58 protein-coding genes and 13 pseudogenes (1 of these 71 running past the window's edge) are annotated in these 56,039 nt (G+C 57.9%); 42 read left to right on the top strand and 29 right to left on the bottom strand.

The window, feature by feature from the left end:
• From ACTBDU_RS01945 to ACTBDU_RS01935, 3 genes are all read left to right on the top strand, one after another.
• Positions 1-45, top strand: partial view of a hypothetical protein gene (locus tag ACTBDU_RS01945; RefSeq protein WP_438805369.1) — the final stretch only. 750 nt of this gene lie to the left of the window's left edge; only the last 45 of its 795 coding nucleotides appear in the window; the start codon falls outside the window, past its left edge; it ends in the stop codon at positions 43-45.
• 323 nt (positions 46-368) lie between these two features.
• A complete protein-coding gene (locus ACTBDU_RS01940; protein WP_438805368.1) occupies positions 369-659 on the top strand; it encodes a hypothetical protein in 291 nt (96 codons plus the stop codon).
• Between the two features lie 15 nt (positions 660-674).
• Entirely contained in the window at positions 675-938 is a 264-nt protein-coding gene (locus ACTBDU_RS01935; RefSeq protein ID WP_438805367.1) for a hypothetical protein, read from the top strand.
• 202 nt (positions 939-1,140) lie between these two features.
• Here the strand turns inward: ACTBDU_RS01935 and lpdA are convergent, their stop codons facing one another.
• The 4 genes and pseudogenes from lpdA to pdhR form a co-directional block, all read right to left on the bottom strand.
• A complete protein-coding gene (gene lpdA, locus ACTBDU_RS01930; protein WP_438805366.1) occupies positions 1,141-2,568 on the bottom strand; it encodes a dihydrolipoyl dehydrogenase in 1,428 nt (475 codons plus the stop codon).
• 232 nt (positions 2,569-2,800) lie between these two features.
• Positions 2,801-4,075 (bottom strand): annotated as a pseudogene (gene aceF, locus ACTBDU_RS01925) (dihydrolipoyllysine-residue acetyltransferase); the annotation flags it as partial.
• Positions 4,076-4,103: 28 nt separating this feature from the next.
• Positions 4,104-6,770, bottom strand: a complete 2,667-nt coding sequence (aceE, locus tag ACTBDU_RS01920; protein WP_438805365.1) for a pyruvate dehydrogenase (acetyl-transferring), homodimeric type — start codon at positions 6,768-6,770, stop codon at positions 4,104-4,106.
• Between the two features lie 127 nt (positions 6,771-6,897).
• Complete coding sequence (gene pdhR, locus ACTBDU_RS01915) at positions 6,898-7,662, bottom strand: pyruvate dehydrogenase complex transcriptional repressor PdhR (RefSeq protein WP_438805364.1); 765 nt, start codon at positions 7,660-7,662, stop codon at positions 6,898-6,900.
• A 559-nt stretch (positions 7,663-8,221) separates the two neighbouring features.
• Between pdhR and ACTBDU_RS01910 the strand changes: the two are divergent.
• A pseudogene (locus tag ACTBDU_RS01910) lies at positions 8,222-9,575 on the top strand (amino acid permease).
• A gap of 52 nt (positions 9,576-9,627) precedes the next feature.
• On the opposite strand, the gene ampE reads toward ACTBDU_RS01910, so the two are convergent.
• Positions 9,628-10,485 (bottom strand): beta-lactamase regulator AmpE, encoded by an 858-nt coding sequence (gene ampE / locus ACTBDU_RS01905; protein ID WP_438805363.1) that lies wholly within the window; start codon positions 10,483-10,485, stop codon positions 9,628-9,630.
• A 16-nt stretch (positions 10,486-10,501) separates the two neighbouring features.
• Positions 10,502-11,063, bottom strand: a pseudogene (ampD, locus tag ACTBDU_RS01900) (1,6-anhydro-N-acetylmuramyl-L-alanine amidase AmpD).
• Between the two features lie 80 nt (positions 11,064-11,143).
• Between ampD and nadC the strand changes: the two are divergent.
• From nadC to ACTBDU_RS01865, 7 genes and pseudogenes are all read left to right on the top strand, one after another.
• On the top strand, positions 11,144-12,031 hold the full coding sequence (nadC, locus tag ACTBDU_RS01895) for a carboxylating nicotinate-nucleotide diphosphorylase (protein WP_438805362.1): 888 nt from the start codon (positions 11,144-11,146) through the stop codon (positions 12,029-12,031).
• A 157-nt stretch (positions 12,032-12,188) separates the two neighbouring features.
• Positions 12,189-12,628 (top strand): annotated as a pseudogene (gene ppdD, locus ACTBDU_RS01890) (prepilin peptidase-dependent pilin).
• The gene (locus ACTBDU_RS01885) at positions 12,628-12,897 is read left to right on the top strand and encodes a hypothetical protein (RefSeq protein WP_438805361.1); all 270 of its coding nucleotides are present in this window, start codon (positions 12,628-12,630) and stop codon (positions 12,895-12,897) included. The pseudogene ppdD and the gene ACTBDU_RS01885 overlap by 1 nt, the downstream one beginning before the upstream one ends.
• Before the next feature lie 130 nt (positions 12,898-13,027).
• Complete coding sequence (locus ACTBDU_RS01880; RefSeq protein ID WP_438805360.1) at positions 13,028-13,291, top strand: ATPase, T2SS/T4P/T4SS family; 264 nt, start codon at positions 13,028-13,030, stop codon at positions 13,289-13,291.
• Positions 13,191-13,406, top strand: a complete 216-nt coding sequence (locus tag ACTBDU_RS01875) for an ATPase, T2SS/T4P/T4SS family (RefSeq protein ID WP_438805359.1) — start codon at positions 13,191-13,193, stop codon at positions 13,404-13,406. The genes ACTBDU_RS01880 and ACTBDU_RS01875 overlap by 101 nt, the downstream gene beginning before the upstream one ends.
• A gap of 6 nt (positions 13,407-13,412) precedes the next feature.
• Positions 13,413-13,589 (top strand): hypothetical protein, encoded by a 177-nt coding sequence (locus tag ACTBDU_RS01870; RefSeq protein WP_438805358.1) that lies wholly within the window; start codon positions 13,413-13,415, stop codon positions 13,587-13,589.
• 183 nt (positions 13,590-13,772) lie between these two features.
• A complete protein-coding gene (locus ACTBDU_RS01865) occupies positions 13,773-13,997 on the top strand; it encodes a hypothetical protein (protein ID WP_438805357.1) in 225 nt (74 codons plus the stop codon).
• 186 nt (positions 13,998-14,183) lie between these two features.
• On the opposite strand, the gene ACTBDU_RS01860 is transcribed toward ACTBDU_RS01865, so the two are convergent.
• Entirely contained in the window at positions 14,184-15,227 is a 1,044-nt protein-coding gene (locus tag ACTBDU_RS01860; RefSeq protein WP_438805356.1) for a GMP reductase, read from the bottom strand.
• Between the two features lie 184 nt (positions 15,228-15,411).
• On the opposite strand from ACTBDU_RS01860, the gene coaE reads away from it, so the two are divergent.
• Genes coaE through yacG form a run of 3 tightly spaced genes read left to right on the top strand, consistent with a single transcriptional unit; the run spans position 15,412 to position 17,012 of the window.
• Positions 15,412-16,038, top strand: a complete 627-nt coding sequence (coaE, locus tag ACTBDU_RS01855) for a dephospho-CoA kinase (protein WP_438805355.1) — start codon at positions 15,412-15,414, stop codon at positions 16,036-16,038.
• On the top strand, positions 16,035-16,790 hold the full coding sequence (gene zapD, locus ACTBDU_RS01850; RefSeq protein ID WP_438805354.1) for a cell division protein ZapD: 756 nt from the start codon (positions 16,035-16,037) through the stop codon (positions 16,788-16,790). Before coaE ends, zapD begins: the two co-directional genes overlap by 4 nt.
• Positions 16,791-16,802: 12 nt before the next feature.
• Positions 16,803-17,012: a DNA gyrase inhibitor YacG gene (gene yacG, locus ACTBDU_RS01845; RefSeq protein ID WP_438805353.1), complete on the top strand. Its 210-nt coding sequence runs from the start codon at positions 16,803-16,805 to the stop codon at positions 17,010-17,012.
• 263 nt (positions 17,013-17,275) lie between these two features.
• Here the strand turns inward: yacG and mutT are convergent, their stop codons facing one another.
• The 3 genes and pseudogenes from mutT to secM all read right to left on the bottom strand — a co-directional run bounded on the left by mutT (position 17,276) and on the right by secM (position 21,088).
• Positions 17,276-17,665 carry an 8-oxo-dGTP diphosphatase MutT gene (gene mutT, locus ACTBDU_RS01840; protein ID WP_438805352.1) on the bottom strand — a complete coding sequence of 130 codons (390 nt, stop codon included), beginning with the start codon at positions 17,663-17,665 and terminating at the stop codon, positions 17,276-17,278.
• A gap of 130 nt (positions 17,666-17,795) precedes the next feature.
• Positions 17,796-20,504: pseudogene (gene secA, locus ACTBDU_RS01835) on the bottom strand (preprotein translocase subunit SecA).
• Between the two features lie 77 nt (positions 20,505-20,581).
• The gene (secM, locus tag ACTBDU_RS01830) at positions 20,582-21,088 is read right to left on the bottom strand and encodes a secA translation cis-regulator SecM (RefSeq protein WP_438805393.1); all 507 of its coding nucleotides are present in this window, start codon (positions 21,086-21,088) and stop codon (positions 20,582-20,584) included.
• Between the two features lie 29 nt (positions 21,089-21,117).
• Between secM and ACTBDU_RS01825 the strand changes: the two genes are divergently transcribed.
• Positions 21,118-21,645, top strand: a complete 528-nt coding sequence (locus ACTBDU_RS01825) for a DUF721 domain-containing protein (RefSeq protein WP_438805351.1) — start codon at positions 21,118-21,120, stop codon at positions 21,643-21,645.
• Between the two features lie 70 nt (positions 21,646-21,715).
• Here ACTBDU_RS01825 and lpxC read toward each other — a convergent pair whose 3' ends face one another.
• The 15 genes from lpxC to mraZ form a co-directional block, all read right to left on the bottom strand.
• Entirely contained in the window at positions 21,716-22,633 is a 918-nt protein-coding gene (gene lpxC / locus ACTBDU_RS01820; RefSeq protein WP_438805392.1) for a UDP-3-O-acyl-N-acetylglucosamine deacetylase, read from the bottom strand.
• A 106-nt stretch (positions 22,634-22,739) separates the two neighbouring features.
• Positions 22,740-23,900, bottom strand: a complete 1,161-nt coding sequence (gene ftsZ / locus ACTBDU_RS01815; RefSeq protein ID WP_438805350.1) for a cell division protein FtsZ — start codon at positions 23,898-23,900, stop codon at positions 22,740-22,742.
• Positions 23,901-23,972: 72 nt separating this feature from the next.
• On the bottom strand, positions 23,973-25,229 hold the full coding sequence (gene ftsA / locus ACTBDU_RS01810; protein ID WP_438805349.1) for a cell division protein FtsA: 1,257 nt from the start codon (positions 25,227-25,229) through the stop codon (positions 23,973-23,975).
• Positions 25,226-26,071: a cell division protein FtsQ gene (gene ftsQ / locus ACTBDU_RS01805; RefSeq protein ID WP_438805348.1), complete on the bottom strand. Its 846-nt coding sequence runs from the start codon at positions 26,069-26,071 to the stop codon at positions 25,226-25,228. The genes ftsA and ftsQ overlap by 4 nt, the downstream gene beginning before the upstream one ends.
• Entirely contained in the window at positions 26,064-27,530 is a 1,467-nt protein-coding gene (murC, locus tag ACTBDU_RS01800; protein ID WP_438805347.1) for a UDP-N-acetylmuramate--L-alanine ligase, read from the bottom strand. Before murC ends, ftsQ begins: the two co-directional genes overlap by 8 nt.
• A 71-nt stretch (positions 27,531-27,601) precedes the next feature.
• Positions 27,602-28,669: an undecaprenyldiphospho-muramoylpentapeptide beta-N-acetylglucosaminyltransferase gene (gene murG / locus ACTBDU_RS01795; RefSeq protein ID WP_438805346.1), complete on the bottom strand. Its 1,068-nt coding sequence runs from the start codon at positions 28,667-28,669 to the stop codon at positions 27,602-27,604.
• Positions 28,666-29,868, bottom strand: coding sequence for a cell division protein FtsW (gene ftsW, locus ACTBDU_RS01790; protein WP_438805391.1), 1,203 nt, complete (start codon positions 29,866-29,868; stop codon positions 28,666-28,668). Before ftsW ends, murG begins: the two co-directional genes overlap by 4 nt.
• Positions 29,868-31,184: a UDP-N-acetylmuramoyl-L-alanine--D-glutamate ligase gene (gene murD / locus ACTBDU_RS01785; RefSeq protein WP_438805345.1), complete on the bottom strand. Its 1,317-nt coding sequence runs from the start codon at positions 31,182-31,184 to the stop codon at positions 29,868-29,870. The genes ftsW and murD overlap by 1 nt, the downstream gene beginning before the upstream one ends.
• Complete coding sequence (gene mraY, locus ACTBDU_RS01780) at positions 31,184-32,266, bottom strand: phospho-N-acetylmuramoyl-pentapeptide-transferase (protein WP_438805344.1); 1,083 nt, start codon at positions 32,264-32,266, stop codon at positions 31,184-31,186. Before mraY ends, murD begins: the two co-directional genes overlap by 1 nt.
• Entirely contained in the window at positions 32,260-33,627 is a 1,368-nt protein-coding gene (murF, locus tag ACTBDU_RS01775) for a UDP-N-acetylmuramoyl-tripeptide--D-alanyl-D-alanine ligase (RefSeq protein WP_438805343.1), read from the bottom strand. Before murF ends, mraY begins: the two co-directional genes overlap by 7 nt.
• Positions 33,624-35,111, bottom strand: a complete 1,488-nt coding sequence (gene murE / locus ACTBDU_RS01770) for a UDP-N-acetylmuramoyl-L-alanyl-D-glutamate--2,6-diaminopimelate ligase (protein ID WP_438805342.1) — start codon at positions 35,109-35,111, stop codon at positions 33,624-33,626. Before murE ends, murF begins: the two co-directional genes overlap by 4 nt.
• Positions 35,098-36,870: a peptidoglycan glycosyltransferase FtsI gene (locus ACTBDU_RS01765; RefSeq protein ID WP_438805341.1), complete on the bottom strand. Its 1,773-nt coding sequence runs from the start codon at positions 36,868-36,870 to the stop codon at positions 35,098-35,100. The genes murE and ACTBDU_RS01765 overlap by 14 nt, the downstream gene beginning before the upstream one ends.
• Positions 36,871-36,895: 25 nt before the next feature.
• Positions 36,896-37,216 carry a cell division protein FtsL gene (gene ftsL / locus ACTBDU_RS01760; protein ID WP_438805340.1) on the bottom strand — a complete coding sequence of 107 codons (321 nt, stop codon included), beginning with the start codon at positions 37,214-37,216 and terminating at the stop codon, positions 36,896-36,898.
• Positions 37,213-38,160 carry a 16S rRNA (cytosine(1402)-N(4))-methyltransferase RsmH gene (gene rsmH, locus ACTBDU_RS01755; RefSeq protein ID WP_438805339.1) on the bottom strand — a complete coding sequence of 316 codons (948 nt, stop codon included), beginning with the start codon at positions 38,158-38,160 and terminating at the stop codon, positions 37,213-37,215. Before rsmH ends, ftsL begins: the two co-directional genes overlap by 4 nt.
• A gap of 2 nt (positions 38,161-38,162) precedes the next feature.
• Positions 38,163-38,621, bottom strand: coding sequence for a division/cell wall cluster transcriptional repressor MraZ (gene mraZ, locus ACTBDU_RS01750; RefSeq protein ID WP_438805338.1), 459 nt, complete (start codon positions 38,619-38,621; stop codon positions 38,163-38,165).
• An 844-nt stretch (positions 38,622-39,465) separates the two neighbouring features.
• On the opposite strand from mraZ, the pseudogene ACTBDU_RS01745 reads away from it, so the two are divergent.
• Positions 39,466-39,885, top strand: a pseudogene (locus ACTBDU_RS01745) (L-alanine exporter AlaE); the annotation flags it as partial.
• A 77-nt stretch (positions 39,886-39,962) separates the two neighbouring features.
• On the opposite strand, the pseudogene cra reads toward ACTBDU_RS01745, so the two are convergent.
• The 3 pseudogenes from cra to ilvI form a co-directional block, all read right to left on the bottom strand.
• A pseudogene (cra, locus tag ACTBDU_RS01740) lies at positions 39,963-40,816 on the bottom strand (catabolite repressor/activator); the annotation flags it as partial.
• A 165-nt stretch (positions 40,817-40,981) separates the two neighbouring features.
• Positions 40,982-41,478 (bottom strand): annotated as a pseudogene (gene ilvN / locus ACTBDU_RS01735) (acetolactate synthase small subunit).
• Positions 41,479-41,483: 5 nt separating this feature from the next.
• Positions 41,484-43,198, bottom strand: a pseudogene (ilvI, locus tag ACTBDU_RS01730) (acetolactate synthase 3 large subunit); the annotation flags it as partial.
• A gap of 536 nt (positions 43,199-43,734) precedes the next feature.
• On the opposite strand from ilvI, the pseudogene ACTBDU_RS01725 reads away from it, so the two are divergent.
• Positions 43,735-44,151: pseudogene (locus ACTBDU_RS01725) on the top strand (2-isopropylmalate synthase); the annotation flags it as partial.
• Positions 44,152-44,434: 283 nt separating this feature from the next.
• On the opposite strand, the gene ACTBDU_RS01720 reads toward ACTBDU_RS01725, so the two are convergent.
• Positions 44,435-45,013, bottom strand: a complete 579-nt coding sequence (locus ACTBDU_RS01720; protein ID WP_438805337.1) for a transcriptional regulator — start codon at positions 45,011-45,013, stop codon at positions 44,435-44,437.
• Positions 45,014-45,190: 177 nt separating this feature from the next.
• Between ACTBDU_RS01720 and ACTBDU_RS01715 the strand changes: the two genes are divergently transcribed.
• From ACTBDU_RS01715 to ACTBDU_RS01595, 25 genes and pseudogenes are all read left to right on the top strand, one after another.
• Complete coding sequence (locus ACTBDU_RS01715; protein ID WP_438805336.1) at positions 45,191-45,427, top strand: helix-turn-helix domain-containing protein; 237 nt, start codon at positions 45,191-45,193, stop codon at positions 45,425-45,427.
• A 70-nt stretch (positions 45,428-45,497) separates the two neighbouring features.
• Positions 45,498-45,923, top strand: a complete 426-nt coding sequence (locus ACTBDU_RS01710; protein WP_438805335.1) for a hypothetical protein — start codon at positions 45,498-45,500, stop codon at positions 45,921-45,923.
• Positions 45,924-46,128: 205 nt separating this feature from the next.
• Entirely contained in the window at positions 46,129-46,467 is a 339-nt protein-coding gene (locus tag ACTBDU_RS01705) for a hypothetical protein (RefSeq protein WP_438805334.1), read from the top strand.
• Positions 46,468-46,504: 37 nt separating this feature from the next.
• Positions 46,505-46,957, top strand: coding sequence for a hypothetical protein (locus tag ACTBDU_RS01700; RefSeq protein ID WP_438805333.1), 453 nt, complete (start codon positions 46,505-46,507; stop codon positions 46,955-46,957).
• Positions 46,954-47,181: a Mu transposase C-terminal domain-containing protein gene (locus tag ACTBDU_RS01695; RefSeq protein WP_438805332.1), complete on the top strand. Its 228-nt coding sequence runs from the start codon at positions 46,954-46,956 to the stop codon at positions 47,179-47,181. Before ACTBDU_RS01700 ends, ACTBDU_RS01695 begins: the two co-directional genes overlap by 4 nt.
• On the top strand, positions 47,142-47,480 hold the full coding sequence (locus ACTBDU_RS01690) for a hypothetical protein (protein WP_438805400.1): 339 nt from the start codon (positions 47,142-47,144) through the stop codon (positions 47,478-47,480). Before ACTBDU_RS01695 ends, ACTBDU_RS01690 begins: the two co-directional genes overlap by 40 nt.
• A gap of 11 nt (positions 47,481-47,491) precedes the next feature.
• A complete protein-coding gene (locus tag ACTBDU_RS01685; protein ID WP_438805331.1) occupies positions 47,492-47,818 on the top strand; it encodes a helix-turn-helix domain-containing protein in 327 nt (108 codons plus the stop codon).
• A gap of 6 nt (positions 47,819-47,824) precedes the next feature.
• Positions 47,825-48,010: a hypothetical protein gene (locus tag ACTBDU_RS01680; RefSeq protein ID WP_438805330.1), complete on the top strand. Its 186-nt coding sequence runs from the start codon at positions 47,825-47,827 to the stop codon at positions 48,008-48,010.
• Positions 47,967-48,425 (top strand): hypothetical protein, encoded by a 459-nt coding sequence (locus tag ACTBDU_RS01675; protein ID WP_438805329.1) that lies wholly within the window; start codon positions 47,967-47,969, stop codon positions 48,423-48,425. Before ACTBDU_RS01680 ends, ACTBDU_RS01675 begins: the two co-directional genes overlap by 44 nt.
• Positions 48,426-48,719: 294 nt before the next feature.
• The gene (locus ACTBDU_RS01670; protein WP_438805328.1) at positions 48,720-48,935 is read left to right on the top strand and encodes a hypothetical protein; all 216 of its coding nucleotides are present in this window, start codon (positions 48,720-48,722) and stop codon (positions 48,933-48,935) included.
• Positions 48,925-49,556 (top strand): annotated as a pseudogene (locus ACTBDU_RS01665) (DUF3164 family protein). Before ACTBDU_RS01670 ends, ACTBDU_RS01665 begins: the two are co-directional and overlap by 11 nt.
• Positions 49,557-49,869: 313 nt before the next feature.
• Complete coding sequence (locus tag ACTBDU_RS01660; protein WP_438805327.1) at positions 49,870-50,067, top strand: hypothetical protein; 198 nt, start codon at positions 49,870-49,872, stop codon at positions 50,065-50,067.
• 9 nt (positions 50,068-50,076) lie between these two features.
• Positions 50,077-50,820, top strand: coding sequence for a 3'-5' exonuclease (locus ACTBDU_RS01655; RefSeq protein WP_438805326.1), 744 nt, complete (start codon positions 50,077-50,079; stop codon positions 50,818-50,820).
• A pseudogene (locus ACTBDU_RS01650) lies at positions 50,798-50,908 on the top strand (regulatory protein GemA); the annotation flags it as partial. The gene ACTBDU_RS01655 and the pseudogene ACTBDU_RS01650, both read left to right, overlap by 23 nt.
• A 301-nt stretch (positions 50,909-51,209) precedes the next feature.
• Entirely contained in the window at positions 51,210-51,470 is a 261-nt protein-coding gene (locus tag ACTBDU_RS01645) for a hypothetical protein (RefSeq protein ID WP_438805325.1), read from the top strand.
• Positions 51,471-51,741: 271 nt separating this feature from the next.
• The gene (locus ACTBDU_RS01640; protein WP_438805324.1) at positions 51,742-52,071 is read left to right on the top strand and encodes a hypothetical protein; all 330 of its coding nucleotides are present in this window, start codon (positions 51,742-51,744) and stop codon (positions 52,069-52,071) included.
• A 3-nt stretch (positions 52,072-52,074) separates the two neighbouring features.
• Complete coding sequence (locus ACTBDU_RS01635; RefSeq protein ID WP_438805323.1) at positions 52,075-52,245, top strand: hypothetical protein; 171 nt, start codon at positions 52,075-52,077, stop codon at positions 52,243-52,245.
• 240 nt (positions 52,246-52,485) lie between these two features.
• Positions 52,486-52,665, top strand: a complete 180-nt coding sequence (locus ACTBDU_RS01630) for a hypothetical protein (protein ID WP_438805322.1) — start codon at positions 52,486-52,488, stop codon at positions 52,663-52,665.
• Positions 52,666-52,851: 186 nt separating this feature from the next.
• A complete protein-coding gene (locus ACTBDU_RS01625; RefSeq protein ID WP_438805321.1) occupies positions 52,852-52,968 on the top strand; it encodes a DUF1804 family protein in 117 nt (38 codons plus the stop codon).
• A gap of 217 nt (positions 52,969-53,185) precedes the next feature.
• Entirely contained in the window at positions 53,186-53,317 is a 132-nt protein-coding gene (locus tag ACTBDU_RS01620) for a hypothetical protein (RefSeq protein WP_438805320.1), read from the top strand.
• Complete coding sequence (locus ACTBDU_RS01615; protein ID WP_438805319.1) at positions 53,310-53,591, top strand: hypothetical protein; 282 nt, start codon at positions 53,310-53,312, stop codon at positions 53,589-53,591. Before ACTBDU_RS01620 ends, ACTBDU_RS01615 begins: the two co-directional genes overlap by 8 nt.
• The gene (locus tag ACTBDU_RS01610) at positions 53,588-53,794 is read left to right on the top strand and encodes a hypothetical protein (RefSeq protein ID WP_438805318.1); all 207 of its coding nucleotides are present in this window, start codon (positions 53,588-53,590) and stop codon (positions 53,792-53,794) included. Before ACTBDU_RS01615 ends, ACTBDU_RS01610 begins: the two co-directional genes overlap by 4 nt.
• A gap of 12 nt (positions 53,795-53,806) precedes the next feature.
• Positions 53,807-54,007, top strand: coding sequence for a hypothetical protein (locus ACTBDU_RS01605; RefSeq protein ID WP_438805317.1), 201 nt, complete (start codon positions 53,807-53,809; stop codon positions 54,005-54,007).
• 32 nt (positions 54,008-54,039) lie between these two features.
• Positions 54,040-55,479: pseudogene (gene terL, locus ACTBDU_RS01600) on the top strand (phage terminase large subunit).
• Between the two features lie 33 nt (positions 55,480-55,512).
• Positions 55,513-56,039, top strand: a 527-nt coding sequence (locus ACTBDU_RS01595) for a phage portal protein family protein (protein WP_438805316.1), incomplete at its 3' end; no start/stop codon positions are given.

Below are 56,039 nucleotides of genomic sequence, written 5' to 3'. Positions count from 1 at the left end.
ACGCGCTACGCCGCTGCACAAGGCTCAACGCCCGCTCGATCCTAACCGACACGCCGGCGCGGCTCGGGGGGGCGTTATTTCGACCTGGCAAAGCACGCTCCACCTCATCCCCTTTGCATGCACCGTCTTATCATCACCAACCGCTCATTCTTATCTTTTTCAATCACCTAACTGAGAACCGCCCTGTTTTGGGGTCCGCAAACCGCCTATGCCAGGCCACACCGTTCGAATTGCAAAAAGCGCCCAGTCACGGCAATAACGGTTTGCCAATCGCAGGTGGTTAGCATTAGCTGGTTACCCTTTACGACGGAGGCATCATAATATGGATATCATCTCTTCTCTCCCCGGCAACGATGGTTGCCCGCTTTATGCAGTTACGCGCCTTTGCCGACGGCGAGTATCGCGGCGTATTTCAGCTAGCGCTCCTCTACGAACCGCGAAAACAGGTATCGTGGTTTTATCTGCTGCAAATCGATGATCATCGGATCTATCAATCGCCGCCGCTAGATTACCGTCTGGAACATCAGTTTGCTGAAGTTTGCACGATGAAAGTCTGTCAGTCGCTGGACGATGCGCTGGCGGAAATCCGTGAACAGCTGACGCCGGAACGGTACATCCAATCGCAAATCGAAAGCATGGCCGCCGCGCCGGCGATGTGACAAAAACTCCATACCGTGCTTGACGATCCCGCCTACGGCCGCGCGAACCTTCTGCGCATTACCGATAGCGACGATAGCGCCTGTTTTCCGGCACATTTTCGCCATGATGTGCTGGCGCTTGCCAATCGCTGCGCCACCCACGATGAATTTTGCGGCAGTCGGTTGAAAACGGCGCTTCGGGAAACTGACTATAGAGATTTAAGGGCGCTTTGCCTCACGGGCTACATGACCCGAGAGGATGCGCTGCTAAAATACCTGGCCAGGTCTCATTTATTATAGTTAATTGACTACATCGGCGCCGCGATTTATCGCCCGGAGGTGAGACAACTTTTAACCCGTTTTACGGTGGGGGACACAACCGCCTGTGAACTGTTTAATCTGGCGCAGCCCGATAACGACGATGGGCGACGGGCGGCAAGCGCACATGACGCAATAAAAAAGGCGCCTGCGGGCGCTTTTTTTGCGGATGACCGCAGAAACTTTATTTCTTTTTCTTCGCTTTGGCGTTGGGCAGATCGGTAATGGTACCTTCGTACACTTCCGCCGCCAGACCCACCGATTCATGCAGCGTGGGGTGCGCATGGATGGTCAGCGCGATATCTTCCGCGTCGCAGCCCATTTCGATTGCTAAACCGATTTCGCCCAGCAGCTCGCCGCCGTTGACGCCGACCACGGCGCCGCCGATGACCCGATGGCTTTCTTTATTGAAAATCAGCTTGGTCATGCCGTCCTGGCAGTCGGAAGCAATGGCGCGCCCGGAGGCTGCCCACGGGAAAGTGGCGACTTCATAGCTGATGCCTTTCTCTTTCGCTTCTTTTTCCGTCAGGCCGACCCATGCCACTTCCGGCTCAGTATAGGCAATAGACGGAATGACTTTAGGATCGAAATAGTGTTTCTTGCCGGCGATGACTTCCGCCACCACGTGGCCCTCGTGGGTGCCTTTGTGTGCCAGCATCGGCTGGCCGACGATATCGCCGATAGCGTAAATGTGCGGCACATTGGTGCGCATCTGTTTGTCGACGCGGATAAAACCGCGATCGTCCACCTCTACCCCAGCCTGACCGGCATTCAGCAGCTTGCCGTTTGGCACGCGGCCAATGGCGACCAGCACGGCGTCATAGCGCTGGGCTTCCGACGGCGCTTTTTTCCCTTTTATGCTGACATATACGCCGTCTTCCTGCCCTTCCGCCGCGGTAACTTTGGTTTCCAGCATCAGGTTAAATTGGGAACTGATGCGCTTGGTGAACACTTTCACCACGTCTTTATCGGCAGCCGGGATGACCTGATCAAACATTTCCACCACGTCAATTTCCGAACCCAGCGCGTGGTAAACGGTGGCCGTTTCCAGACCGATGATCCCGCCACCCATCACCAGCAGACGCTCTGGCACCGACGTCAGGGCGAGCGCATCGGTAGAGTCCCATACGCGGGGATCATCATGGGGGATAAACGGCAGCTGGATCGGGCGTGAGCCCGCAGCGATAATGGCATTGTCGAAGGTGACGGTAGTGGTACCGTTTTCGCCTTCCACCTGCAGCGTGTTGGCACCGGTAAATTTACCGTAACCGTTCACCACCTTCACCTTACGCGCTTTGGCCATACCGCTTAGACCGCCGGTCAGCTGATTGACCACCTTTTCCTTCCAGGTGCGCACTTTGTCGATATCGGTTTGCGGCTCGCCAAAGACGATACCGTTTTTGCTCAGCGCCTTGGCCTCTTTGATAACCTTAGCGACGTGCAATAATGCTTTGGAGGGGATACAGCCTACGTTAAGGCAAACCCCGCCAAGGGTGGAATAACGTTCCACCAGGACGGTCTCCAGACCTAAATCCGCACAGCGGAATGCCGCGGAATACCCGCTCGGGCCCGCCCCAAGTACCACGATCTGAGTTTTTATTTCAGTACTCATCATGACCTCTTAGTTGATTGTCCGGCGGGTTAGACGTTTATTTTATCGCGTGTATTTGAATAACGCGCTGTGTCCACCGGGACGTCTCCATCTTGCATAGTTTACAAAAATGTTAATAGACTGCAAAGTATGTTACGACGGCGCTTGTTGAGTTGGTAACGCCGAGGGCAGCCCTTTGCCACCGGCAGCGACGCAGAAAACAGGCAGGCCGGCCCGCGGGCTGGCTTGGAGGTTACATCACCAAGCGGCGAATATCAGACATCACGTTATTGATGAAGCTGATGAATCGCGCACCGTCGGCGCCGTCGATGACCCGGTGGTCATAGGATAGCGACAGCGGCAGCATCAGCCGCGGTGCAAACTCTTTACCATCCCATACCGGTTTCGTCGACGATTTTGATACACCGAGAATCGCCACTTCTGGCGCATTGACGATAGGCGTGAACGCCGTGCCGCCAATGCCGCCCAGGCTGGAGATGGTGAAGCAGCCGCCCTGCATATCCGACGAAGTCAGTTTGCCGGCGCGGGCCTTTTTCGAGATCTTCGCCAGCTCGCGCGACAGCTCAACGATGCCTTTCTTGTTCACATCGCGGAACACCGGCACGACCAGGCCGTTCGGGGTATCAACCGCCACGCCGATATTGATGTATTTCTTCAGCGTCAGTTTCTGGGCGTCCGCCGACAGCGAGCTGTTAAAACGCGGCAGCTCTTCCAGCGCCTTGGCGACCGCTTTCATGATAAACACCAGCGGGGTGATTTTCACATCCGGCTTCTTCTCGGCTTCGGTGTTCTGCTGTTTGCGGAAGGCTTCCACTTCGGTGATATCGGCTTCGTCAAACTGGGTCACATGGGGGATCATAACCCAGTTACGGTGCAGGTTAGTGCCGGAGATTTTCTGAATCCGGCCCAGCCCCACCTCTTCGGTGTCGCCGAACTTGCTGAAGTCCACCTTCGGCCACGGCAGCAGCACCGGCAGCGAACCGCCGCCAGCAGCGGCAGGCGCGGCCTCGGCGCGTTTAACCGCCTCTTTGACGTAAGCCTGAATATCTTCAAGCAGGATACGGCCTTTGCGCCCGGTGCCTTTTACCTTCGCCAGGTTGACGCCGAACTCGCGCGCCAGACGGCGAATCACCGGAGTAGCGTGCGCATAGGCGTCGTTCTCGGCAAATTTATTTTTGCCTTCGGACGATGACGGGGCGGCAGCCGCGCTTTTGTTGGCGTTTGATGCCAGCGCGGGAGCCACAGCCGCGGCGCTTTCCTTGGCGGCGGCCGGCGCGGGGGCGGCGCCTTCCACCTCGAACACCATAATCTGCGAACCGGTGCTGACTTTATCACCGACGTTAATCTTGATCTCTTTGACGATACCCTCGAACGGCGCCGGCACCTCCATCGATGCTTTATCGCCTTCCACGGTAATCAGCGACTGCTCGGCCTCGACCTTATCGCCCACGCTGACCAGGACCTCGGTGACTTCCACTTCATCTGCACCGATATCCGGTACGTTGATTTTAATAGCCATTGATTTACTCTACCTCTTACGCCAGACGCGGGTTGACTTTGTCAGCATCAATGCCGAATTTGCTGATGGCCTGCGCCACCACATCAGCGCCGATATTGCCGCGTTTGGCCAATTCACCCAGCGCCGCCACCACCACATAGCTGGCGTCCACTTCAAAGTAATGACGCAGGTTCTCGCGGCTGTCCGAACGGCCAAAACCGTCGGTGCCCAGAACGCGGAACTCGCTGGCAGGAATAAAGTTGCGGATCTGTTCGGCGAACAGTTTCATATAGTCGGTGGACGCCACCGCTGGCGCATCGTTCAGCACGGTGGCCACATAAGGCACGCGCGGGGTTTTGGTCGGGTGCAGCATGTTCCAGCGCTCGCAATCCTGGCCGTCGCGCGCCAGTTCGGTGAACGAGGTTACGCTGTACACATCGGAGCCGACACCATAGTCTTTCGACAGGATCTGCGCTGCTTCGCGCACGTGGCGCAGAATGGCGCCGGAGCCCATCAGTTGCACTTTGCCTTTGCTGCCATCCAGCGTTTCCAGCTTGTAGATCCCCTTTCGAATACCCTCTTCCGCGCCTTTCGACATGGCGGGCATGGCGTAGTTTTCGTTCAGCGTGGTCAGATAGTAGTAGACGTTTTCCGGCTTATCACCGTACATCCGGGTCAAACCGTCATGCATGATGACCGCGACTTCATAGGCATAGGCCGGATCGTAGGAGATGCAGTTCGGAATGGTCAGCGACTGGATATGGCTGTGGCCGTCTTCGTGCTGCAAGCCTTCACCGTTCAGCGTCGTGCGCCCCGAGGTGCCGCCGATAAGGAAGCCACGCGCCTGCTGGTCGCCCGCCGCCCAGCACAGATCGCCGATACGCTGGAAACCAAACATCGAATAGTAGATGTAGAACGGAATCATCGGCAAATCGTTGGTGCTGTAGGAGGTCGCAGCCGCCAGCCAGGAGGAGGCCGCGCCCAGCTCATTGATCCCTTCTTGCAGGATCTGCCCTTTTTCATCTTCGCGATAATAGGAGACCTGCTCGCGGTCCTGCGGCGTGTACTGCTGACCGTTAGGGCTGTAGATGCCTATCTGGCGGAAAAGACCTTCCATCCCGAAGGTACGGGCTTCGTCGGCAATGATCGGGACCAGACGATCTTTGATCGACTTGTTCTTCAGCATCACGTTCAGCACGCGGGCAAAAGCGATGGTGGTGGAGATCTCTTTCTTCTGTTCTTCCAACAGCGGCGCAAAGTTTTCAAGCGTCGGCAGCTCCAGCGGCTTGGTGAAATCCTTCAGACGGCTCGGCAGATAGCCGTGCAGCGCTTTACGGCGCTCGTGCAAATAGGTGTGCTCTTCGGACCCTTCGTCAAAAGTGATGTAGGGCAGCGCTTCAATCTTTTCGTCGGTAATGGTGTTCAGGTTGAAACGATCGCGAAAGTAATGCACCCCTTCCATGTCCATTTTCTTCACCTGATGGGCAATATTCATGCCTTCCGCGGTCACACCCATGCCGTAGCCTTTGATGGTGTGCGCCAGGATCACCACGGGCTTGCCGGTAATTTTCTTGGCCCTTTGCAGAGCAGCATAAATTTTCTTCGGATCGTGGCCGCCGCGGTTGAGCGCCCAAATCCCATCGTCGCTCATGTCTTTCACCAGCGCGGCGGTTTCCGGGTATTTACCAAAGAAGTGCTCGCGTACATAGGCGCCGTTTTTCGATTTAAAGGTCTGATAGTCGCCGTCGACGGTTTCGTTCATCAGCTGAATCAGCTTGCCGGAGGTGTCTTTGCGCAGCAGCTCATCCCAGCGACTGCCCCAGACCACCTTGATCACTTCCCAGCCGGCGCCGCCGAACACGCCTTCCAGCTCGTTGATGATCTTGCCGTTACCGGTGACGGGACCGTCCAGACGCTGCAGGTTACAGTTAATGATGAATACCAGGTTGTCCAGCTTCTCGCGGGTCGCGATGGTGATGGCGCCCTTCGATTCCGGCTCGTCCATCTCGCCGTCGCCCAAGAAGGCGTACACGGTCTGATTGCTGGTGTCCTTCAGCGCGCGGTGATCCAGATATTTAAGGAATTTTGCCTGATAGATGGCGCTTATCGGGCCGAGGCCCATCGACACCGTCGGGAACTGCCAGAACTCCGGCATCAGCTTCGGATGCGGATAGGATGACAACCCTTTACCGTGCACTTCCTGGCGGAAGTTGTTCATCTGATCTTCGCTCAGACGACCTTCAAGGAAGGCGCGGGCGTACACGCCGGGGGAGATGTGCCCCTGGAAGTAGACCAGGTCGCCGCCGTCTTTGTCGTTGCGCGCGCGGAAGAAATGGTTGAAGCACACTTCATAAATGGTGGCGGACGACTGGAATGACGCCATGTGGCCGCCCAGTTCCAAATCTTTCTTCGACGCGTGCAGCACGGTCATCACGGCATTCCAGCGAATGGCGGAACGGATGCGGCGCTCCAGTTCCAGGTTGCCGGGATACTCAGGCTCCTCTTCGACCGAAATTGTGTTGATGTAGTTGCGTCCGGTGGCACCTTGCGCAATGCTGACCCCACCTTTGCGCGCTTCATCCAGCACCTGATCAATCAGGAATTGCGCGCGTTCAATACCTTCTTCACGGATAACCGATTCGATCGCCTGGAGCCAGTCGCGTGTTTCGATCGGATCCACGTCATTGTACAAACATTCTGACATGGTGGTGTTCCTTATCTATCTTTAATATTGGTTTAGTTGGAGCCTGTCTTCCTATGCTCTGGCCATCAGAACATAGGAAGACAGGCCCATAGCTTCTGCTGCCGCGTGGGCTGCCGTTTCCGGAAGCTTAATCTTTGCGTTGCTGGAGACGTCGAAGCGATCGTTCCCGCCGGCTATGTTCCCGGCCAAGGTCCAGCAAAATTTCCTCAATAAACGCCAGATGGCGATGTGACGCCTTGCGCGCCTTTTCCGGCTCGCGCGCAACTATCGCCGCGAAAATTCCGGCGCGGTGGCTGCTCACCTGCGCCAGCATTTCCCGGCGCGAGTAGAGCAATTCAAAATTTTGACGCACGTTGTTTTCCAGCATCGGCCCCATGCAGCGCACCAGGTGCAATAAAACTGCATTATGCGCGGCTTCGGTGACGGCAATTTGATAATTCATGACGGCATCGGCTTCCGCGTCAAGATCGCCGCTGTCCCGCGCCGCCTGAATCGCCTGATGGCATTCACGGATATGCTCGAAATCCTGCTCGGTACCGCGCAGCGCCGCATAATAGGCGGCAATCCCTTCAAGGGCGTGGCGGGTCTCCAACAGGTCGTATTGCGATTCAGGATGCTCCGCCAACAGTTCAGTCAGCGGATCGCTGAAGCTTTGCCATAAATTACTTTGCACAAACGTCCCTCCACCCTGCCGACGTAGCAGCAGGCCTTTGGCTTCCAATCGCTGGATGGCTTCCCGCAGTGAGGGGCGGGATACGTCAAACTGCTTGGCCAGTTCACGCTCGGGGGGCAGTTTTTCGCCGGGTCGCAGCGTCCCTTCCAGAATCAAATATTCCAACTGTTGTTCTATGACATCCGATAACTTGGGTTGGCGGATCTTACTATAGGCCATTTCTTGTTTTCTCAGCGGATGGCGCGGAGTCAATTGGTAATACCAATTACATTTACACGGTGCTAAAAGTAACAAGGTATTCACCTTCTGTCCATCGTGGCTTTGACCTAAATCATCAAATCGCGCACATTCTCACAAAAGCCTTACATCTGTGCTGCATCAGGCCCGCTCTCCAGCATAATCTGTTTTACGCTATAAAAGGTTATTAACCTCTGTGAAACGTTCCCTGCGCCCGACAAGGAGGCGTCAGGTGTGTTTTGTCGAGAAAACCGCTGCAAAATGCATAGTCATGCATCCCCTTAAGGCCCCCAGTTTTCCTGGAAAGAAGGGTTTCTTTAGTCCGTCTATCGACGTCACCGATTTATTCCTCATTAAGCGTCATAAATCCCGTGCAAACCTGCCGACACATCACTATTCTGTTGCCCGCCGCGACAGCCCGAACGCGAAAATACCGCGCCAGGCCGCGTAAATTAAAACGTACAACAACCGTAACCGTGGACAAACACAGCGCAGGCCGGCATCCAGGTACTTGCCCGCCTTAACGACAGAGGATTCGATAATGGAAGGTCAACAGTACGACGAGACGCTGAAACGCGAACTAACAAACCGCCATATACAGCTCATTGCTTTGGGCGGCGCGATTGGTACCGGCCTGTTTCTGGGGATTGCACAAACCATACAAATGGCCGGCCTTTCGGTTATTCTGGGCTATGCCATCGGCGGTTTTATCGCTTTCCTTATCATGCGCCAGCTGGGCGAGATGGTGGTGGATGAGCCGGTAGCGGGCTCGTTTAGTCACTTCGCCTATAAATACTGGGGTAATTTCGCCGGTTTTGCCTCTGGCTGGAACTATTGGATGCTCTATGTCCTGGTGGCGATGGCGGAATTGTCTGCGGTCGGCATCTATATGCAATATTGGTCGCCCGGGCTGCCGACCTGGGTATCAGCGGCGGTGTTTTTCCTGCTGATTAATGCCATCAATCTGGCCAACGTGAAGCTTTATGGTGAAATAGAATTCTGGTTCGCCATTATCAAGGTGATCGCCATCGTCGCGATGATCGTTTTCGGCGCCTGGCTCCTGCTCAGCGGTCGTGGCGGTCCGGAGGGCAGCGTCACCAACTTATGGGCGCAGGGTGGCTTCTTTCCCGCACGGCGGCAAAGGTTTGCTGATGGCCATGGCGGTTATCATGTTTTCCTTCGGTGGTCTGGAGCTGGTGGGGTATTACCGCCGCCGAGGCCGACGACCCGACGCGCAGTATTCCTAAAGCCACCAATCAGGTCATTTACCGCATCCTGATATTCTATATCGGTGCGCTGGCGATCCTGCTTTCGCTCTACCCCTGGGCCAAAGGGGTAGAGGGCGGCAGCCCGGTTGTCCTGATTTTCTAATCCCTTAACAGCTACTGGGTAGCCCATATACTCAATCTGGTGGTCCTGACCGACCGCCGCGTTGTCGGTCTACAACAGCTGCGTTTGCAGTAATAGCCGCATGCTGTACGGTCTGGCCCGCCAAGGCAATGGCACACAATCGCTGGCGAAAGTCGACCAGCGCGGCGTGCCGGTGGCCGCACACGGCGTTTCGTGTGCTGCGCAACTACCTGATGCCCGGTCAGGCTTTTGGTCTGCTGATGGCGCTGGTGGTGTCAGCGCTGGTAATCAATTGGAGCATGATCAGTCTAGCGCATTGGAAATTTCGCCGCAAAAAAGCGCAACAGGGCGTCATTCCGCGCTTTCCGGCGCTGTGGTGCCCGGTGGGCAACTGTTTTTACCTGCTCTTCATGGCAAGTATTCTGGTGATTATGCTGCTCACCCCGAGCATGGCGATTACGGTATATTTGATTCCGGATTCCCTGGTGGTGCTGGGTGTCGGCTTCGCGCTGAAAACCTCCGGCCCGTGCGCAGCCGCACGCTGATTCCCGGTTCCCGCGCCGGCCGGTGTTACCGGGCCGGCGACGGGTGGGCAGCCTAGAGCAGCGCGCCGTAAATAATCAACAGCGCCACCACCACCACCACAATCACCAAAGTGACCTTTTTCGCCAGCGACACCGCGGCGCGGGGCGTTTGCACCGCATCCGGATGCGGCTCGCGCGCCAGCGAAAACTGCGCCAGCCGCGTGAGAACCTGATACTGGCTGCTATGGATATCCCATAGCGAAGCGAACCAGGCCGGCAGCGCCTTCTCGCCATGCCCCAGCAGGGCATAGGCCGCACCCGCCAGCCGCACCGGCAGCCAATCCAGCCAGTGCAGCAGCAAATCGATGCCGGAGCGCGCGCGTTTCAACGGTGTTGAGCGGCGCGCCAGCCAGGTTTGCCAGGCGCGCAAAAAGGCATAGCCTGCCATTGGCACGGGGCCCCAGAGGCCGCCGATGACCAGCCAAAACAGCGGCGCCAGATAAAACCGGAAGTTGCTCCACAGCAGCGCGTTTTGCAGTTCGCGCAACCGTTCCGCCGGAGCACCTTCCACCGGCATGCCGTGTATTAACGCCAGCTCTTCGCTCATCGCCGCGCTGGCATCGATATCGCCGCGGGCGGCGGCAATCAGATAGTCACGATAATGGCGCCGGATCCCGCCCGCACCGATGCACAATAGTGCCAGGCTGACCCACAGCAGCAGCAACGGGGTTTGGTAAAACCACCCTGAGGCCAGCCGCAGGCAGACCGCGACCAGCAACATCCAGCACAGCGCCAGAATCAGCGTCTGCGCCAGCGACGTCTCGCGCAGACGGCTGAACGGCCGCTCAAGCCAGTGGTCCAGTTGCCAATGTTCGCCGTGTTTGAATAACCGCTCCCAGGCCAGCACCAATAGTAATGTAAACAGCGTCATAACCCGCGTCTCCCTGTTAAATGTCGTCAGCCTGTGGTGATAATAATTGCTGAAAATAGTGCCAGTTGAAGGACGGTCCTGGATCGGTTTTCCGCTCGGGCGCGATGCGATATAGCTATGGCCGGTAATGTGCGCCGGCGTAATGGGATAATGGCGCATCAACAAGCGGGTCACGTCGTCAAGCTGGTGATACTGGGGTCGGTATAGGCTAGCGTATCGGTCCCTTCCAGCTCGATGCCGATGGAAAAATCATTGCAGCCCTCACGCCCCTGATAGCAGGACATTCCCGCGTGCCAGGCGCGTCGATGAAAGGGAACATACTGCACCACCTCCCCATCCCGCCGGATGAGACAATGCGCGGACACGCGCAGTTGCCAAATAGTGGCAAAATAGGGATCGTCCGCAGGATCCAGCGTACCGGTAAACAGCCGATCTATCCAGGGACCGCCAGTTTGGCCCGGCGGCAAACTGATATTGTGCACCACCAGCAACGTAGGAAATACGTTCGCCGGTCGATCGTCGCAATGGGGAGAAGGCACGCGCTTCACATCTGCAATCCAACCGCATGCTGACCTTATTTTACCGAGTATGGTACTTCGCCCGGCTTCAGGGTAGCATGAATCGTCGCTTCCCTTTATCCGCAGATACGGAGATTTTTATGTTTACCCACCGTTACAACGTTGAGCGCCGCCGGGCGGAATTGCTTGCTCGAATTCAACAGGATATCCCGCTGTCGGTCAGCGCCGCATTGAAAGAAGATCTGGGCGGCGGCACCGACGCGCAGACCGATATCACCGCGCTGCTGCTGGTGGACAGTCAGGCCAGCGCCGTGATTATCACTCGCGAAAATGGCGTTTTTTGCGGCCAACGCTGGCTTGAAGAGGTATTCAACCAGTTGGGCGGCGGCGTGGCGATTGAGTGGTTGGTTGCGGATGGCGATGACATTCTAGCCAATCAACCCCTGTGCCGGCTGAGCGGGTCGGCGCGCCTGCTGCTTACCGGTGAACGGACCGCGCTCAATTTCGTCCAGACGCTGTGCGGCGTGGCCAGCGAAGTGAAACGGTATGTCGCTGCGCTGGCGGGTACCGGTACCACGCTGCTTGATACGCGCAAAACCGTGCCGGGCCTTCGGACCGCCCTGAAATACGCGGTGCTGTGCGGCGGCGGCAGCAATCACCGGCTTGGACTGGCGGACGCGTTCCTCATCAAGGAAAATCATATCATCGCCGCCGGCTCCATCGCCAATGCCGTCGTCAACGCCGTGGCGCTACGCGCCGATGTGCCGGTGGAAGTCGAAGTGGAATCTCTGGACGAGCTGCATCAAGCGCTGGATGCCGGCGCCGATATCATTATGCTCGACAACTTCAGCCGTGAAGATATGGGGCAAGCGGTAGCGGTGACCCGCCAACGAGCGGTGCTGGAGGTGTCCGGTGATGTTACGCTCGCTACGCTGCGCGATTGCGCGCTGACCGGCGTCGATTATATCTCCGTCGGCGCACTGACTAAACATCTACGGGCGCTAGATCTCTCCATGCGTTTTCATTAACGATCACTATTGCGCGCGGCCACGCAATTTACTTGTCACAACCTGCAGCCGCGCGGGGTAGAGCCGAATCCGTCTGCCACTTTTTCTTTCCGCCGCTATCCGGGCGTCTGCCGAGCCGCTAGGGTGAAGGGGTTTTCGTTCACCCAAGGGGCCAGATATGCATCGTCAGCGTGGATTTACTCTCATGGAGCTGATGGTGGCGATCGCCATCATCGCTATACTTAGCGTAATTGCGCCGCCCGGCTATCAACGTTATCTGAATCGCGCGGCGCTGACCGATATGCTGCGCAGCTCCAGCCACTACCATCTAGCGGTGGAGCTGTGCGCCATGCAGCAGGGCGACATCGATAGCTGCAATGCCGTCGGCTGGGTATTCCGGCCAGCCGTCGTTCCCGTTATGTCAGCAGCGTCAGCATGCGCCAGGGCGTGATAAGTCTGACCGGCCGCCGAACCCTGGCGGGGCTGACGCTGGTGATGACGCCCGAAACACAGGGCGACGGTCTGCTCTGGCAGCACCGCTGCGACACCGCGGCCGACGGCCATCTTGCCGCGCCGTGCGAGGCGTTATTTCAAAGCACTGAACACGAGGATGCGTAATGTTCAACCGTACGCATGCCGAGGCGCGCTGGCCGGTGACAGGTACTCCGCTGCGCGACGATATGCCGGTAACCGGCACGCTGGATTTGCTGCTGCAGCGCGCGCTCTGTCGCGAGGCGTCGGATATCCACATCGAACCCTCCTGTTCGCCCACGGGCTACCGGCGTTCGGCGATGGCCTGCTGTGTTCACTGCGGCTTTCCACACGGCCCACGCTATATGGAGAAAAAGCGGTACTATGTTTGTTACGCTGCTCGCCACAGCGCCTGACGCCTAAAAAATTAGGTATGCCGGCGCCTCCCTCTCAGGCGGCGCGTGCGCGACGCGCTGCGGCAACTCCACGGGCTGATATTGATTACCAGCCCTACCCGGTAGCGGTAAGACGCTGACGCTCTACGCCATGCTGAATATGCTGCGCTGGCGTCCGCTCAATATTTGCAGCGTGGAGGACCCGGTTGAGGTGCCGTTGACCGGTATTAACCAATGTCAGGTCAATCCCCGGGTGCGGCTGGATTTTCCGCCGCTGCTGCGGGGCGCTGCTGCATCAAGACCCGGACGTGCTGATGGCTGGCGGGATCCGCGATCCGGAAACCGCTGCCGTAGCGCTGAACGCTGCCCGCGCCGGCCATCTGGTCCTTTCAACGCTACACACGCTGTGCGCTGACGACGCCGTCTGCCGGCGTGCGCCTCGGCCTGAGGCGCCCGTGGAGGTCGCGGCAGGCGGCTGGCAGGCAGCAGGACACAACCTCGTCCGCCGAACTCAGGCGCGTTTTGGGTAATTCGCCATGAGCGGCCGCTGGCTCTGGCGTTGGCAGGGTCTGTGCGCCGAAGGACGATTCTGCCGGGGAGAGATGATAGGCCGTAGCCGCCGCGACTGCGGCCTGCGTTTAGTAGCGCAGGGCTACCAGCCCTTTCGCCTGCGCATTCACGGCTGGCTGCCGGCGCGCTATTGGCAACGCTGAACGCTGATTGCCCTTACCGACCGGCTCGCCTCGCTGCTGCATGCCGGCCTTCCGCTGCGGGAAAGCCTAACGCTGCTGGCCGCCGAATACCCCGTGCAGGCGGGCGCTGTCTGCTGGCGCAGATCGGCGCCGCGGCAAGGCGCTGCATCAGGCGCTGGCGCCGATGTCGCTGTTTCCGGTGCATTGCCGCTGGTTGATTCGCAGCGGCAAGCTCACCGGCACGCTGGACGAGGTTTCGTCGCAGCTGGCGCGGGGTTACACGGCGAGCAGGCGCGGCAGAAGGCCGAACAGCTGGCGCAGCTAGCTGAACCTGCTCTGCTGTTGCTGACGGGCACCATGGTATGCGGATTGGTGGTCATGCTTTATTTACCGCTACTGCAGTTAGGAGAGGTCTTTAGCCAGTTTTGATCGCGACTACGGCACACCCGCCGCGCACGGTTGCAGGCCGAAGGACGGAGCGGTCGGGGGCGCCGCCGTCACATCTATTTGCAGGGCCGAGAGACGCTCATCGAAACGGCAGGCTGACAGCAACGCTGAACCACGCAACCGGGGACAGGTTAAGGCGGCGACGTCCCGTTCGCCGCCTGACGCTGTTTACAACTGGGTGAAGATCCTGTTTTCCTGCTCGGCAACGCGAATAAACGTGGTGCGTTTGGTCAACTCCTTCAATCGTGATGCGCCAACGTAGGTGCAGGCGGAGCGCAGACCGCCGAGGATATCGCGGATGGCATATTCCACCGGCCCGCGCAGCGGCAGTTTGACGGTTTTACCCTCCGCAGCGCGGTAATCAGCCACACCGCCGACATGCCGTTTCATGGCCGATTCAGAACTCATGCCGTAGAACAGCATAAAGCGTTCGCCGTTTTCCTCGACGATGGTGCCTTCGCATTCATCGTGGCCGGCCAGCATCCCCCCTAGCATCACTAAATCCGCGCCGCCGCCGAACGCTTTAGCGACGTCGCCCGGCACCGCGCAGCCGCCGTCGCTGACAATCTGACCGCTCAGACCGTGGGCGGCATCGGCACACTCGATCACCGCCGACAGCTGGGGATAGCCGACGCCGGTTTTTACCCGCGTGGTGCATACCGAGCCGGGACCAATACCCACTTTGACGATATCGGCGCCGGAGAGGATAAGCTCCTCCACCATTTCGCCCGTGACCACATTGCCGGCGCAAATCACTTTATCCGGGCAGGCTTCGCGAGCTTTCTGGACGAAGGTCACAAAATGCTCCGAATAGCCGTTGGCGACATCAATGCAGATAAAATTTAGCTGCGGTGACAGCGCCAGGATCTGCTTCAGTTTCTCGAAGTCGGCGGCGGAGGTCCCGGTAGACACCATCACATGACGCAGTAGCGATTCCGGCGCCCGCGCCACAAATTCACGCCACTGATCCACGTTATAATGTTTATGCACCGCGGTGAGCACGGCGAATGCGGCCAGCGCCTCGGCCATATGAAATGTGCCGACGGTATCCATGTTCGCGGCGATAACCGGCACGCCGGACCAGCGAATGCCGGGGTGTTTGAAGGTGAAGTCGCGCTGCAGTTCAACATCGGCGCGGCTTTTCAGCGTAGAGCGCTTAGGCCGGATAAGGACATCTTTGAAACCTAACTTCACGTCTTCTTCAATACGCATAGGGTTTTCCTGGTAAAAGGCGACGAGTCGCTAATCAATATTGAATACAATTTGCCTATTCCAGTAGCGGTATCATACGCGGGATTAAAGTTAGGGCAAGACTGCGAAATCTGCCCATTTTACGCTACAATCGTACCAATTTACCTTATGCCGAGAGATTCTCTTTCAGGGTGAGGCAGTTAACGTGACCCAATATATTGTGGCGCTGACCGGCGGTATCGGCAGCGGTAAAAGCACGGTGGCCAACGCCTTTGCCGCGCTTGGCGTGCCCTTGGTGGATGCCGACGTCATCGCCCGGGAAGTGGTGCAGCCGGAAAGTCCAGCTCTGCGCGCCATCGTACAACGTTTTGGCCCGGCGATGTTAAGCGCGGACGGCTCGCTAGCTCGCGCCGCGCTGCGAGCGCGTATTTTTAGCGACCCGGCAGAAAAAACCTGGCTTAATGGCCTGCTTCATTCGCTTATTCAACGACAAACCGAGCAGCAATTGCGCTCCGCCCGCGCGCCGTACGTGCTATGGGTGGTGCCGCTGCTGATCGAAAATAACCTGCAGCAGCGCGCCAATTGGGTGCTGGTGGTGGATGTGGACCGCGAGCGCCAGATCGCGCGCACCGTCAGCCGGGACGGCGTCAGCCGCGAGCAGGTGGAAAACATTCTGGCGGCGCAGGTGTCGCGTCAGCGGCGTCTGGCCTGCGCGGACGATATTATTGATAATAGCAGGCGCCCCGAGGAGATAACGGATAGCGTTGCTACTTTGCATCAACGCTATCTTGCGCTTGCGGCATCAGCAATCCGACAGGATAAATCACCATGAGTGACGTTTACTCGACAACGGTGCTGTTTGAACACCCGTTAAATGAAAAAATGCGTACCTGGCTGCGGTTGGAGTTTCTACTACAGCAGCTTTACCGACATCCGGCATTAAGCGAGACGACTAACGCACTGACGTTTTTTCATACCTTGGCCGATTTGCTGGACGTTCTGGAGCGCAGCGATATCCGCAGTGAAATGCTGAAAGAGCTCGATCATCAGCAGCAAAAGTTATTGCAATGGGAGGGCCTGCCCGGCGTCGACAGCGAACGCGTCAGCGCCCTACGCACCGAGTTCAAACGCTGCGCTACGACGCTGATGGCGGCCCCGCGCCTGGGGCAATTGCTGCGCGAGGATCGCCTGATCGGCGCTGTACGCCAGCGGCTTTCCATACCCAGCGGGTGCTGTAGCTTCGACCTGCCGGCGCTGCATATCTGGCTCCATCTGCCGCAGCCGCAGCGGGATACGCAGGTAAACGGCTGGCTGCAAACGCTGGATCCGCTTAACGCCGCGCTGATCCGCATACTGGATATCGTGCGCCATTCAGGGCCGTTCAAGAACCAGATCAGTTTAAACGGCTTTTTCCAGGATAACGTCGATGATAGCGATTTGCTGCGGCTGCGCATCCCAGTCGAGCATCAACTCTATCCGCAAGTATCCGGCCATAAAACCCGTTATGCTATCCGTTTTTTATCCCTGGACAGCGATAACGGCGTGGTGCCGAACCGTCTGCCGTTTGAACTGGCCTGTTGTTAGGAGAACGCTATTATGAGCGACGATATCGTTAACGTCACCTGCCCCACCTGCCCCACCTGCGGCAAAGCGGTAGAATGGAGCCCGACAAGCCCGTTCCGGCCGTTTTGTAGCAAACGCTGCCAGTTGATTGATTTGGGCGAATGGGCGGAAGAGGAAAAACGCATTCCAAGCGATGTGCAAATTACCGATAGCGATGAGTGGAGCGATGAAACCCGCCATTGAGAGGACCGCACCGGCGGCGCTGTATCTGCCGCCGCAGGCGACACGCTTCCCCCGGATGCCGCGCCCAGACTCCCACCTTACCTTGGTTATCCCCGTCAGCCGTTAGCGGTACGATGCGCTTGCCGCCGGCTAGCATGAGCGGCCGACAACCCGGCACGCCGAAGAGTGCACCCTCCTTGCCCCTCGCGCGACTGGGTGCGCTATGCGTTGCGCCACTGACTGTGCGGCACCGCGGCGCTATCCCGCTGGCCCCACGCGCTCTTCTAGTCCGCCGTCAGTTGGCGGATGATGGCCGCGTTGGCCGGTGGAAACTCATCCGCACGCAGCGCCTGCTGCGGGCACCAGCGTGCCGGCTGTCCTTCGTTGCCGCAGGGCGTGCCGCGCCACTGCTCCACCAGATAGAAATAAAACGCCAACTGCCGCTCGGCGAAAGCATGCTGGGTGGTCGCCAGCAGTTGGGCACGCTCGACGTCAATGTCGGTCTCTTCGCGCAATTCGCGATACAGCGCCTGCTCGGGGGTCTCTCCCGGCTCCACCTTACCGCCTGGAAACTCCCAAAATTCCCCCATGTGCACGTCCGCCGGGCGGCGGGCGATAAAGATCTCCCGCCGGGCGTTACGAATGATGCCCACCGCAATGGTTCGTATCGTCATAGCTGTCAGCGCTCCTTCACGTTGTCCTGTACAGCCAGGCCGCGCGCCCTAGAAAAAGTGTAAACCGGTTTCACAAAAACGCCCGGGGTACCGGGCGTGATGTGCGACTATTGACCGCGAGATGCCGACATTATTGCAGTTTGCCGTGGCAATGCTTGAACTTCTTGCCCGAACCGCACGGGCAGGGATCGTTGCGCCCGACTTTGCGACCTTCCTGCGCTGCTGCCGCGCTCCCCTGGGTGAGTTCCTCCACCGGCGTCTGATGGCTCAACTGCTGCTGTATGGCGAGACGTTTGGCCTCTTCGCGCCGCTGCTGCTCCATCGCCTCTACCTCTTCCGGCATGCGTACCTGCACTTTGCTAAGCGTACTGATCACTTCATATTTCAGCGACTCCAGCATGGCGGCAAACATGGCAAAAGATTCGCGCTTGTACTCTTGTTTCGGATCTTTTTGCGCATAACCGCGCAGATGGATGCCCTGACGGAGATAGTCCATCGCCGCCAGATGCTCTTTCCACAGAGAATCCAGCGTTTGCAGCATGACGCCTTTCTCAAAATTGCGCATCATATCGCTGCCGACGATCTCTTCCTTACGCTGGTATTGAACCAGCGTCTGTTCTAGCACTCGCTCGCGCAGGGTTTCTTCGTGCAGGGCCGGTTCGTCGTCCAGCCATTGGGCGACGGGCATATCCAGATCGAAGTCATCCTTGAGGCGCTGCTCCAGCCCCGGTACATTCCACATTTCCTCCAGGGACTGCGGCGGAATGTAGCTATCGAGAATGGTTTTCAGCACATCTTCGCGGATGCTCTTGACGGTCTTGCTAATGTCCGCCACGTCGAGCAGTTCGTTCCGCTGGGTGTAGATCGCACGGCGCTGGGCGTTGGCGACATCATCATATTCTAGCAATTGCTTACGAATATCGAAGTTGCGGCTTTCCACCTTGCGCTGGGCGTTGGCAATCGCCTTGGTGACCCAGGGGTGTTCAATAGCTTCGCCGGGCTTCATGCCCAGCTTGCGCATCATGCCGGAGACGCGATCGGAGGCGAAAATACGTATCAGGGCATCTTCCATCGACAGATAAAAACGGGAAGAGCCGGCGTCGCCTTGGCGGCTGGAGCGGCCGCGCAGCTGATTGTCGATACGGCGCGATTCATGGCGCTCGGTGCCGATAATATGCAGGCCGCCAGCGGCCTGCACCGCCTCATGGCGCGGCTGCCAGGCATCCTTGATGGCGGCGATCTGCTGCTCGTCCGGGGACTCCAGGGCCGCGACTTCCGCCTGCCAGCTGCCGCCCAGCACGATGTCGGTACCGCGCCCGGCCATGTTAGTGGCGATGGTGACCGCCCCCGGTTGGCCTGCCTGGGCGACGATGTCGGCCTCCATGGCATGGAATTTGGCGTTCAGCACCTTATGCGCAATGCCAGCTTTTTCCAGCTCGCCGGAAACCAGCTCCGATTTTTCAATGGAAATCGTCCCCACCAGGACCGGCTGACCGCGTTCTGTACAGGTTTTAATATCCTCGATGATGGCGTCGATTTTTTCCTTTTCCGTTATATAGACCAGATCAGCCAAATCCTTACGGATCATGGGACGGTTGGTCGGCAGCACGATGGTATCGAGTTTATAAATGGAGCTGAACTCAAATGCTTCGGTGTCGGCGGTACCGGTCATACCGGCCAGCTTCTCATACAGGCGGAAGTAGTTCTGGAAGGTAATCGACGCCAGCGTCTGGTTTTCATTCTGGATCGCGACATTTTCCTTGGCCTCCACCGCTTGGTGCAGCCCGTCGGACCAGCGGCGTCCCGGCATGGTGCGGCCGGTGTGCTCGTCGACAATGATCACTTCACCGTCTTTGACGATATAGTCCACGTCGCGGGCGAACAGCACGTGGGCGCGCAAAGCGGCGGTCACATGATGCATCAGCATAATGTTGGCCGGCGAGTAGAGCGATTCGCCCTCCTCCATGGTGCCGGCTTTCACCAGCAGCTCTTCAATCAGCACCAGTCCGCGTTCGGTCAGGTTCACCTGGCGGGACTTCTCATCCACCGAGAAGTGCCCCTCGCCCTGAAAACTCTCGGAGTCTTCTTTGTCCTGACGAATCAGATGGGGGATAAGCTTATCGATGCGGCGATACATATCCGAGCTGTCCTCCGTCGGGCCGGAGATAATCAGCGGGGTACGCGCCTCATCGATAAGGATGGAGTCCACCTCGTCCACCAGCGCGTAATGCAGTTTGCGTTGCACCCGCTCTTCCGGGCTAAACGCCATATTGTCACGCAGATAGTCAAAGCCGTACTCATTGTTGGTACCGTAGGTGATATCGGCGGCGTAAGCGGCGCGTTTGGCCGGTGCCGGCAGCCCCGGTAGGTTGATGCCGACGCTCAGCCCCAGAAACTCGAACAGCGGGCGGTTGTTTTCCGCATCGCGCAGCGCCAGGTAATCGTTCACCGTGACCACGTGCACACCTTTTCCGCTCAGGGCGTTCAGGTAGGCCGGCAGCGTAGCGGTCAGGGTTTTCCCTTCACCGGTGCGCATCTCGGCGATGCAGCGGTCGTTAAGAACCATACCGCCCATCAATTGCACATCGAAATGGCGCATCCCGAACACCCGCTTGCTGGCCTCGCGCACCACGGCAAAAGCTTCCGGCAACAGGCTGTCAACGGTCGCCCCCTGAGCGATACGGTCGCGGAATTCAACGGTTTTGGCCGCGACCTGTTCATCGCTCAGCTGTTCCATCGCCGGTTCCATCTAGTTGATAGCGTCCACCGCCTTGCTCATACGGCGCAAGGTACGATCGTTACGGCTGCCAAAAATTTTGGTAAGTAATTTTGCTAGCATAGTCAGTCACATCTCATCACGGCACCGTCCATCGACGGCCAAAAAGTCGTTTGCGGAAAAGTTACGGTCCTTCAGCGTCAGACGGCGGCGCGCGGGCCGGCGCGTATTCCCTGCTGCTGCGTTAGACGGATGCCGCTACGGTTATCGATGAAAGCGATGTGGCCCGTTGACCGCAGCCGGCGGACCAGCACCGGCTGCCGCGCTTCGCGGTTGAGCAACAGACCCAGCGTGGTCAGCAGTACCTGATGCTGCACGCACAGCGGCGCGACGGCCTCGGGCAACGGCACGAGCGCCCAGGCAGTGGAGAGGTGACGGATGACGGTACGTATGGCATGCTGATGCCAGTAGTCAACAGCGTAGGTGGGGCGACGCGGGACATCTTTCAGCCGCGCCAGCTGGCTGAAGCCGGCCTGAAAAACACTTTGCCGGCTGAGACTGGGGCGATTGTCGGCCTGGTGCGGCATTTCCTGACCGCCGCCTGGCAACAAAGACACGCCAAAGCCGGCCGCGACCATCCCCAACAGGAGATGCGGCCAGAAATAACGTCTGCCAATTTGTCGCCAACGATTTAGAATACCCATTATCCGATAATGTCTTCCGCCGGAGTGTTGTTATGCGCGATAGTCGTCCACATCCCATCAACAGCCTACTTGGCGACGCCGCCGACACGGGCCGCGTGTCCCTGTCAAAGATTCAGCAGCGCGCCATCCTGCTGCTGAAGCTCAACCGCGCGGTCAACGCGCTGTTGCCGACACTGCTGCGCCCCTGGTGCCGTGTCGCCAACGTCCGCCAGGGAGTGCTGGTACTGGAAACCGCTAATGCCAGCTGGCTGATGCGGTTACGCTATGAACAACCTCAATTATTGTCTGCGTTAGGAACGCAGATTCTACCATCGTTGTCGTCTATCGACATCAGGATTAACCCTGGCCTGGCGAGAAAACAGGAATTGAATGCGCAAAATAACGACAGCGGCCGGGCAAGTTGCCGGCCGCTGGGGGAAAAGCCACGGCGTTTGAGCGTACAGAGCGCGGCCTCTATTCGCCATGTGGCGGCGCGCAGCGAAGGAAAATTAAAGAACGCGCTGGAACGACTGGCGGAGCTGGCCGGAGAGAGTGCCAACCCCGCCAGTCGCGGGAAATAGACGCCAGACAGTTAACCCTGCCGGCGACAAGCCGGAATGCCGCAATAACACTGCATCACCGCGACCTCGTTCAGGCCATAACGAAGGAAGGGGTTTTGAACGTCAGCGGCAGTTCAGCCTCATCCTCGAAGGTTACCAGTTCCCAGGCTTCCTGACGCGCCAGTACCGCTTGCAGCAGCTTGTTATTCATGGCGTGGCCAGATTTGAAGGCGCTAAACGCGCCGATGATGTTGTGACCGCACATGAACAGGTCGCCGATGGCGTCGAGCGTTTTGTGACGGGCGAACTCATCTTCAAAGCGCAGGCCGTCTTCGTTCAGCACCCGGTAGTCATCGACCACGATAGCGCAGTCGAAACTGCCGCCAAGCGCCAGGCCGCGAGATTGCAGGTATTCAATATCGCGCATGAAGCCAAAGGTACGCGCACGGCTTATCTGGCGAACGAACGACTCCGCGGAGAAGTTCAGGAAATAACGTTGCGAGCTGGCATCAATCGCAGGATGTTTGAAGTCGATGGTGAAATCGAGCGTAAAGCCGTTATACGGCGCCAGTTCGGTCCATTTATCCCCATCCTCGACGCGCACCGCCTGTTTCAGACGCAGGAATTTTTTGGCGCTGTTAAGCGCCTCAATACCGGCATCCAGCAGCAGGTAGACGAAGGGGCTGGCGCTGCCGTCCATGATCGGGATTTCAGGCGCATCCACTTCAACGATGATGTTGTCGATTCCCAACCCCGCCAGCGCCGCGTTCAGGTGCTCTACGGTGGAAATACGCACATCGTGCTCGTTCACCAGACAGGTGCAAAGCATGGTGTCGCGCACCGACTTGGCGTCCGCGGGAAAATCCACCGGCGGGTTTAAATCGGTTCGACGATAGATGACACCGGTGTTTGCCGGTGCAGGGCGTAGTGTCAGTGTGACCTTTTTGCCGGTATGTAACCCCACACCGGTGGCCTGCACGATACGTTTTAATGTACGCTGTTTGATTATCTGTTTCTCTCGCAATGTTTAACCATGCCGCCTACTCCACACAGTATAGGGAAGAGTGGGCGGGCCAGTTTAGCACAAAGAGCGGTGTTTCCCAAAACTGCACGGTTTAATCCGCCTGTTTACGCAAGAATGCCGGAATATCCAGGTAGTCGGGTTCCTTACTCCCCTGGGCGTTTTGCTCATTGACCGCCTTGGCCGCCGTTTTCTGCTCCTGATTGAGCGAAGACATGCCCGCGGCATGATCGCGGTAGCGGTTATCCGTCACCGGCTGGCTGCTCTGCTTATTGGTCACTAGCGTGATTTCCGGTCGTTTGTCCATACCGATGCCGGTCGCGACCACCGTAACGCGCAGTTCGTCGTTCATATCCGGATCCAGCGAGGTACCGATAACCACCGTGGCGTTGTCGGAGGCAAAAGCGCGGATGGTGTTACCCACGGTTTCAAACTCGTCCAGACGCAGGTCGAAGCCCGCGGTAATGTTGACCAGAACCCCGCGGGCGCCGGACAGATCAATATCTTCCAACAGCGGGCTGGAAATGGCCATTTCCGCCGCTTCTTCCGCGCGATCTTCGCCGCAGGCGACGCCGGAGCCCATCATGGCATAGCCCATTTCCGACATCACGGTGCGCACGTCGGCAAAGTCGACGTTCATCAGCCCCGGGCGGGTGATAAGCTCGGCGATACCCTGCACCGCGCCTTTCAATACATCGTTAGCGGCGCCGAACGCGTCCAGCAGCGAAATACCGCGCCCCAGGACTTTCAGCAGCTTGTCGTTAGGGATGGTAATAAGCGAGTCGACATGCTTGGAGAGTTCAGCAATGCCCTGCTCGGCGAACGCCATCCGTTTTTTGCCTTCAAAATTAAAGGGCTTGGTGACCACAGCCACGGTCAGAATACCCAGATCCTTGGCGACTTCCGCGACAACCGGCGCGGCGCCGGTACCGGTACCACCGCCCATACCGGCGGCGATGAACACCATATCGGCCCCTTCAAGCGCGGCCCGCAGCGCTTCGCGGTCCTCTTCGGCGGAGTTGCGGCCCACTTCGGGATTGGCGCCGGCCCCCAGCCCTTTGGTAATGCCGCTGCCGATTTGAATGGTCTGGCCCACCGCCGTCTTACGCAATGCCTGAGCATCGGTATTCACCGCGAAGAAGTCCACGCCTTCGATGCGCTCACGCACCATATGCTCGACGGCGTTGCCGCCACCGCCGCCAACGCCGATGACTTTAATCACCGCGTCGTTGCTTAATTCCATAGGTTCAAACATAACTTCTCTCCGTTTTGTGCCTGTCGCTTCGGAATCGGCCGCCTGCACAGCCGGGTTCCGTCTTGAAAATCGTTAAAATTCTTTTCGCAGCCAGCCGCTGAACCGCTTGAACCATGTGCTGACCGACGTTCTTTTTTCCACGTCTACTTCGCCGCTTAAATGTGACTCTTTACCGTAATGCAGCAGCCCCACGGCGGTAGAATAATAGGGCGCCTGCGCATAGTCCGTCAGGCCGGTGATATTCAGCGGCTGGCCGATGCGCACCTGGGTATGAAATACCCGCTGGGCGCACGCCGCCAAACCGTCGATTTGCGCCGCGCCGCCGGTCAGGACGATGCCGGCGGCCAGATGGTGTTTCACTCCCTGCGCCCGCAGTTGCTCCTGCAGTTGCAAAATCTCGTCGTTGACCAGATTCAGCAGCTCGGTGTAACGCGGCTCGATCACCTCGGCCAGGGTCTGGCGCTGCAGGCTGCGCGGCGGCCGGCCGCCGACGCTTGGTACCTCCACGCTCTCGTCCTTGCTGACCACCGCGCCCAACGCGCAGCCGTGGCGGACTTTGATCGCCTCGGCGTCGGTGGGTGGCGTGCCGAAGGCGTAGGCAATGTCGCTGGTGACTACATTGCCGGCGTAAGGAATCACCTTGGTATGGCGCAGTGCGCCGGCGGTATACACCGCCATGTCCATGGTGCCGCCGCCGATGTCGACCACGCATACGCCCAGTTCGCGTTCGTCTTCGGTTAGAACCGCGTAACTTGACGCCAAACCGGCGAAAATAAGTTGGTCAACTTTCAGCCCGCAACGTTCAACTGCTTTGACAATGTTCTTCGCCATATCATTATGGCAGGTAATCAGGTGGACCTTGGCCTGCATGCGTACGCCGGACAGGCCAACCGGGTTTTTTATTCCTTCCTGATAGTCAATCGCATAATCCTGCGGAATGACGTGCAAAATACGGTGCTCATCGCGTACCCGCACCGATTTGGCGGTATGCACCACATTCTCCACGTCTTCCTGGGTCACTTCTTCTTCGGAAATCGGCACCATGCCGATTTCGTTCTGGCAGCTGATATGTTTGCCGGACAGGGCAAGATACACCGACGAGATCTGGCAGTCCGCCATCAGCTCCGCCTGATCAATAGCGCGCTGGCCGCATTTCACAACCGATTCCAGATCGTTAACGCCACCCTTGTCCATGCCGCGCGACGGGCAACTGCCGACACCGATGATATTTACCATACCATCGGGCAGCACCTCCCCTACCAGCGCGGCCACCTTGGCCGTGCCGATCTCCAGTCCTACTACCAGTTTTCTGGCCGGCGCCTTGATCATTGTTGTTCTGCCTGTGCCCGTGCCTGTGCCTGAGTCTGTTGCTGATTACTGTTTTCCGGTTCGATATAGGCCGCGGCCCAACCGACGGCCAAGCCCAAGTCATAGCGCAGGTCCACATAGCTGATGCGCTTATTATCGTTCCAGGCCTGCTGGAGAAGAACCGGATAAATCCCGATAAAGCGCTGCAGGCGCCTGGCTCTGTCGTCCCGGCCCAGCTCCAGCCGGGTATCGTCCCGTAACGTCAACTGCCACGAATGGCGGGCGCTCATGCTGACCGCCTTGAGCTGAAATTTGGCCGCCGTTAGCACCGCGTTCATGGTGCGATAGCCGCTCAGCACGTCTTGCTCGCTGCCCTCCGGGCCATAAAGCATCGGCATGGGCTGATTGCCGATACGCTCCGCCGGCGCGCTGAATACCTTGCCGCTGCCGTCAAGCAGATGTTGATCGTTCCAGCGCGCCACCGGCACATATTCCACCAGGTGGATTTTCAATTCGTCCGGCCACTGTTTACGCACGCTGACCTGCTTTATCCACGGCATGCGTTCAATTTGCTGCTGAATAACGTTAACATCCTGCATCATAAAGGTGCCGGGCGCCCCCAGCGCCAGAATTGCCTGGCGGATATTGTCATTGGTGGTGTAATGACGTTCTCCGGTCACCGCCAGCCGGGACAGCGGTAAACGATGGGCATCTTTCATCCAGCCCCCGACCACCCAGCCTCCCCAGACGATGGTGCCGAGCACCATCAGCAGGAAGATCAGACCCGCGAGCTGGCCGCCGTTGCTGCGTCCCGCCGCGGCGACCGTCGGCGCATGCCGGTGAAAATCAAGCCGTTTAACCATGACGTACCTCGCCCGGCTGCGGCCTGCTGTCAGCCAGTTTACGGGCGATTTTGCCCACCGTACCGGCGCCCTGCATCAGCACCAAATCGTTGTCTTGCAGCGTCTGCGCCAGCGTCGCGGGCAGCGCCTCCATATCCGGCACCAGAATCGGATTTACCTTGCCGCGGCCGCGAATAGTGCGGCACAAAGAGCGGCTGTCGGCGCCGGGGATCGGCGCTTCGCCGGCGGGATAAACGTCCAGCATCAGCAGGACATCCACGCCGGAGAGGACGTTGGCGAAATCGTCGTACAGGTCCCGCGTACGCGTATAGCGGTGCGGCTGAAACACCATCACCAGCCGCTTATCCGGCCAGCCGGCACGCGCCGCTTTAATCGTGGCGTCCACCTCGGTCGGGTGATGGCCGTAATCGTCCACCAGCATGACTTCGCCCGTTTTGCCGTTGACGTTGGCCAAATCATAATGGCCCAAATCATCGAAGCGGCGGCCAGTGCCCTGAAATTGCAGCATCGCCTGCAAAATGCTCTCATCGCTGATGCCTTCTTCGGTTGCCACCGCAATCGCCGCCACCCCATTCAGCGCGTTGTGGCGACCCGGTGCGTTGAGTTCCACACGTAAATCGGCCTTTTCCTGCCGGGTGAGGGTAAAGCTGCCGCGCGCACCGTCCTGGCGGTAATCGGTGATACGTAAATCGGCATCGTCGCTGAAGCCATAAGTGGTGATTTGCCGCCCGACGCGGGGCAGCAGTTCGCGGATCACCGGATCGTCGATACACATCACCGCACGGCCGTAAAACGGCAAATTGTGCAGAAAGTTGATAAACGTCTGCTTAAGATTTTCAAAGTCGCCCTGATAGGTATCCATATGGTCGGCTTCGATGTTGGTGATAATCGCCACCATCGGCTGCAAATGCAGGAAGGAGGCGTCGCTTTCGTCGGCCTCGGCAATCAGGTAGCGACTGCAGCCCAGACGGGCGTGCACGCCGGCGGCTTTCACCAGTCCGCCGTTCACAAAGGTCGGATCCAGGCCGGCCTCGGCATAAATACTGGCCACCATCGCGGTGGTGGTGGTTTTACCGTGCGTACCGGCAATAGCGATGCCGTGACGAAAACGCATCAGCTCCGCCAGCATTTCCGCGCGCTGAATGACGGGAATACGCGCCTCTTTGGCCGCCACAATTTCTGGGTTATCAGCCGCGATGGCGCTCGACACCACCACCACGCTGGCATCGCTGATATTCTTCGGGCGGTGGTTGAAATAAATTTGCGCACCCAGGTCCGTCAGTTGCTGCGTGACCGCGTTCGGCGCCAGATCGGAGCCGCTGATTTGATAGCCCTCGTTCGCCAGCACTTCCGCGATACCGCCCATGCCGGCACCGCCGATGCCGACAAAATGGATTTGCCTGACGCGGCGCATCTCGGGGACAAAAGTTCGCAGTTTAGCCAGTTGTTGTGTATTCACAGTGTCATCGCTTAAATCAAAAAAACGCTCAAGACGGCACACCCGGCCCGTCTGGTGTTGTCGGCGCACGCTCAGGCGCGCACCGCGGCCGCCACTTCCCGCGCCACGCGCTCCGTTGCATCGGGTATAGCCGCCGCCCGGGCGCGTTGCGCCATAATCAGCAATGTCGGCCGATCCCAGCCGGTCAGTACGTCGCTGACCCGCTCAACGCTAAAGGCCGGCTGCTCAATAATTTTCGCCGCGCCAGCCTGCTCCAGCGGCCGCGCGTTCCAGTACTGCTGACGATCTTTGTGCATAAAAGGCACAAACAGGGCCGGCAGACCGGTGGCGGCGATTTCGCTCACCGTCAGCGCCCCGGCGCGGCAGACCACGACATCTGCCCAGGCGTAGGCGGCGGCCATATCGTCGATAAATTCCACCACCTTGTGCTGCGTCTCGCCGTTCGCCGCGTAGGCCCGATTAACCTCCTCCAGCGCCCCTTTCCCTACCTGATGCCACAGCGTCAAGGTGCCCGCCAACCGGGCGGCGACCGCCGGCATGGTCTGATTGAGAACCCGCGCGCCCTGGCTGCCGCCGATAATCAGTACCCGAATCGGGCCTGTGCGATCGCGAAAGCGCGCGTCGGGCGCCGGTAGTGCCAGCACCGCATCGCGTACCGGATTCCCCACCACATCGGCATGGGGGATGGCGCCGGGAAACGCCTGCAGCACTTTGCGGGCAATTTTCGCCAGGCCGCGGTTGCTCACGCCGGCGATACCGTTCTGCTCGTGCAGGACCACCGGAATGCCGCAGCTCCAGGCCGCCAGGCCGCCGGGTCCGGAGACATAACCGCCCATGCCCAGTACCACATCCGGCCGCCACGCGCGCATAATTCGCCGCGCCTGCAGCAGCGCGCGCCAAATGCGCACCGGCGCCAGCAGTTGCGCTTTCAATCCCTTGCCGCGCAGGCCGCTAATGCGGATAAAATCGATATCAATGCCGTGCTGCGGCACGAGATCGGCCTCCATACGATCGGCGGTGCCGAGCCAGCGAACCTGCCAGCCCTGCGCCATCAGGTGATGCGCGACCGCCAGCCCCGGAAACACATGTCCGCCGGTACCGCCCGCGGTCACCATCAACCGCCTTGTCTTTGCCGTCACCGCGGTCCCCTCGCAAACGCCTGCGCTTTAGCCAGACGCGTCTCAAAATCGATCCTCAGCAGCAGGACTATCGCCGTCGACATGATAAGCAGGCTAGAACCACCGTAACTGATTAACGGCAGGGTCAAGCCTTTGGTCGGCAGCATGCCGGCGGCGGCGCCCACGTTAACCAGTGCCTGGAAGCTGAACCAAATACCGATGGAACAGGCCAAAAAACCGGGAAAGCGCTGGTCGATTTCCAGCGCTTTGCGGCCGATGGACATGGCGCGGAACGCAACCAAAAACACCATCAGTAGCGCCAGAACCACGCCGAAGTAACCCAGCTCCTCGCCCAAAATGGCGAAGATGAAGTCGGTATGGGCTTCCGGCAAATACTCCAGTTTCTGTACCGAGTTGCCCAGTCCCTGTCCCCAGAACTCGCCGCGGCCAAACGCCATGAGCGACTGGGTAAGCTGGTAGCCGCTGCCGAAGGGATCATCCCACGGGTTCCAAAACGACGTCACGCGCCGCATACGGTAGGGCTCAGCGATGATGAGCAACATTACTGCGAAAATGCCCGAACTGATAATCGATAAAAATTGCCATAGTTTGGCGCCGGCCAAAAACAACATCGCCAGGGTGGTGACGAACACCACCACCACGGTCCCGAGATCGGGCTGCGCCAGCAGCAGTATCGCCAGCAGCACCATCACGCCCATCGGTTTGCAAAAACCCCAGAAGTTAGTACGTACTTCCTCTACCTTGCGCACCAGATAACTGGCTAGATAGCAAAACAGCGCCAGCTTGGATAATTCCGCCGGTTGGATGCGCAGCGGCCCGACCGCTATCCAGCGCGCCGCGCCGTTAACCGAGCTACCGACCACCAGCACCACCAGTAGCATCACCAGCGTGATAAGCAGCATCACCGAGCTGTAGCGCTGCCAGACCGCCATCGGGATCCTGAGCGTTGCCAGCGACAGCACAAACGCCAGACCGAGATAAAACGCATCACGTTTGGCAAAATAGAACGGGTCGTCTGACAGGCGCTCCCCGATCGGCATCGACGCCGTGGTCACCATCACGAAACCGATACCGGCCAGCCCCAGCGTCAGCCACAGCAGCGTACGATCGTAGAGCAGATGGGTCGGCGCCTCAGGCTCGCGCGCCCCCATCACCCACGCCTTCAGGCAGGGAATCAATCCTAAACCGGGAAAGCGTATCAACCCACCTCCCGTGCCAGGCGGGTAAATACGTCACCGCGCACTTCAAAATTGCTGAACTGATCCAGGCTGGCGCAGGCCGGCGACAGCAGCACCAGATCCTCTGCCCTCACCCGGGAACCGATGATGCGCATCGCCTGCTCCAGCGTCTCGGTGAGCGTCGCGGCGTCGGGACGCAGGGACGCCAACTGCGCGCCATCCTGGCCGAAACAATACAGCTGCACCCGGTCGCCCTGCAGCCACGGCGAGAGCGGCGTGAAATCGGCGGACTTACCATCGCCGCCCAATAGCAAATGGAGCGTACCCGCCACTTCCAGTTCGTTTAGCGCCGCCTCGGTACTGCCCGCATTGGTCGCTTTGGAGTCATTAATCCAGCGTACGCCGCGGCGTTCATGCACTAATTCAAAACGGTGCGCCAGACCGCGGAACTGACGCAGCGCCGCCAGGCTTGCCGTACGCGGAATGCCCAGCGCATCCGCCAGCGCCAGCGCCGCCAGGGCATTGGTATAATTATGGCGGCCGCCGACGCGCAGTTCCGCGGCTTCCAGCAGCGGCTCGCCGTGGGCCATCAGCCAGGTCTGCCCCGCATGCCAGCGGAGGCAGTAATCGCCGCGTTCCGCGCCGAAGCTGATGCAGCGTGCGTCATGTCCACGCACCGGCAGGCTGAGCGCATCCTCTGCGTTGACCACGCAGACCGCAGCATCGTGGTAAATTTTCAGCTTGGCCGCCCGGTACTGTTGCAGGCCAAGCGGATAGCGGTTTATGTGATCTTCACTGATATTGAGAACCGTCGCCGCCGCCGCTTTTAGGCTATGGGTGGTTTCCAGCTGGAAACTCGACAGCTCCAGAACATACAGCTGGCACGGCGATTCCAAAAGCGTCAGCGCCGGCAGACCGATATTGCCGCCAACGCCCACCTGCCAGCCGGTGGCGGCCATTTCGCCTACCATACGGGTGACGGTGCTTTTGCCGTTGGAGCCGGTTATCGCCACCACCGGCGCCGATGCCTCACGCGCGAAGAGCTCTATATCGCCGATAACGGCAACGCCGGCCGCCGCAGCCGCGGCCAGCGCGGAATGCGACAGGGGAACGCCGGGGCTGGTGACGATGAGCGTAGCGTCGAGCAGCCACTGTTCATGCAACGACCCCAGGTGGCGCGGCACATCGGCCGGCAGTTTCTCCAGACCCGGCGGCGTAAAACGGGTGTCCATCACCCGCGGTGTGACGCCGCGGCGGCGGAAGAAGTCAACGCAGGAAAGCCCGGTAAGCCCCAGGCCGATGATGACCACTTGTTCGCCCCGATAGTCCGTCGTCATTACCGTACCTTCAGCGTTGCCAGTCCTATGAGGACCAGCATCAGGGAAATAATCCAGAAACGCACGATAACGCGCGGCTCCGGCCAGCCCTTCAATTCATAATGGTGATGGATGGGCGCCATACGGAAAATGCGCTGACCGCGCAATTTGAACGAACCCACCTGTAAAATCACCGACAGGGTTTCCACCACGAACACCCCACCCATAATCAGCAGTAAAAATTCCTGGCGCAGCAGCACGGCGGTGGTGCCGAGCGCGCCGCCCAGCGCTAGCGAACCGACGTCACCCATGAACACCTGCGCGGGGTAGGTATTAAACCACAAAAAGCCCAGCCCGGCGCCGACGATGGCCGTACACACCACCACCAGTTCACCCGCGAAACGCACATAAGGAATGTGCAGATAGCCCGCAAAATTCATGTTGCCGGTCGCCCACGCCACCAGCGCCAGACCGACGGCGACAAACACCGTCGGCATAATCGCCAGACCGTCCAGACCGTCGGTCAGGTTGACCGCATTACTGGTTCCGACGATGATAAAGTAGGCCAAAAGCACATACCACAGCTTCAGCTGCGGCATGATGTCCTTGAAAAAGGGCACCACTAGCTGGGTCGCCGGCGTATCTTTGCCCACCGCGAACATGGTGAAGGCAACCGCCAGCGCTATTACCGACTGCCAGAAATATTTCCAGCGGGCGATAAGCCCCTTGGTGTCTTTGCGCACCACCTTGCGATAATCGTCGATAAAGCCCAGGATGCCGTAGCCCACCAGGACAAACAGCACACACCAGACATACGGGTTGGACGGATAGGCCCACATCAATACCGAAATCGTGATCGACGTGAGGATCATCAACCCCCCCATGGTCGGCGTGCCGCGTTTGCTGAAATGCGATTCCGGGCCATCATTGCGCACCACCTGTCCGATCTGCAGTTTTTGCAGCCAGGCGATAAGGCGCGGTCCCATCCACAGCGATAGAAACAGCGCGGTCAGCAGGCTGACGATGGCGCGAAACGTCAAGTAAGAGAAGACGTTAAATCCTGAGTAAAATTGGACCAGATGTTCGGCCAGCCAGACTAACATGGTGCTTTCTCCTGTAACGCGCGCACCACCTGCTCCATCGCGGCACTACGTGAACCCTTCACTAATACGGTTATTATTGCCTGTTCGGACAGCAGCTGCGCCAGTCGGGCGGTCAGCGCGGTGTTGTCCTGAAAATGTTCGCCCCGGCCGCTGGCCTCACCAATAAGGTGGCTCAGGCTGCCGACGCTTAAGACTTTGTCGATACCGGCCAGGGCGACGGCTTCGCCGACCTGTCGATGGCATTCCGCCGCTTCCTCCCCCAGCTCGGCCATATCGCCGACCACCATCACCCGGTAACCCTGCATTTCCGCCAGTACCTGCGCGGCGGCGGTCATGGAGCCGACATTGGCGTTATAGCTATCGTCCAGCAGCAGATGGCCGGCGCCGAGCACAATAGGGAACAGCCGTCCCGGCACGGCCTGCAACTGCGCCAGACCGGCGGCAACCGCCGGCAGCCTGGCCCCTACCGATAGCGCCAGTACGCAGGCGGCCAAGGCATTGGCGACATTATGCTTGCCCGGCAGCGGCAACCGCACCGGGCATTTACCCAGCGGACTGTGCAGGGTGAAACGCACGCCCTGCTGGCCGCTTTCGATGTCGCTGGCAAAAAAATCCATGTCGTCAGCGGCCTGTACGGCGAAACGCCAGACCGCCTTGTGGCCCAATACCTGTTGCCAGTGCGGCCAATCATGGCTGTCGGCATTAAGAATGCCGCGTCCATTGGCCGGCAGGCCGGCGAAAATTTCGCCCTTGGCCTGCGCCACGCCCGACAGCGAGCCGAACCCGACCAGATGGGCCGCGGAAAGATTGTTCACCAGCGCGGTTTCCGGGCGCACCAAATCGGTGGTCCAGGCGATTTCGCCAAGATGATTGGCCCCCAGCTCGATAACCGCAAAATCATGGGCCGGCGTCAAACGCAGCAGCGTCAGCGGTACGCCAATATTGTTGTTGAAATTACCTTCGGTCGCCAGCACCCGCCCGCACTGACGTAGGATGGCGGCGGTCATTTCCTTGACCGACGTTTTGCCGGAGGACCCCGTCAGGGCCACTACCCGCGCCGGGACCTGCTGGCGCACCCAGGCGCCCAATTGGCCCAAAGCGCGCCGGGTATCGGCGACAACCAACTGCGGCACGTCCAGCGGTAGCCGGCGGTTGACCAGCAGCGCGGCGGCGCCGCCGGCGACCGCCTGCTCGGCGAAATCATGGGCGTCGAATTGCTCGCCCTTCAGCGCGACAAATAAACACCGCTGCGCCGCCGCTGGCGCCCGCGAGTCGGTGACGATGGTCTCAATGGTGCCATCAATGCCCACCCGTTCGGCGTTAAGCACCGGCGCGATTGCGCTGAGCATAAAGGGGATCATGCCACCACCCCCAACAACCGCGCCACGGTAGTACGGTCTGAATAGTCCAGCCGCTGCTGGCCGATTATCTGGTAATCCTCATGGCCTTTACCGGCCACCAGCACCAGATCCGTTGGGGCTGCCTGCATAATGGCGCTGGTAACCGCTTTGGCGCGGCTAAAAATCGCCTGGACCCGGCCCGCATCCAGCAGGCCGCTCTTAATGTCGTTGATGATATCCTGCGCTGCTTCGCCGCGCGGATTATCGTCGGTGATGATCACCTGGTCGGCGTACTGCTCGGCGATAGCGCCCATCAGCGGCCGCTTACCCTTATCGCGATCGCCGCCGCAGCCGAACACGCACCATAGTTTGCCGTAGCAATGCAGTCTGGCCGCCGCCAGCGTCTTTTCCAGCGCGGCGGGGGTGTGGGCATAATCCACTAGCACCGTAGGGCGGCCTTTGGTATGAAATACCTCCATGCGACCGCAGACTGGGTGCAGGCGGCTGGCGCACTCAAGCAACGCCGGCAGTGGATAGCCGAGCGCCAGCAGCGTCGTGATCGCCAGCAACAGATTGCTAACGTTGAATTCCCCCACCAGTGGGCTGTTGAGCGTCCCTTCGCCCCAACTGGAGCGAAAAGGAATCTCCGCGCCGCGCGCATGATAACGTACCTCGCCGGCGCACAGCCAGTCGCCCTGGCGTTCCGGCGGCAGCGCCTCGCTGACCGCGACCGCAATCGCCTGCGGCAACATCTTGAGCCAGCGCCGGCCGGTGGCGTCATCGGCGTTAATAATGCGCTGACCGACGTCCAACTCGCTGAACAGTCGCCATTTGGCCGCTTCATACTGCGCCATGTCACTGTGATAATCGAGATGGTCGCGACTTAAATTGGTAAACACCGCAGCGGCAAAATGCACATCGCTGACCCGGTGCTGCACCAGGCCGTGAGAGGAGACTTCCATCGCCGCGAAGCGCGCGCCCTGCCGCTCCAGCAGTGAAAGCAGTTGCTGAACTTCAATCGGTGAGCCGGTGGTATTGTCGGCCGGATGAATATGGCCCAGCACGCCGTTGCCGACGGTGCCCATCACGGCGCTGGTCTCACCCAATAGCTGCGCCCACTGCGCCAGAAGATGGGTGGTGGTGGTTTTGCCGTTGGTGCCGGTGACGCCCACCAAACACAGCGCGCGCGACGGCTGCTGATAAAAGCGCCCCGCCAGCGCTGATAAGCGCGCGTGGAGATAGTGGAGATAGATGACCGGTACGCCATGCAGCTCACGGATTTCACCCTCTTCAGCCGCACCTTCCGCTTGTGCCACGACGGCGGCAACGCCTTGCGCAATCGCCTGGGGAATATAGCGACGCCCGTCCGTCTGATGGCCGTCGCCGGCCACAAACAGATCGCCCGCAGCCGCGGTGCGGCTGTCCAGCGTCATTTCCCTCAGCACGCGTTCCGGGGCATCAGGTACCCAGGGCGCGAGCAGCTCACGCAAATTACGATCGGTCACCGGATGCCTCTTTCCGATTATTGACCACCATGTCGGATTTTTCACCGGACTGCGCCACCGCGTCCGGCTCTATGTTCATTGTACGCAGTACACCGCCCATGATGGCGCCAAATACCGGCGCGGAAACCGCCCCGCCGTAGTATTTGCCGCCCTGCGGATCGTTAATCACCACCACCAGCGCAAAGCGCGGATTGCTGGCCGGCGCGACCCCGGCGGTATAGGCGATATATTTATTGATATAATTGCCGTCCGGCCCGACCTTTTTGGCGGTGCCGGTTTTAATAGCGATGCGGTAGCCCTTAATGGCGGCTTTGGTGCCGCCGCCGCCCGGCAGCGCCACACTTTCCATCATGTGAACCACGGTGCGTACCAGCGATTCGGGAAACACCCGCTCTCCCGCCACGGGCGGATCGACCCGGGTGATGGAAAGCGGGCGCATCACGCCCATACCGCCGATTGTGGCGTAGACCCGCGCTAATTGTAACGGCGTTACCATTAGCCCGTAGCCGTAAGAGAAGGCGGCCCTCTCCATGTCGGACCACCGTTGTTTATGGGGATATAAGCCACTGCTTTCTCCGACCAGCCCCAAATTGGTCGCCTTACCCAATCCAAAGCGCGAGTAAGTTTCTACCAGCGCCGAGGATGGCATCGCTAACGCCAACTTAGACACACCGACGTTGCTCGATTTCTGCAAAATTCCGGTCACGGTCAATTCGGCATAGCGCGCCACGTCCTTGATCTGGTGGCCGCTAATCGTGTAGGGCAGCGTATTCAGTACGCTGTTTTCCCGCACCACCCCTCGCTGCAGCGCGGTCATCACCACCATCGGCTTGACCGTCGAGCCAGGCTCGAAAATATCGGTGATGGCGCGGTTACGCATCACGTCCATCGTGGTACCGGTCAGGTTGTTGGGGTTGTAGGAGGGGCTGTTGGCCATGGCCAGTACTTCGCCAGTATTGACATCCACCAGCACCGCGGTGCCAAACTCGGCCTTATTGAACGCCACCGCATTGTTCAACTCGCGATAAACCAGCGCCTGTAGACGCTCATTAATGCTCAGCGCCAGATTGTGAGCCGCCTGGCTGTCCACCGAGGAAATATCCTCAATAACCCGGCCAAACCGGTCTTTGCGCACCGTACGCTCGCCGGGCTGGCCGGTCAGCCAGCGGTCAAAACTCTTCTCGATGCCCTCAATGCCCTGGCTGTCGATATTGGTCACGCCGATGAGATGCGCGGTCACCTGACCCGCGGGATAATAGCGCCGTGACTCTTGGCGCAGGTAAATACCCGGAAGTTTAAGTTTATGGATGTAATCGCCAATAGCAGGATTAACCTGGCGCGCCAGATAGACAAAACGCCCTTTGGGATTGGCGTTGATGCGCGAGGAGAGCTGATCGAGAGGGATGGAAAGTGCATCGGACAGCGCCTTCCAGCGGCTGTCGGCGCTGATGCCGCTGTGATCGTTGAGTTCTTTCGGATCGGCCCAGATAGCGTTAACCGGCACGCTCACCGCCAGCGGGCGGCCGGCGCGGTCGCTTATCATACCGCGCGCGGTGGGAACCTGCTGTACGCGCAGCGAACGCATATCCCCTTCGCGCACCAGTTTGTCGGGATTGATTACCTGCAAATAGGCCACCCGCAACATCAGCCCTAACAGCGCTAGCAGGATGCAACCGCACAACAAGGCGAAACGCCAGCTGACAAAGCTGGTCTGATTCTCCTGGCGTTTCAGTTTCATCGTGCGTGTTGCGGCTTTCATGTATCGTTAGCGATCCCTGTGTAGATTACGGGTGAACCACAATATTTTCTTGCGACGGATCCACATGCTGCATTTGCAGCTTCTCGGTGGCAATACGCTCCACGCGGCTGTGATCCCCCAGCGCGTTCTCTTCCAGGATCAGGTTGCGCCATTCGATATCCAGCGCGTTCTTCTCCAGTACCATCTGTTCACGTTCCGCGGTCAGCCGCCGGGTCTGATGGGTGGTGGTGACCACCAGGAACGCCGAGATCAGGACGGCAATCAGCAGCAACAACGGCAGCTTGCCGTGGCGCAGCAAATCGCTGCCGATAATCCCGATAAGGCCGTGCCGTTCGTTGCCGATCATGGCGCCAGCTTCTCGGCGAAGCGCAGTACCGAACTGCGCGCACGCGGGTTATCCCTTATCTCCCGCGCCGAAGGCTGCATTTTGCCCGCTGCTTTCAGTTGGCGCTGGTCCTGGTAGTGCGCGGCGATCTGCGCCTCCGTGAGGGGCAGCCCCGCCGGTACCTGCGGTCCGCGGCTGTGCTGACGAATAAATTGTTTCACCAATCGATCCTCCAGCGAGTGAAAGCTGATAACCGACAACCTGCCGCCGGGGGCCAATACCGTCAGCGCGCCGTCCAGCGCCCGTTCGATCTCTTCCAGCTCGCTGTTGGTGTAAATGCGGATCGCCTGGAAGCTGCGCGTCGCCGGATGCTTATGCTTATCGCGAAACGGGCTGGCGTCAGCAATCAGCGCCGCCAGTTCGCGGGTTCGGGTTATCGGCTGCTGACGATTGTGCGCGACGATGGCCTGAGCGATGCGCTTGGCGAAGCGCTCCTCGCCGAAGGTCTTCAAGACCCAGGCGATGTCCTCCGCCGACGCCTGCGCCAGCCACTGCGCGGCGGATTGGCCGCGCGTGGTATCCATACGCATATCCAGCGGTCCGTCACGCATAAACGAAAAGCCGCGTTCCGGATCGTCGAGCTGTGGCGACGAGACGCCAAGATCCAGCAATATGCCGCCAACCTTGCCCAGCAGGTTCCGTTGCGCCATGTACTCCGCCATGGCGGAAAACGGGCCGTGAATAATGGCAAAGCGCGCATCCTCAATAACCCGCGCCGCCTCAATGACCGCCGGATCGCGGTCGATGGCGAACAGCCGTCCCTGCGCACCAAGCTTTGATAAAATAAGACGTGAATGCCCGCCGCGCCCGAAGGTCCCGTCCAGATAGACGCCATCTGGCCGAAGATTCAGGCCCTTCACCGCTTCATCCAGCAACACGGTGGTATGTAAATAATTTTTTGACATGGCTATAGCGATAAGTCTTGCAGCCGGTCGCTAAGCGCTAGCTCCGCCGACAGCTCAGCGTCGATGTCATCCTTGACTTGTTGATACCAGGTCTGTTCGTCCCACAACTCGAACTTATTGAATTGCCCAACCAGCATCACTTCTTTTGACAGCCCGGCGTGCTGCCTGAGCGTCGGCGCCAGCAGTATTCTGCCTGCGCCATCCATCTGGCACTCGCTCGCATGTCCCAGCAACAAACGCTGTACCCGGCGTTCCGCGGGGTTCATGCTTGACAATCGCGACAGCTTTTGTTCGATGATTTCCCAGGCCGGCAAGGGGTAAAGCAGCAGACATGGCTGATGGAGGTCAATGGTACACACCATTAAACCTGCCGATTCCTCATTCAGCTTTTCCCGGTGACGGGTAGGCACGGCGAGCCGGCCTTTGCTGTCAAGGTTAACCAAGGTTGCGCCACGAAACATGCGTCTATTTACCCCTTAAAAACCTTGATCACCACTTTACCCCACAAATTCCCACGCAAAAGAGTGTACGAATGGTGTCAAAACATTGTCAAGCGACTAAATGACTCAGAAGGGATTATTTACGTCGGTAATTACCCTTCTAGAGGAGAATGCGTAATACATCACGAAAAAAAACTAAAAATAACATCACTCTATTCATCGTCATTCTGTTTGGATTAAAAATATAAATATTCGCGCCTGCAAAACCACCGCCGGCCAAAAAACCGGCCTGACGGACTTCATGGCTGCGGGACAACGCGAGGCGACACGAGGGCGGATGAAGTAAGGGGGGGGAGTAACAGAAGGGTTTACCATTCCTCTTTTTTCATACTGCGCAGATATTTTAACGCCTTTATTGATCCGGTGAAAGCGTTCTGTTCGACGGCCTAAAATACACCTCTAGTTTTATATGCCCTAAATCTTTGTTGATTTTATAATCAGATGTTTATTGGTATCCCTCCGCTTTATTTTATCGCCAGACTAATCCTAAAAATGGCGCAATTCTTTTTTCTCACCGCTGCGGTAGTTAAAACCCATCAGGATCGCCCCTGAAAATCATTGAGTTCAACCATCTGATTCTCATTATCTTTCATTATCCGACGGAGAGAAATCGCCTAAACGGCGGCCCCGGATATTTTATCGGTACAAATCACGAGATTAACCCTTTAAATAAAATTATTAACTAGTTAACTTAGTATAGGCAGTGATGTACTCTACACTACATAAATTAAGCCTTGCAAATCACTTTGTCCCCTGCATCTTTGGCCGGTTTACTTCTCTTTTTTTGCGCTGGAGCTGTCACCCCATGTCTGCTGTTACATCGCGTCTGCGCAGTGCCACGGCGGATACCTTCGCGCGGGGGGTGTATTGTTTCTTTACTGGGATGGCAATTAAAATCCTGTTGTCCGGTATGAGTCTGCAGCAATCACTGTCGTCGCGTGTGCTGGCGATCCCGGTTAATGTGATTATCGCCTGGCCGTTTGGGCAGTATCGCGACGCGGTAGTGCGTCTGGCGTGGCGTCACCGGCCCAAACAATTTTGGACCCGGAATCTGGTGGATTTGTTGGCGTATGTCAGTTTTCAATCACCGGTCTATGCGGCGATTCTTCTTGCGCTGGGTGTGGAGTGGAGGCAGTTGCTCACGGCGGTGGTCAGCAATGCGGTGGCTTCTATGGTGCTCAGTGTGGTGTACGGCTACTTCCTGGATTACTGCCGCCGGTTATTTCCGGGTGACCGGGCCGCTACCGGTCGCCTCAGCGCCGTCCCGGCAGTAACCCGGGCTCACGGCCCGGCGGCGCAGGGTTAATTACGGCTAAGCTGACCGCGCCGGAACAGGCTGCGGCGAATACGCGTCAGACCCGGCTTGGGCCGGTGGGGCTCGTCGAGGCTGGTAAGCACCAGCTCCAGCACTCGCTCCGCCACTTCCCGATGGCGCTGTGCGACCGCCAGTACCGAATATTCCAGAAAATCCAGCAGTTCATTATCGCCAAAGGTGGCGATAGCCAGATGGGGGGGCAGCCGGCCGCTGCGTTTCAGCGTCACATCCATTACCCCCTGCAACAGTGAAAACGACGTGGTGAACAACGCCTGCGGCATTGGATTACTCTCCAGATAGCGGCCGAAAAGTCCTGCCGCCGCCGAACGCTCATAGCTGTTGGCATAGAGAAAGTCCTGCTTGCGCCGATCCTGCCCCCAGCCGCGCCGAAAGCCCTGTTCGCGCAGAAAGCTCACTGACAGCTCCGACAGTGCGCCAAGATACAGCACGTGCTCCCCCAAAACTGGCTCAGCTCCTGGGACAACATTTCCGCATCTTCCTCATCCGCGCCGACAACGCTGATAAAGTGCTCGCGATCCAGCGCATGGTCGAGGGCAATGATGGGGAACGCGTCATTGGCCCAGCGCTGGTAGAACAGATGCTCCGGCGGCAAGGCGGTTGAGACGATAATCGCGTCAACCTGCCGCTGGAGTAGATGCTCCACGCAGCGCATCTCGTTGTCCGCCTGGTCTTCCGAACAGGCGATCAACAGCTGATAGCCGCGCTGACGCGCCTGGCGTTCAAGATAGTTGGCGATGCGGGTATAACTGGTATTTTCCAGATCGGGGATAACCAGGCCGATGGAGCGGGTGCGCCCGTCGCCCATTCCGGCAGAACGCGCTAAATTCGGTCTGACCGCCCGTCATGCCGGTCCGGGAGGCGCCGGGCACACGCTTTCAGCCCGGCGTCAACACATCATTCGCCGCAGGACGCCAACCTGTCGCCCGGCGTAAAGCAGGACGTTCAGCCGATACTGCAGGGCTTCAACCCTGTGTGAAAGACGCGTTCAGCGCATGACTTTATCGCCGCGCGACAGGCTGACGATACCCGAGCGGGCGACTTCCACTATCTCCGCCACCTCACGCACCGTAGCGAGAAAAGCGTCCAGTTTTTCGCTGGTGCCCGCCAGCTGTACGGTATAGATAGCCGGCGTGACATCGACAATCTGACCGCGGAAGATTTCGGCGCAGCGTTTCACCTCTTCGCGACCGAAACTGCTGGCCTGCACTTTCACCAGCATAATTTCCCGTTCAACGTGGTTAGCGCCCCCTGCCCCAGTTCGCTGACGCGCAGCACGTCCACCAGCTTATGCAGTTGCTTTTCAATCTGCCCCAGCACCCTTTCGTCACCTACGGTCTGAATAATCATGCGTGAGAGGGACGGATCGTCGGTGGGGGCCACGGTCAGACTTTCGATATTGTAGCCACGCTGGGAAAACAGCCCGATAACCCGGGACAATGCGCCGGATTCGTTTTCCAGTAACACTGATAAAATACGGCGCATGATTGGGTCCTCTCCGTTTTGCTTAACCACATTTCATCCATGCCGCCGCCGCGGATTTGCATGGGGTAAACGTGTTCCGTGCCATCTACCATCACATCCACGAACACCAGGCGGTTTTTCACCGCCAGCGCCTGTGCCAGCTTGGATTCCAGCTCATCGTGCCGCTCAATGGCGATACCGACATGCCCATAGGCCTCCGCCAACTTCACGAAGTCCAACAGGGACGCCATATAGGAATTGGGAGTGGCGATCGAAATAAATCATGTCCTGCCACTGTTTCACCATACCGAGATAGCGGTTGTTCAAACTGACCACCACCGGCAAATCGTATTGCAGTGCGGTGGACAGCTCCTGAATATTCATCTGGATACTACTGTCGCCGGTAATGCACAGCACGGTTTCCTGCGGAAAGGCCATCTTCACGCCGAGCGCCGCCGGTAGGCCAAAGACCATGGTGCCCAGGCCGCCGGAGTTGATCCGGCGTCGCGGTTCATCGAACGGATAGTACAGCGCGGCAAACATTTGATGCTGGCCCGCGTCGGAGGTCACGTAAGCGTTACCCTGCGTCAGCCGGTACAGCGTCTCGATCACCGCCTGGGGTTTGATTTTATCGCTGCTGTTGTCGTATTTAAGGCAGGCGCGGGCGCGCCATTGCTCGATATCCCGCCACCAGTCTCGCAGCGCGTCGAACGGCTGACGGCTTTCTCCCGCCGTCAGCAGCTCCAGCATCTGTTCAAGGACATGGCGGGCGTCGCCAACAATCGGTACGTCGGCGGTGACGGTTTTGGAAATCGACGCCGGATCGATATCGATATGCAGCACCGTGGCATCCGGACAGTATTTCGTTAGATTGTTGGTGGTGCGATCGTCAAAACGGACCCCGACGGCGAAAATCACGTTAGTGCGATGCATCGCCATATTCGCCTCGAAGGTGCCGTGCATCCCCAGCATACTGAGGCTTTGCCGATGGCTGCCGGGGAAACTGCCCAGCCCCCACTAGCGAGCTTACTATCGGCAGATTCAGCTGTTCGGCCAGTTGACGCGGCGCGTGATGGCAGGCGGAAGTAATCGCACCGCCGCCGGTATAGACCACCGGCCGCTCGGCGGCGAGCAGCGTCGTGAGCGCGCGCCGGATTTGCCCTTTGTGGCCCTGCACGGTCAGGTTGTACGAGCGCATCGACACCGAGTCGGGGTAATAGAGGTAGGGCAGCTTGAGCGCCGCGCTTAAAATGTCTTTCGGCAGATCGATTACCACCGGCCCCGGCCAGCCGCTGGCGGCCAGATAGAACGCTTTCTTCAGCACCAGCGGGATATCTTCGGTTTTTTTCACCAGAAAGCTGTGTTTCACCACCGGGCGCGAGATGCCTATCACGCACTCCTGAAAGGCGTCGTAGCCAATCAGTGAGCTGGCTACCTGGCCGGACAGCACCACCAGGGGAATCGAGTCCATATAGGCGGTGGCGATACCGGTGACCGCATTGGTGGCGCCGGGACCGGAAGTCACCAGTACCACACCGACCTCGCCGGTGGCGCGGGCGTAGCCGTCGGCCATGTGTACCGCGCCCTGTTCGTGACGCACCAGCACATGATCGATCCCGCCGACCGTGTGCAACGCATCATAAATATCCAGCACGGCACCGCCGGGATAACCGAATACCTGTTTAACGCCCTGATCAATCAATGATCGGACGACCATCTCGGCTCCTGACAACATCTCCATGATTTGCCTCCAGGCTTACAGTGTTACGCCGACAGTGGAACGTCTTTTCGGTTGTCGTGAGGGACAGGGAAATAAGCACCCTGAATACTGTGTACTTATATTTTATGGCCGATTACGGTAGCGCTTGTTAATGATGCCGGCAAACAGCAAAAAAACCCTGCACTCTTAACGGGTATATTTAATACGCTACCCCAACGCAACCTGGCAAGATAATACACTGGATAAGACCCTTCTTTATGGCGGCTTATTTTTGTCGGTGAGTCAATTTTAGCAGAGGTACGTAAAAGCGCGCGCCAGATGCTGTACCAATAACCTTACTAACCGAATTTATTAATGGAAAGCACAGAATTTATGTTCACGTCTATCCGTCTACTAAGCCTACTACTACACGCAGAATTAATGCGCGGCAGGCTGGTGCACGGTATTCAGAACTGAATTCGGGTCACTCCAGATAAAAACCTGCGCACTGCGCGGGTTTTTTATGCCGGCGTGTGCGGAAACCAACAGAATAAAGATCGACCATGAGCCAATAAGTTATTATTTTCGATACGACGCTGCGTGATGGTGAACAGGCACTGCAGGCAAGCCTGAGAGTAAAAGAGAAACTGCAGGTTGCGCAGGCGCTGGAAAGAATGGACGTTGACGTCATGGAGGTGGGTTTTCCGGTCTTTTCCCCCGGCGATTTCGAGTCGGTGCAGACCATTGCCCGCCAGATCAAAAACAGCCGGGTTTGCGGCCTGGCGCGCTGCGTCGATCGCGATATTGATGTCGCGGCCGAGGCGCTGCGCGTGGCGGAAGCGTTCCGTATCCATGTTTTCCTGGCCACCTTGACACTGCATGTGGAATCCAAGCTGAAAAAGAGCTTTGACCAAGTGGTCGAGATGGCGCTGCACTCTGTAAAACACGCGCGCAACTATACCGATGAGGTCGAATTTTCCTGCGAGGATGTAGGGTGGCAATCATTTCTGGACTCTTAAGTTAAACGATAGGTTAGCAGGAAGCTCTTTAATGGCGCGGCTTACAGAGATTTTGCAGATTCTAAACTCGTCGCAAAAAAATGGGCAAAAAATGATTTTTTTGCACTAAATTTTAGACTCGAATGACTGTAGTTTGAGCAGATTTAAAGGTAGTTTAAACGCCTTTTGGGCATCACATTAGATATATGTAAATTAGGTTAAAAAATATTAGTAAATCATAAAAATAATGAAATGAGATAGATAATGGCCTAATCTTTATTTAGGCCGCTCCACTTTTCTTACAGTTTAAGCTTGCCACATCTTCTACTGCACACTCTTCAGATACCGCCCCCTTTTTAGCTTCGTGTAGGGCTATCAGACGTTCTTTTTCTTCTTTTGGAAGTTGGAGTAACAGGCTATCTAAGTCATCTTTACGTCCTGATAACGCCAATACACCCTTTGCCCCTTCTTGCAAAAGCAGGCTTATTAATACCTCTAAATCTTTTTTATGCAGCGACTTATAAATTATATGCCAAGTAGCTTCTAAAGGATTTTTTATTAGGCTTTTCTCGTTAATCGACTGAATCTCGCTAGTTGAGGCCACTTCTTTTTGAGTGCATGATGAACCAAATGCAAGCCAGCCCAGGCTGACGTGTTTTTTATATGCAATGCTCTGCACCACTGTAAAAGATGGTTCTGTACCTCTAGTTAAATAGTTGTGCAATGTTGAGAAGGATAACTCCCATTCAGTTGCAGCAGCTCTGGCGCTTCTATTGCCCATAAGTTGTTTAAGGCGTGCGACAAAATTTTCTTTTCCATCCATATCAAAAGCAAAATTACTTGTTTTCTTCTTCCTCATTTTCTTTTCTCTATAACTTATTGATTATATTTAATAAAATACAAAAAATATCTCTTATATGAGGCGATCAGAAAAGAAAATTCATTATTTGCTTTACTTGTCTTAAGTTTGAGATGTCATTGCTGTATGGGTGAGCCCCATGACTTACCCGCATGGTTAACTCTTTAGGGTAATCGAATGATAAATAGAAATGAAGTGAATCATCGTGACTGGCACCAGATTGATATCGGGGCTTCCCTGCACAAGAAGGGGATCACCATGCAAGATCTCTCCCGCGGCTCGGGGCTGGCGTCCAGCACGTTAAAAAACGCGCTGTATCGTCCCTATCCCAAAGGTGAACGCATTATCGCTAATGCGCTCAATGTGGATCCGGCCAGCATTTGGCCGAGTCGTTATATGAGCAAGGTGTCGTAATTATGTTTGTTACGGTGAGTGAGTCGGTTTACCCGGATTGCCTGACACCTTGCAGGGACTTTGCTGATCATTGAATAAGAGGACTGCAAATTCACCCGATTTAGTCCGTAAGCGTTCAGGCACCAAGGCTTTCGAGTACCACATCGATTATTTGCCGGAACAAACCCGCGAGATCATCAAACAACGGCACTATAAATCCCTGATTGCGCAATCCCCGGCCCAGCCGGTTGATGAGTCGGTCAAGCGCAGTACCGCCATCAAGTCGCGCGATGAGCCGGCGATCATGCGTCAATGTCCGGCCCTGCTCGAGCGCAAAGTGCAGGCTCTAAACGATCAGCAGAAGCAGATTGCCGATACGCGCATGATGCTGGCACAGGAAGTGGTTCGGTTACAGCAGGCCGGCATGACCCGCATTGCGGCGGTGACCTTTATCGTTGCGTCGATGAGTCAAAGGCCGGCACATTGCCCGAAGCCCTGCAGCGCGCCGGCACGCTGACTAACGCCAAAAAGGGCCGCACCCGGCAAGGGGTGTGGGCAAAAGCAGCCTACAGGAATGGATGAGTCTCTATCTCAGCGCTGAGCAGCGCCAGGAGCGTCTGGCGATACTGACTCCCGGGAAGCTGAAGAAGTAGCGCCCCGAGGATATGACGTGGTTCTACGCCCTGTTCTAGCCGCATTATGCCTGACCCCGTTGCCCGACGGTGCTGGAAGCCTACCGCGCATTTCAGGCGGACTGGCAGAGTAAATACCATGACCAGCCTACCATGCTGGCGGCCCTGCCGACCTACGAGACAAGGTCAATCGCATGGTCAAGCGGGTTGCGCCCAACCGAAGGGTCAAAGGGCCGGGTCACCGGCTCGGCGCTCAAGGCGTATCAGGTGTACCAGCAGCGGGATTGGGCGCAGATGCCGGTAAATGGCTGCTGGATAGCCGACGGCAAGTCGCTGAACATGAAAGTGGCGCATCCGATACACGGGCGGCCCTTTACCCCGGAGCTGACTTTGGTGCTCGACGGGCGTACCCGCTATCTGGTGGGCTGAAGCCTGTCACTGGCAGAAAACGCCATCGCGGTAGCGGATGCGTGGTTGTTATGCCATCCAGCACCACGGCAAGCTGCTGTTTGCCTACTCCGATAACGGCGGCGGCGAGATCAACAAGATGCTGGATGCGGAGATCACCGGGATTTTTCCCCGGCTGGGTATTGAGCATATTACCGGTATCCCCGGTAACCCGCAGGCGCGGGGCATTATCGAGCGGCCGAACGGCGTGCTGCCACGCAGGCTGGCCCTGCGCTTTCAGACCTATAACGGATTGAGCGCCGACGCCAACGGAGCGCGGGTGCAGGGGCAAAAACTGCTGAGTCTGTCGAATGGCCTGCGTCAGGGGAAGGAGCTGAACGCCACGCAGCAAAAAACGCTGGCAATATTGCCCAGCTGGCGGCAGCTGATAGACGCCATTGAGGAGGAGGTGCAGCGCTATAACCACAGCCACGAGCACACGCCCTGCCCAAGGTCAACGGTAAATCAATGACGCCGGCCGCCTACCGTAAGGCCCTGTTGGCTGAGGAAGGGGACGATATTAAATACCTGACGCCAGGCGAGTTGCGCGAGATGTTTATGCCAGAAGAAAAACGCGGGGCCCGGCGCGGTTGGGTTAAATTACTGAATAACGCGTATTTTGCCAGGGAGCTGATTGAGGTAGACCGCCAGACGGTGTGTGGGTGGCTTACGATATCCATAATCCTAATGAAGTGATTATTCGCCAGATGGACGGTGCCTATTTCTGTACTGCGCTGTGGAATGGCAATACTGCCTCGCCGGTGCCGGTCTCCAGAGTGGAAAAAGCGCTGGAAGCGCGCGCCAAGCGTCGCATTAAACTGGCCGAAAGCAAAATTCAGGATGCGAAAGACGAATTACGCCCGGTGATTGATGCACCTAGGGAGAGCGATTACAGCCTGCTGATACCCCAGGTATCGGCACCCGAAAAAGACAAGGTGTATTTGTTTGAATCCGAATATGAGCACGATATCAAGCAGGTCGATAATAACCGGTAAGGCTATATTGTATGACAACGCGAGAACGTATTTTCCAGCTGATGGCGCGGTCAGGCTACACCCAGCGCAAGGTGGCCGATAAAACCGGATTAAGCGGCGCGACCATTTCACAATATTTAAAGAGGCCCTACAACGGCAATATTGATAACGTCGAGGGCACACTGCGAGATCTTCTTGACCGTGAGACAGAGCGCGCCCACCGGCGGGACATCAAGGTGAATTTTGTGCCGACCCATCTGGCCAGGGTGGCGCTCGACCCGATTAGTGCCACGCATGACTTCGGCGATATCGGTGTGATATACGGGGCCCGGCCGGCATGGGGAAAAGCATGGTACTGAAAGAGTATGTGCGCGCCAACAGCGCCAATCAAAGACGTTATTCTGATTGAAGCCGACCCCGGCTATACCGCCAAGGTGTTATTGCAGGCGCTGTGCGCCCGGCTGGGTCTGTTAAAAACCGGCAATATCCACGAACTGGTCGAGGAGTGTGTGCAAGGGGCTACGCTACAAAAACTGGCTGGTCCTGGTTGACGAGGCCGAGCTGCTGCCCTACAGGGCGCTTGAGGTCCTACGCCGCATTCACGAGCGTTCCGGGGTGGCCATTGTCCTGGCGGGCATGTCGCGCCTGCTGCTCAATCTGAAAGGCTCACGCGGGGAATACGCCCAGCTTTATAGCCGGGCGGGCATGGCGTTAGCCCTGGCGTTCCGCAGGAAAGAGAGCGAAGCCGAGGATTTCAGCGCCATTCTCGGTAGCCTGCTATCGCACGGCGAGGTCTCGGATAAACCGCTTGTGCCCGAGATTGCCGCTGCCTTTCGCAAGCATTCACGGGGCAATTATCGCCGCCTGTTTAAACTGGTGCGCGGGGTGGCCCGGACAAGCGCTATCGACAATCAGGGGATGTCCGTGACGTTAATCAACCGCTATGCAGAAATGCTGATTCATTGAATGAGAAAAGTATGTCAGTCCATCATAAAGATGGTATCGACCAACAATTATCTTATCGCTGCGATGACGCAGGCAGAAGCCGTTATACAGTATTTAACGATAAAAGGCGTGATATTGCATGACTGTAAGCCGGTTATCCGCATTGAACACCATACACTCTGTGAGTAATTATTAAAAAAGGGTCAGGCGGATTATATCACCGTTGGCAAAAACGCACGGGTGGTTTTAAGCAAGGGGTATTCATGAAAGGTGAATGCAAGGTTATTTGGTCAGCATCATTATATTGAGGTCACCATGACAATTGAAATTAACATTATTGTTCAGCAAACCCCCATCGGCATTGATGTAAATATCAATGCCAGCGGTACGGGCAGTGAGGTTGAAAAGAAGGAAGCCCAGTTTATTCACGATGCACTTGCTAGCGTATTATCGTGCCGGGCTGATTTTGGGGCCATCAATAAAGGCTCTATTGCCAATACATTTAGCAGGAGAGGTCATCATGTCCACTAACTTACATGACAATACGGTGCCCGCCGGTTACTGGCAGGATGCCAAGGGCGCATTGATACCCGACGCCATGGTAAAGCCCATTGATAAGGAGCGCGACGCGCTGGTCAAAGCTATTGTGGCACGCGCCCGGCCGCTGCATGAGGCATTGAGAAATTTTAAACACCGCGCGTTTGTCGATATCCAGGCATTGATTGATTTGTCGGTTGAGCAATACGGGGTGAAGCGTAGCGGCAGAAAAAGCAATGTGACGCTGTATTCCTTTGATGGCCGCTACAAGGTCATTCGCGCGCTGCAAGACCGCATTACCTTTGATGAGCGCATCCAGGCCCCGCCAAGGCGTTAATTGATGATTGCATGGCGGAATGGACGCAGAATGCGCGACCGGAGCTGCTGGCCATTATTGACCACGCGTTTTCCACCGATAAGAACGGTGATATTAATCCGGCCCGTATTCTACAGCTGCGTCGCCATAATATTACCGACCCGCGCTGGTTGCGGGCGATGGATGCGCTGGCGGAAGCGGTGCAGATGGTCAGCAGCAAGAGCTATATCCGCCTTTATGAGCGCATCGACAAGACCGGGCAATATCAGCCGCTGTCGCTGGATATCGCCGGGGTATGAATCATGAAGACAGAACAGTTTAATCAATGCTATCCGGTCGGCGCGCACTTTATTTATCTAACCGGATTTTAAAAGAGGGCACATTAATAAGAACACTGAACAGTGTAACGGATTTAATTACCTGCACGGAGGTTGAAATTAATGTAGCGCCTTATTTTGCGAACATTCTGTAGCTGACACCGAATGCTGAATAAACGATGTATTAATACTCTGTTTTAGAATGGCGTCAATCCGCCGGTGCTGGCTTGCGCCAAATAAACGTCATACCTGTTTTTCTCAACCCACCCGGGAGGACATAAATATGTTATATCGCGTGATTAAATGTGAATATGGGGATAACGGCAATCGCTGTCTTTATTATCTTAATGACCGCAGTCTGGTGCAGGAGTCACGCCTCGTCCCGGCGCCCTTCAGCCTGCGTTTTTATGATGCCCGACAACGCATGATTTATTCAGACGCTATTCGCCAGCAAATGAAACAGGCGGTAATGCGCTATAAAAAACAGCATTGAGGACAAGTGATGAACAGACCCATGAATAATGTGATGCTCGATATGGAAACGCGGGGTAAAAAAGCCGGTTACCCGATATTGTCGGTGGCGGCGGTGATGTTTGAACCAGCAACGGGGCAGGTTGGACCGATATTTTATGCGCGTATCGATTATCAGGCCGCACTCAAATACGGTGAGCCAGAGGACGAGACCCTGCAATGGTGGCAAAAACAGAGTGATGAGGCACGTCACGAGGCTTTTGGCGGTAAAGCGCGCCCCGACGTTGTGGCGCGCGCCTTGCGGACTTTTATCGCCACCCACTGCGCTAAACCTCGCGTGCCCTGGGGTAACGGCGCGGTATTCGATATTCCCCTGCTGCAAAGCTGGTTCGACCGCGTTGACCCGCAAAAAGACGACCAGGGCAATGACCGTTACCCCTGGTCATTTTGGGATGTCGCCGACCTGCGCACACTGGTGCGGCTGTCGGGGATAGATGTGCGCACCATCCCGTTTGATGGTGAAAAGCATCAGGCACTGGCGGATGCCCTGCACCAGGTCAAGATAGCGCAGGCCGCCTGGCAACGATTATTTCCTGATGAGAGCCAGTCTTATGCGTCAGTAACCGAATACCCGCTTGCCGAGTGCAAGCGAGCCTTGACCGCACTGGGGTTATTGCCTCCAGTGTCTCTCTTCGATGAGAAAAAGATGCCTTCGCCGGGACGACACTCTCATGCGGTGACCCTTCGGGGTGATGCTCATGAAAAATCTGATTAAAGTGGCGCATACGGGTAAAAATAAACTCGACTGGGATGAGGAGATCTACCGGGGCCTCCTGCTGCGCAAGACCGGTAAAAATAGCGCCAAGGACTGCACTGCCACCGAGCAGACGCGCGTGCTGCGCTATATGTGCAATGTGCAGCCAGGGTTTTACCACGTTACCCCAAACAGGGCCACAAGCCCCGTGTGGCAGCGGGACGTCAGAGGATGCTCAGCAAGATTGAGGCACTGCTCGCCAGCGCCGGGCGGCCCTGGGGCTACCTCAATGGCATGATTGCGCGTATGCTGGGCGAAAAAAGCCCGTAGAATAAATGGCTCGATGATGCGCAGGTGCGCCAGCTGATGCAGATGCTGATTATGGACGCCAAACGGCACGGGAGGTCGTGATGCAAGCGTCGCTGCAGCCCGATTACGCCGAGGTGCAGACGCTGTTGCCGGAGTCAGTGCAGCAGATTACCGGCCTGATAGGCTTTCCGGCCACCGAGGCGCTTATTCGCCATTTCGGCGGGGTGCCGTTTCGCATCTGCAAGGAATTGCGCGGCGCGGGGGCGGCGCATTACCCTGCTGCAGGAAGTCCTGACGCCCTCACAGGGGGCGCTGCTGCTGCGCCATTTTGGTGGCGAGGAGCTGTATATCCCCCGCTGTGACGAGGCGGGGCGTGCCTGGCGCAACCGCTGCTTTCTGGCCGAGCTGGATCAGCTGCTGGCTGAAGGGGAGTCCACCACCATGGCCCTGACGCTATTGTGCCCGCGCTATGGCATCGCCGCGATCCGTGTCCGCGAACTGGTGCGCCAGCGTCAGGCGGGGTCACCGCCCGAGCAACCCACCCTGTTCTGAGTATTATCCTCTACGCCCCCGTCATCGGCACCGCCGGTCGCCTTGCGCCACAATAGCCTCATGTTCTGCATGAGGTTTTTTATGTCCCGCGCCATTCATCGCATCATTATTCACTGTGCCGCCACACTTAATAAGTGCGTCCTGGGCCGGGACGGCGAAAACGCCGCCCAGGTGATTGACCGCTGGCACCGGGCGCGCGGTTTTCACCGTGACGCCCCGGCCAATGATAACGGCCTGACCAGTATTGGCCACCATGGGGTGATTGAGGCTGACGGTCAGTGGCTGATCGGGCGCGATGTGGAAGAAGTGGTGGGTGCCCATGTGCGCGGCCATAACGCCGATTTGCTGGGTCTCTGCCTGGTGAACGCCGACCAGTTTACGTCGGCGCAGTGGGCCGTGCTGCGCACCTAGGTATTGACGCTGCGTGTGCGCTGGCTCGAGACCACTCTGCACGGCCATAATGAATTTTCCAGCAAGCTGTGCCCAGGATTTTCAGTACTGGCCTGGGCGTCGGGGAACTTCGCGCCGCTGCGCGACTATCTGTGTGAGCGTATCCCCATGATGGCGATGGCTTATGGGACCTGATGGACTGCAGCGCTACCGCGCCGCCCTCGGCTACCCCCCCCCGTCGACGATAATACTGCCCTGTCTGCGCCCGCCGGCCAACCTTCTGGTGTTGCCGCCCATGCCGCCGCCCCCCCTAAAGGGGCTTGGCCCGGCGGCGTTGCTGCACCACGCCAGCGACTACGAGGCCTGGTGTCTGACCCCTGCGAGCCCAGCTGCAGGCGATAAGCGCTTTCTATAGCGCACAGGAGAGACCTCGCGATGAGCCTTGATCTGGCCTTCAATGTTGCCCTGAGCCTGCTATTGGCGCTCGGCGGCCTGTGGCTTAAAAGCGTCAGTGAAGAACTTCGCCGCCTGCAACTGATGACCGGCATGATGCAGGACGTCAAGGACAGTATTCAACGTATTGATAACAAGCTCGACCGCAAAGCCGACAAATAACGAGGAGCCTGATTCATGAAACCACAGGATGTGATGTCGCCGGTGCTGGCAGAGCTGCGCACCATTCCGTACCTAGCTCGACGGTATCGACCGCCGCCTTGACCGCCTGCAGGTGAAGGGCGCACGGCACCGGCGGCGTGGTCGCCACCCCGGGCGGGCGCTCATACGGGCGCGACTGGGGGTGTAATGGCGCACTCCAGGACCACCCGCGAGGGGCTGCGCCGGGCTTATGTGTTCGGCAACCTGTCTCTGGAGCTGGCGGCAATCCAGTGCGGCGTCAGTGTGCATTCCGCCGGGCGCTGAAAAAAAAGAGGCGCTGAACAATGGCGATGACTAAGAGGTAATACGCAGCGCTCATCTGCTGGCCAATGGCGCGCCAGAAGATATCGCGCGCGCCATCCTGACCAGCCTGATGGCGCAGTTTCAGGAGACACTGGAAAAGTCAATCTGGCTGACACATTAAGTGCCCCAGAGCGGGGTGAGCTGCTGGCACGCTTAACGGATACGTGGAGCAAGTCCATTGCCGCCAGCAAAAAAAGCCTGCCCGAGACCCAGCCAGCTGGCCACCGCCATGGAGACTCTGAAACTGTTCTCGGCGTTTGTTGACATTCTTGAGGCTTTCGGACCGATACTGGAAAAACATTATGGCTAATCAATTCGTTGAAATCCGGGATGAGGTGGCCGTTATCGCGGCAGACATCACCAAGGTTTGGGTCAGCAACGGCGGCGAGGTGTTTGTCAAGCTGCGCGACGGCGCGGTGCATGCCGTGGATATCGTGGATGTCGTGGATGTCGTGGATGTCGTGGATGTCGTGGATGTCGTGGATGTCGTGGATGTCGTGGATGTCGTGGATGTCGCCTATGGCGAAATACCCTTTCAGGCGTCAACCCGCATCAAAAACCAAATAGAGGCGGCGCTGGCATGAAGCAGCTGGTCAAGCTGTTGCCGGGCGTGTACCTCGACCCGGCCGAGGTCAGCGTGGTCAGGGTCGCCGGCGAGAATGTGTCTGTCACTCTGGACGGCGGTGCGCACTTTTTATGTTTGGCGAGTGTCGCCGGCAGCGTTGACACGGTGGCAGAGACCCTGGTGTCGCGCATCAATGCGGTACTGGCTGTAAACGTGATTTAAAAGGGGGACATCATGACTAAAGACACAACATTTTATACGCAGGAGCGCATCGACACCGCCAATAAACTGGTGTCGTTAGTGCGCGACAATTTTTCAGATAGCGAGACGAACCGTGCTGTTTTTGCCGAATCGATGTGGATAGCCCTGCAAATACTGAGTGGCCCGATGGAGGCCGCCATGCTTATCAGACAGAGTCAGATTGCTGAGGGGTAAGCGACGTGTGCCGATTGTGGTAAAAAGCCTGTATGGCGACAAAATTTTCTATCCGTAAATTCCAGCACTCGCTGGCTGCGCTGGCCTCCAGTCTGCGCCGCACCATCGAGGCCGAATGCCTGGATTTTGATACCGGGTCCGAGGCCATAACGGCGCGGCGTTTACAGGTGGCTGATCCGGTGAACGACTATCGCTATTTTGTGCAGACCTATTTCCCGCACTATATCCGTCATGCCGATTCCAGTGAGCTGCATGGCTATCTGTTTCAGCGGCTGCCACAGATAGTCGCCAGCCCGAAAGGCGAGCAGGGCGCCATCGCCGCGCCTCGCGGGGAAGCCAAGTCAACGCTGGTTAGTCAGCTGTTTGTGCTGTGGTGTCTGGTACGTGGCATCAAGCACTATGCCCTGATGGTGATGGACTCCATCGACCAGACGTACCCGATGCTCGAAGCCATCAAAGCCGAGCTGGAATTTTAGCCCCCGATTGCGGGCGGACTTCCCCGAAGCTTGCGGTGTCGGTCGCGTCTGGCAGATGGGCACCATCCTGACGCGCAATGATATCAAGGTGCAGGTGGCCGGCAGCGGCAAAAAGCTGCGTGGCTTGCGCCACGGGCCGTACCGACCTGACCTGGTGATACTGGACGATATTGAGAACGACGAGCAGGTGCGCAACCCGGACCAGCGCGACAAGCTGGAAAGCTGGCTGAGAAAAACCGTGCTGCCGCTGGGCGGCGCGGGCGCAAAACTCGGTGTGGTGTATATCGGCACCATCCTACATTACGAACTCGGTGTTGTCCCGCACCCTGAATAACCCATTGTGGCGGCAGGCACGGTTTAAGGCCCTGCGCCAGTGGCCTGTGAACCTGTCGCTGTGGGAGACCTGGGAGCAGGTATTGCGTAACCAGGGGGAGGCCGCGGCGCAGGATTTTTATAACGCCACACCGTACCGAGATGGAGGAAGGCGCGGAAGTCTCCTGGTCCATCCGTCCGCTGCTGGCCGGCGGTTTTAATCGCACCACCGGCGTGCTGGATGTGGTGGGAGCGCAGATACGCCAGCGGCTGCTGGACGCCATTATCAGCAACATCATCGCCCTGCAAAAGGAATACCACTGCCTGGTCTGGAGTATTGAGGCGGTGCAGTTCCAGGAGTTCCTGCGCACCAAGCTGATTAAACGCGCGGCACAGCTGGGTCACCCGGTGCCGGCGCGGGCCATTATCCCCCATGCCGACAAGCTGTTGCGTATCAAGACCCTGCAGCCCCATATGGAAAACGGGCTTATCCGGCTGCACGCCAGCTATACCACTCTGATACAGCAGCTGCGCTACTTTCCCCGCGCCGACCATGACGACGGCCCGGATGTGCTGCACAGGCTCTGGACGCTGGCCGTAACCCACGGCCCGAAAACCGAATACCGCTCATTGTCCGGTGACCGTCACCCCGGACGGCTGGGCTTTTCCCGTGGAGGCTGGTAATGGGCATGCTCACCGATATTTACGGCCCGGTTGTTGCGCCGCCGCACCCTGACGCAGCCACAGACTGCCGATGACCGCCACCTGCGTTATCAACAACTGACCGAGCACCCCTGGCTGGGCATCAATATCCGCCGGGTGTATGGCATCCTGAGCGAGGCCGAACAGGGGCATCCGGTGCGTCAGGCTGACCTGTTTTTTGATATGGAGGAGCGCGATGGCCACCTGTTTGTCGAGATGAGCAAGCACCGCCGTTCGGTGATGCCGATCACCTGGCGCATTGTGCCGCCGCGTCATCCCAGCGCACAGGAAAAGGCCATGGCAAACGCCGCGACGAAATGGTTTTCGGACCTGCCGGAGTTTGAAATGCTGCTGTTCGACTTGCTGGACGCCATTGGTCACGGCTTTGCCGTCGTGGAAATCGGCTGGAAACAGGCGGAAAACATTTGGCTGCCCTGCGCCTTCTACAAGCGCCCGCAACGCTGGTTCCAGACCGCGACCCATAACCGTAACGCCATCCGCCTGATTGACGGCAGCCTCGACGGCGCTGAGCTTAACCCCTT

It is taken from the genome of Sodalis sp. (in: enterobacteria) (assembly GCF_051710625.1).
In the GTDB taxonomy this organism is placed as follows: Bacteria; Pseudomonadota; Gammaproteobacteria; order Enterobacterales; family Enterobacteriaceae; genus JBPESN01.
Note: the sequence above shows the minus strand (reverse complement) of the source record. Positions and strands in the feature narration are given on the sequence as shown.

Coding starts and splice junctions, on each gene's coding strand:
- ftsL (WP_438805340.1), bottom strand. CDS start 37,216: ATGATCGGCAACGAACGGCACGGCCTTATCGGGATTATCGGCAGCGAT.
- ACTBDU_RS01625 (WP_438805321.1), top strand. CDS start 52,852: ATGGCGCACTCCAGGACCACCCGCGAGGGGCTGCGCCGGGCTTATGTG.
- ftsZ (WP_438805350.1), bottom strand. CDS start 23,900: ATGTTTGAACCTATGGAATTAAGCAACGACGCGGTGATTAAAGTCATC.
- mutT (WP_438805352.1), bottom strand. CDS start 17,665: ATGACGATACGAACCATTGCGGTGGGCATCATTCGTAACGCCCGGCGG.
- ACTBDU_RS01640 (WP_438805324.1), top strand. CDS start 51,742: ATGTCCCGCGCCATTCATCGCATCATTATTCACTGTGCCGCCACACTT.
- ACTBDU_RS01680 (WP_438805330.1), top strand. CDS start 47,825: ATGTGCGCGCCAACAGCGCCAATCAAAGACGTTATTCTGATTGAAGCC.
- ACTBDU_RS01860 (WP_438805356.1), bottom strand. CDS start 15,227: ATGCGTATTGAAGAAGACGTGAAGTTAGGTTTCAAAGATGTCCTTATC.
- aceE (WP_438805365.1), bottom strand. CDS start 6,770: ATGTCAGAATGTTTGTACAATGACGTGGATCCGATCGAAACACGCGAC.
- ACTBDU_RS01765 (WP_438805341.1), bottom strand. CDS start 36,870: ATGAAAGCCGCAACACGCACGATGAAACTGAAACGCCAGGAGAATCAG.
- ACTBDU_RS01720 (WP_438805337.1), bottom strand. CDS start 45,013: ATGAGGAAGAAGAAAACAAGTAATTTTGCTTTTGATATGGATGGAAAA.
- rsmH (WP_438805339.1), bottom strand. CDS start 38,160: ATGTCAAAAAATTATTTACATACCACCGTGTTGCTGGATGAAGCGGTG.
- murF (WP_438805343.1), bottom strand. CDS start 33,627: ATGATCCCCTTTATGCTCAGCGCAATCGCGCCGGTGCTTAACGCCGAA.
- ACTBDU_RS01880 (WP_438805360.1), top strand. CDS start 13,028: ATGCTGAATATGCTGCGCTGGCGTCCGCTCAATATTTGCAGCGTGGAG.
- ACTBDU_RS01940 (WP_438805368.1), top strand. CDS start 369: ATGCAGTTACGCGCCTTTGCCGACGGCGAGTATCGCGGCGTATTTCAG.
- ACTBDU_RS01670 (WP_438805328.1), top strand. CDS start 48,720: ATGACAATTGAAATTAACATTATTGTTCAGCAAACCCCCATCGGCATT.
- ACTBDU_RS01685 (WP_438805331.1), top strand. CDS start 47,492: ATGACAACGCGAGAACGTATTTTCCAGCTGATGGCGCGGTCAGGCTAC.
- pdhR (WP_438805364.1), bottom strand. CDS start 7,662: ATGGCCTATAGTAAGATCCGCCAACCCAAGTTATCGGATGTCATAGAA.
- ACTBDU_RS01605 (WP_438805317.1), top strand. CDS start 53,807: ATGACTAAAGACACAACATTTTATACGCAGGAGCGCATCGACACCGCC.
- ftsA (WP_438805349.1), bottom strand. CDS start 25,229: ATGATCAAGGCGCCGGCCAGAAAACTGGTAGTAGGACTGGAGATCGGC.
- ACTBDU_RS01630 (WP_438805322.1), top strand. CDS start 52,486: ATGAGCCTTGATCTGGCCTTCAATGTTGCCCTGAGCCTGCTATTGGCG.
- murD (WP_438805345.1), bottom strand. CDS start 31,184: ATGACGACGGACTATCGGGGCGAACAAGTGGTCATCATCGGCCTGGGG.
- ACTBDU_RS01715 (WP_438805336.1), top strand. CDS start 45,191: ATGATAAATAGAAATGAAGTGAATCATCGTGACTGGCACCAGATTGAT.
- yacG (WP_438805353.1), top strand. CDS start 16,803: ATGAGCGACGATATCGTTAACGTCACCTGCCCCACCTGCCCCACCTGC.
- ACTBDU_RS01700 (WP_438805333.1), top strand. CDS start 46,505: ATGCGTGGTTGTTATGCCATCCAGCACCACGGCAAGCTGCTGTTTGCC.
- ftsQ (WP_438805348.1), bottom strand. CDS start 26,071: ATGGTTAAACGGCTTGATTTTCACCGGCATGCGCCGACGGTCGCCGCG.
- ACTBDU_RS01615 (WP_438805319.1), top strand. CDS start 53,310: ATGGCTAATCAATTCGTTGAAATCCGGGATGAGGTGGCCGTTATCGCG.
- mraY (WP_438805344.1), bottom strand. CDS start 32,266: ATGTTAGTCTGGCTGGCCGAACATCTGGTCCAATTTTACTCAGGATTT.
- mraZ (WP_438805338.1), bottom strand. CDS start 38,621: ATGTTTCGTGGCGCAACCTTGGTTAACCTTGACAGCAAAGGCCGGCTC.
- ACTBDU_RS01610 (WP_438805318.1), top strand. CDS start 53,588: ATGAAGCAGCTGGTCAAGCTGTTGCCGGGCGTGTACCTCGACCCGGCC.
- ACTBDU_RS01655 (WP_438805326.1), top strand. CDS start 50,077: ATGAACAGACCCATGAATAATGTGATGCTCGATATGGAAACGCGGGGT.
- ACTBDU_RS01875 (WP_438805359.1), top strand. CDS start 13,191: ATGGCTGGCGGGATCCGCGATCCGGAAACCGCTGCCGTAGCGCTGAAC.
- ACTBDU_RS01695 (WP_438805332.1), top strand. CDS start 46,954: ATGACGCCGGCCGCCTACCGTAAGGCCCTGTTGGCTGAGGAAGGGGAC.
- lpdA (WP_438805366.1), bottom strand. CDS start 2,568: ATGAGTACTGAAATAAAAACTCAGATCGTGGTACTTGGGGCGGGCCCG.
- ACTBDU_RS01645 (WP_438805325.1), top strand. CDS start 51,210: ATGCAAGCGTCGCTGCAGCCCGATTACGCCGAGGTGCAGACGCTGTTG.
- ampE (WP_438805363.1), bottom strand. CDS start 10,485: ATGACGCTGTTTACATTACTATTGGTGCTGGCCTGGGAGCGGTTATTC.
- zapD (WP_438805354.1), top strand. CDS start 16,035: ATGAGTGACGTTTACTCGACAACGGTGCTGTTTGAACACCCGTTAAAT.
- ACTBDU_RS01885 (WP_438805361.1), top strand. CDS start 12,628: ATGTTCAACCGTACGCATGCCGAGGCGCGCTGGCCGGTGACAGGTACT.
- nadC (WP_438805362.1), top strand. CDS start 11,144: ATGTTTACCCACCGTTACAACGTTGAGCGCCGCCGGGCGGAATTGCTT.
- ACTBDU_RS01870 (WP_438805358.1), top strand. CDS start 13,413: ATGAGCGGCCGCTGGCTCTGGCGTTGGCAGGGTCTGTGCGCCGAAGGA.
- ACTBDU_RS01825 (WP_438805351.1), top strand. CDS start 21,118: ATGCGCGATAGTCGTCCACATCCCATCAACAGCCTACTTGGCGACGCC.